Origin of the sequence: Mesorhizobium liriopis, assembly GCF_024053505.1 — a bacterium.
Lineage (GTDB): Bacteria > Pseudomonadota > Alphaproteobacteria > Rhizobiales > Rhizobiaceae > Mesorhizobium_B > Mesorhizobium_B liriopis.
In genome coordinates, this window is the sequence record NZ_JAMXQS010000008.1 from 1 (window position 1) to 55,598 (window position 55,598).

General features: G+C 64.7%; 55 protein-coding genes (1 of these 55 running past the window's edge). 30 read left to right on the plus strand and 25 right to left on the minus strand.

The features are described from left to right. The first annotated feature begins 10 nt into the window (after window positions 1-10). Complete coding sequence (locus NGM99_RS21805; protein ID WP_353937436.1) at window positions 11-142, plus strand: TetR family transcriptional regulator C-terminal domain-containing protein; 132 nt, start codon at window positions 11-13, stop codon at window positions 140-142. A 31-nt stretch (window positions 143-173) separates the two neighbouring features. Here NGM99_RS21805 and hutC read toward each other — a convergent pair whose 3' ends face one another. After that, window positions 174-911, minus strand: a complete 738-nt coding sequence (gene hutC, locus NGM99_RS16345) for a histidine utilization transcriptional repressor HutC (RefSeq protein WP_252820858.1) — start codon at window positions 909-911, stop codon at window positions 174-176. Window positions 912-930: 19 nt separating this feature from the next. Next, the gene (locus NGM99_RS16350; protein WP_252820860.1) at window positions 931-2,277 is read right to left on the minus strand and encodes a formimidoylglutamate deiminase; all 1,347 of its coding nucleotides are present in this window, start codon (window positions 2,275-2,277) and stop codon (window positions 931-933) included. A 100-nt stretch (window positions 2,278-2,377) separates the two neighbouring features. Between NGM99_RS16350 and hutI the strand changes: the two genes are divergently transcribed. The 4 genes from hutI (at window position 2,378) to NGM99_RS16370 (ending at window position 8,154) form a co-directional block, all read left to right on the plus strand. Beyond that, window positions 2,378-3,613, plus strand: coding sequence for an imidazolonepropionase (gene hutI / locus NGM99_RS16355; RefSeq protein WP_252820862.1), 1,236 nt, complete (start codon window positions 2,378-2,380; stop codon window positions 3,611-3,613). After that, window positions 3,613-5,148: a histidine ammonia-lyase gene (gene hutH / locus NGM99_RS16360; RefSeq protein WP_252820864.1), complete on the plus strand. Its 1,536-nt coding sequence runs from the start codon at window positions 3,613-3,615 to the stop codon at window positions 5,146-5,148. The genes hutI and hutH overlap by 1 nt, the downstream gene beginning before the upstream one ends. A gap of 228 nt (window positions 5,149-5,376) precedes the next feature. Then, entirely contained in the window at window positions 5,377-7,062 is a 1,686-nt protein-coding gene (gene hutU / locus NGM99_RS16365) for a urocanate hydratase (RefSeq protein WP_252820866.1), read from the plus strand. 153 nt (window positions 7,063-7,215) lie between these two features. Continuing rightward, window positions 7,216-8,154 (plus strand): cyclase family protein, encoded by a 939-nt coding sequence (locus tag NGM99_RS16370; protein WP_252820868.1) that lies wholly within the window; start codon window positions 7,216-7,218, stop codon window positions 8,152-8,154. Between the two features lie 181 nt (window positions 8,155-8,335). Here NGM99_RS16370 and NGM99_RS16375 read toward each other — a convergent pair whose 3' ends face one another. After that, window positions 8,336-8,674: a protamine-2 (modular protein) gene (locus tag NGM99_RS16375; RefSeq protein WP_252820872.1), complete on the minus strand. Its 339-nt coding sequence runs from the start codon at window positions 8,672-8,674 to the stop codon at window positions 8,336-8,338. Window positions 8,675-8,860: 186 nt separating this feature from the next. Beyond that, window positions 8,861-11,317, minus strand: coding sequence for a DNA topoisomerase (ATP-hydrolyzing) subunit B (gyrB, locus tag NGM99_RS16380; protein ID WP_252820873.1), 2,457 nt, complete (start codon window positions 11,315-11,317; stop codon window positions 8,861-8,863). Between the two features lie 228 nt (window positions 11,318-11,545). Here gyrB and NGM99_RS16385 point away from each other — a divergent pair, with 228 nt between their 5' ends. Continuing rightward, window positions 11,546-13,456 (plus strand): PAS domain-containing protein, encoded by a 1,911-nt coding sequence (locus NGM99_RS16385; protein ID WP_252820876.1) that lies wholly within the window; start codon window positions 11,546-11,548, stop codon window positions 13,454-13,456. A gap of 248 nt (window positions 13,457-13,704) precedes the next feature. Here the strand turns inward: NGM99_RS16385 and NGM99_RS16390 are convergent, their stop codons facing one another. Further along, window positions 13,705-14,100: a response regulator gene (locus tag NGM99_RS16390; RefSeq protein WP_252820878.1), complete on the minus strand. Its 396-nt coding sequence runs from the start codon at window positions 14,098-14,100 to the stop codon at window positions 13,705-13,707. Window positions 14,101-14,393: 293 nt separating this feature from the next. Between NGM99_RS16390 and NGM99_RS16395 the strand changes: the two genes are divergently transcribed. The 3 genes from NGM99_RS16395 (at window position 14,394) to NGM99_RS16405 (ending at window position 18,124) form a co-directional block, all read left to right on the plus strand. After that, window positions 14,394-15,758, plus strand: coding sequence for a cytochrome P450 (locus NGM99_RS16395; RefSeq protein WP_252820880.1), 1,365 nt, complete (start codon window positions 14,394-14,396; stop codon window positions 15,756-15,758). 113 nt (window positions 15,759-15,871) lie between these two features. Beyond that, window positions 15,872-16,891 carry a PAS domain-containing protein gene (locus tag NGM99_RS16400; protein WP_252820882.1) on the plus strand — a complete coding sequence of 340 codons (1,020 nt, stop codon included), beginning with the start codon at window positions 15,872-15,874 and terminating at the stop codon, window positions 16,889-16,891. 165 nt (window positions 16,892-17,056) lie between these two features. Further along, on the plus strand, window positions 17,057-18,124 hold the full coding sequence (locus NGM99_RS16405) for an NAD(P)-dependent alcohol dehydrogenase (protein ID WP_252820884.1): 1,068 nt from the start codon (window positions 17,057-17,059) through the stop codon (window positions 18,122-18,124). Between the two features lie 90 nt (window positions 18,125-18,214). Here NGM99_RS16405 and NGM99_RS16410 read toward each other — a convergent pair whose 3' ends face one another. The 5 genes from NGM99_RS16410 to rsmI all read right to left on the minus strand — a co-directional run bounded on the left by NGM99_RS16410 (window position 18,215) and on the right by rsmI (window position 21,688). Next, window positions 18,215-18,730, minus strand: a complete 516-nt coding sequence (locus tag NGM99_RS16410) for a hypothetical protein (protein WP_252820887.1) — start codon at window positions 18,728-18,730, stop codon at window positions 18,215-18,217. A gap of 318 nt (window positions 18,731-19,048) precedes the next feature. Next, entirely contained in the window at window positions 19,049-19,801 is a 753-nt protein-coding gene (locus NGM99_RS16415; protein WP_252820888.1) for a Crp/Fnr family transcriptional regulator, read from the minus strand. A gap of 80 nt (window positions 19,802-19,881) precedes the next feature. Beyond that, window positions 19,882-20,178, minus strand: coding sequence for a hypothetical protein (locus NGM99_RS16420; RefSeq protein WP_252820890.1), 297 nt, complete (start codon window positions 20,176-20,178; stop codon window positions 19,882-19,884). 224 nt (window positions 20,179-20,402) lie between these two features. Further along, window positions 20,403-20,798 (minus strand): YraN family protein, encoded by a 396-nt coding sequence (locus NGM99_RS16425; protein ID WP_252820892.1) that lies wholly within the window; start codon window positions 20,796-20,798, stop codon window positions 20,403-20,405. Window positions 20,799-20,812: 14 nt separating this feature from the next. Then, on the minus strand, window positions 20,813-21,688 hold the full coding sequence (gene rsmI / locus NGM99_RS16430) for a 16S rRNA (cytidine(1402)-2'-O)-methyltransferase (protein ID WP_252821523.1): 876 nt from the start codon (window positions 21,686-21,688) through the stop codon (window positions 20,813-20,815). 99 nt (window positions 21,689-21,787) lie between these two features. Between rsmI and NGM99_RS16435 the strand changes: the two genes are divergently transcribed. Next, window positions 21,788-22,009: a hypothetical protein gene (locus tag NGM99_RS16435; RefSeq protein WP_252820895.1), complete on the plus strand. Its 222-nt coding sequence runs from the start codon at window positions 21,788-21,790 to the stop codon at window positions 22,007-22,009. Here NGM99_RS16435 and hemW read toward each other — a convergent pair. The 4 genes from hemW to rph are packed head-to-tail and all read right to left on the minus strand — an operon-like array spanning window position 22,006 to window position 24,947. Next, a complete protein-coding gene (gene hemW / locus NGM99_RS16440; protein ID WP_252820898.1) occupies window positions 22,006-23,163 on the minus strand; it encodes a radical SAM family heme chaperone HemW in 1,158 nt (385 codons plus the stop codon). The genes NGM99_RS16435 and hemW overlap by 4 nt on opposite strands. Beyond that, a complete protein-coding gene (rdgB, locus tag NGM99_RS16445) occupies window positions 23,163-23,810 on the minus strand; it encodes an RdgB/HAM1 family non-canonical purine NTP pyrophosphatase (protein WP_252820899.1) in 648 nt (215 codons plus the stop codon). The genes hemW and rdgB overlap by 1 nt, the downstream gene beginning before the upstream one ends. Beyond that, complete coding sequence (locus tag NGM99_RS16450; protein WP_252820901.1) at window positions 23,807-24,220, minus strand: VOC family protein; 414 nt, start codon at window positions 24,218-24,220, stop codon at window positions 23,807-23,809. Before NGM99_RS16450 ends, rdgB begins: the two co-directional genes overlap by 4 nt. A 10-nt stretch (window positions 24,221-24,230) precedes the next feature. Next, window positions 24,231-24,947 (minus strand): ribonuclease PH, encoded by a 717-nt coding sequence (rph, locus tag NGM99_RS16455; RefSeq protein ID WP_252820903.1) that lies wholly within the window; start codon window positions 24,945-24,947, stop codon window positions 24,231-24,233. A 207-nt stretch (window positions 24,948-25,154) separates the two neighbouring features. On the opposite strand from rph, the gene NGM99_RS16460 reads away from it, so the two are divergent. After that, window positions 25,155-25,772 carry a LysE family translocator gene (locus NGM99_RS16460; protein ID WP_252820906.1) on the plus strand — a complete coding sequence of 206 codons (618 nt, stop codon included), beginning with the start codon at window positions 25,155-25,157 and terminating at the stop codon, window positions 25,770-25,772. 160 nt (window positions 25,773-25,932) lie between these two features. Then, the gene (gene cysK / locus NGM99_RS16465; RefSeq protein WP_252820907.1) at window positions 25,933-26,925 is read left to right on the plus strand and encodes a cysteine synthase A; all 993 of its coding nucleotides are present in this window, start codon (window positions 25,933-25,935) and stop codon (window positions 26,923-26,925) included. Window positions 26,926-27,019: 94 nt separating this feature from the next. Here cysK and NGM99_RS16470 read toward each other — a convergent pair whose 3' ends face one another. Then, window positions 27,020-27,181: a hypothetical protein gene (locus tag NGM99_RS16470; protein WP_252820909.1), complete on the minus strand. Its 162-nt coding sequence runs from the start codon at window positions 27,179-27,181 to the stop codon at window positions 27,020-27,022. 343 nt (window positions 27,182-27,524) lie between these two features. On the opposite strand from NGM99_RS16470, the gene NGM99_RS16475 reads away from it, so the two are divergent. Then, window positions 27,525-28,031 carry a YciE/YciF ferroxidase family protein gene (locus tag NGM99_RS16475; protein ID WP_252820911.1) on the plus strand — a complete coding sequence of 169 codons (507 nt, stop codon included), beginning with the start codon at window positions 27,525-27,527 and terminating at the stop codon, window positions 28,029-28,031. 145 nt (window positions 28,032-28,176) lie between these two features. Here the strand turns inward: NGM99_RS16475 and NGM99_RS16480 are convergent, their stop codons facing one another. From NGM99_RS16480 to hrcA, 3 genes are read right to left on the minus strand one after another with little or no spacing between them, the layout of a single operon-like run. Further along, window positions 28,177-29,127 carry a cation diffusion facilitator family transporter gene (locus NGM99_RS16480; protein WP_252820913.1) on the minus strand — a complete coding sequence of 317 codons (951 nt, stop codon included), beginning with the start codon at window positions 29,125-29,127 and terminating at the stop codon, window positions 28,177-28,179. Between the two features lie 58 nt (window positions 29,128-29,185). Further along, window positions 29,186-29,521 carry a hypothetical protein gene (locus NGM99_RS16485; protein WP_252820915.1) on the minus strand — a complete coding sequence of 112 codons (336 nt, stop codon included), beginning with the start codon at window positions 29,519-29,521 and terminating at the stop codon, window positions 29,186-29,188. A gap of 44 nt (window positions 29,522-29,565) precedes the next feature. Then, complete coding sequence (gene hrcA / locus NGM99_RS16490; RefSeq protein ID WP_252820917.1) at window positions 29,566-30,639, minus strand: heat-inducible transcriptional repressor HrcA; 1,074 nt, start codon at window positions 30,637-30,639, stop codon at window positions 29,566-29,568. A gap of 109 nt (window positions 30,640-30,748) precedes the next feature. Between hrcA and NGM99_RS16495 the strand changes: the two genes are divergently transcribed. Beyond that, on the plus strand, window positions 30,749-31,285 hold the full coding sequence (locus NGM99_RS16495) for a GNAT family N-acetyltransferase (protein WP_252820919.1): 537 nt from the start codon (window positions 30,749-30,751) through the stop codon (window positions 31,283-31,285). Window positions 31,286-31,465: 180 nt separating this feature from the next. Next, entirely contained in the window at window positions 31,466-32,950 is a 1,485-nt protein-coding gene (locus tag NGM99_RS16500) for an HWE histidine kinase domain-containing protein (RefSeq protein ID WP_252820921.1), read from the plus strand. Window positions 32,951-33,007: 57 nt separating this feature from the next. Here NGM99_RS16500 and NGM99_RS16505 read toward each other — a convergent pair whose 3' ends face one another. Next, the gene (locus NGM99_RS16505; protein ID WP_252820923.1) at window positions 33,008-33,871 is read right to left on the minus strand and encodes an SDR family oxidoreductase; all 864 of its coding nucleotides are present in this window, start codon (window positions 33,869-33,871) and stop codon (window positions 33,008-33,010) included. A 137-nt stretch (window positions 33,872-34,008) separates the two neighbouring features. On the opposite strand from NGM99_RS16505, the gene NGM99_RS16510 reads away from it, so the two are divergent. After that, window positions 34,009-34,905: a LysR family transcriptional regulator gene (locus tag NGM99_RS16510; RefSeq protein ID WP_252820925.1), complete on the plus strand. Its 897-nt coding sequence runs from the start codon at window positions 34,009-34,011 to the stop codon at window positions 34,903-34,905. Window positions 34,906-35,120: 215 nt separating this feature from the next. On the opposite strand, the gene NGM99_RS16515 is transcribed toward NGM99_RS16510, so the two are convergent. From NGM99_RS16515 to NGM99_RS16530, 4 genes are all read right to left on the minus strand, one after another. Then, window positions 35,121-35,717: an IMPACT family protein gene (locus NGM99_RS16515; protein WP_252820927.1), complete on the minus strand. Its 597-nt coding sequence runs from the start codon at window positions 35,715-35,717 to the stop codon at window positions 35,121-35,123. Further along, window positions 35,714-36,409: a phosphatase PAP2 family protein gene (locus NGM99_RS16520; protein WP_252820929.1), complete on the minus strand. Its 696-nt coding sequence runs from the start codon at window positions 36,407-36,409 to the stop codon at window positions 35,714-35,716. The genes NGM99_RS16515 and NGM99_RS16520 overlap by 4 nt, the downstream gene beginning before the upstream one ends. Next, entirely contained in the window at window positions 36,406-36,747 is a 342-nt protein-coding gene (locus NGM99_RS16525; protein WP_252820933.1) for a hypothetical protein, read from the minus strand. The genes NGM99_RS16520 and NGM99_RS16525 overlap by 4 nt, the downstream gene beginning before the upstream one ends. 155 nt (window positions 36,748-36,902) lie before the next feature. After that, the gene (locus tag NGM99_RS16530) at window positions 36,903-37,130 is read right to left on the minus strand and encodes a hypothetical protein (protein ID WP_252820935.1); all 228 of its coding nucleotides are present in this window, start codon (window positions 37,128-37,130) and stop codon (window positions 36,903-36,905) included. A 187-nt stretch (window positions 37,131-37,317) separates the two neighbouring features. Here NGM99_RS16530 and lepA point away from each other — a divergent pair, with 187 nt between their 5' ends. Further along, window positions 37,318-39,126, plus strand: a complete 1,809-nt coding sequence (gene lepA, locus NGM99_RS16535; protein ID WP_252820937.1) for a translation elongation factor 4 — start codon at window positions 37,318-37,320, stop codon at window positions 39,124-39,126. A 14-nt stretch (window positions 39,127-39,140) separates the two neighbouring features. On the opposite strand, the gene NGM99_RS16540 is transcribed toward lepA, so the two are convergent. Together NGM99_RS16540 and NGM99_RS16545 are read right to left on the minus strand one after the other, a co-directional pair. After that, window positions 39,141-41,015, minus strand: a complete 1,875-nt coding sequence (locus tag NGM99_RS16540; protein ID WP_252820940.1) for a 5'-methylthioadenosine/S-adenosylhomocysteine nucleosidase family protein — start codon at window positions 41,013-41,015, stop codon at window positions 39,141-39,143. Beyond that, on the minus strand, window positions 41,002-41,895 hold the full coding sequence (locus NGM99_RS16545) for an HTH domain-containing protein (RefSeq protein ID WP_252820942.1): 894 nt from the start codon (window positions 41,893-41,895) through the stop codon (window positions 41,002-41,004). Before NGM99_RS16545 ends, NGM99_RS16540 begins: the two co-directional genes overlap by 14 nt. 331 nt (window positions 41,896-42,226) lie before the next feature. Between NGM99_RS16545 and NGM99_RS16550 the strand changes: the two genes are divergently transcribed. The 13 genes from NGM99_RS16550 to trmB all read left to right on the plus strand — a co-directional run. Beyond that, entirely contained in the window at window positions 42,227-43,189 is a 963-nt protein-coding gene (locus NGM99_RS16550; RefSeq protein WP_252820944.1) for a hypothetical protein, read from the plus strand. Window positions 43,190-43,329: 140 nt separating this feature from the next. Continuing rightward, window positions 43,330-45,357: a hydantoinase/oxoprolinase family protein gene (locus NGM99_RS16555; protein ID WP_252820946.1), complete on the plus strand. Its 2,028-nt coding sequence runs from the start codon at window positions 43,330-43,332 to the stop codon at window positions 45,355-45,357. An 85-nt stretch (window positions 45,358-45,442) separates the two neighbouring features. Next, on the plus strand, window positions 45,443-46,126 hold the full coding sequence (tsaB, locus tag NGM99_RS16560; protein ID WP_252820948.1) for a tRNA (adenosine(37)-N6)-threonylcarbamoyltransferase complex dimerization subunit type 1 TsaB: 684 nt from the start codon (window positions 45,443-45,445) through the stop codon (window positions 46,124-46,126). Beyond that, on the plus strand, window positions 46,126-46,620 hold the full coding sequence (locus tag NGM99_RS16565) for a GNAT family N-acetyltransferase (protein WP_252820949.1): 495 nt from the start codon (window positions 46,126-46,128) through the stop codon (window positions 46,618-46,620). The genes tsaB and NGM99_RS16565 overlap by 1 nt, the downstream gene beginning before the upstream one ends. Window positions 46,621-46,624: 4 nt before the next feature. Beyond that, window positions 46,625-47,416 (plus strand): lysophospholipid acyltransferase family protein, encoded by a 792-nt coding sequence (locus NGM99_RS16570; protein ID WP_252820952.1) that lies wholly within the window; start codon window positions 46,625-46,627, stop codon window positions 47,414-47,416. Between the two features lie 146 nt (window positions 47,417-47,562). Then, complete coding sequence (miaB, locus tag NGM99_RS16575; RefSeq protein WP_252821525.1) at window positions 47,563-48,885, plus strand: tRNA (N6-isopentenyl adenosine(37)-C2)-methylthiotransferase MiaB; 1,323 nt, start codon at window positions 47,563-47,565, stop codon at window positions 48,883-48,885. Window positions 48,886-49,031: 146 nt separating this feature from the next. Next, entirely contained in the window at window positions 49,032-50,024 is a 993-nt protein-coding gene (locus NGM99_RS16580; RefSeq protein WP_252821527.1) for a PhoH family protein, read from the plus strand. An 8-nt stretch (window positions 50,025-50,032) separates the two neighbouring features. Continuing rightward, window positions 50,033-50,590, plus strand: coding sequence for an rRNA maturation RNase YbeY (gene ybeY / locus NGM99_RS16585; RefSeq protein ID WP_252820954.1), 558 nt, complete (start codon window positions 50,033-50,035; stop codon window positions 50,588-50,590). Next, window positions 50,587-51,552: a hemolysin family protein gene (locus NGM99_RS16590; protein WP_252820956.1), complete on the plus strand. Its 966-nt coding sequence runs from the start codon at window positions 50,587-50,589 to the stop codon at window positions 51,550-51,552. Before ybeY ends, NGM99_RS16590 begins: the two co-directional genes overlap by 4 nt. Window positions 51,553-51,608: 56 nt before the next feature. Next, entirely contained in the window at window positions 51,609-53,204 is a 1,596-nt protein-coding gene (gene lnt / locus NGM99_RS16595) for an apolipoprotein N-acyltransferase (protein WP_435371453.1), read from the plus strand. A gap of 94 nt (window positions 53,205-53,298) precedes the next feature. Continuing rightward, window positions 53,299-53,724, plus strand: coding sequence for a helix-turn-helix domain-containing protein (locus NGM99_RS16600; protein ID WP_252820960.1), 426 nt, complete (start codon window positions 53,299-53,301; stop codon window positions 53,722-53,724). Between the two features lie 131 nt (window positions 53,725-53,855). Continuing rightward, complete coding sequence (metK, locus tag NGM99_RS16605; RefSeq protein WP_252820962.1) at window positions 53,856-55,118, plus strand: methionine adenosyltransferase; 1,263 nt, start codon at window positions 53,856-53,858, stop codon at window positions 55,116-55,118. 10 nt (window positions 55,119-55,128) lie between these two features. Continuing rightward, window positions 55,129-55,598: the 5' portion of a tRNA (guanine(46)-N(7))-methyltransferase TrmB gene (gene trmB, locus NGM99_RS16610; protein WP_252820964.1), read on the plus strand. It continues 229 nt past the right edge of the window; the window shows 470 of its 699 coding nt (coding positions 1-470); the start codon lies at window positions 55,129-55,131; its stop codon lies off the right edge, out of view.

The window sequence follows — 55,598 nt, forward strand, 5'->3', positions numbered from 1 at the left end:
CCAGTTCGTCGTGCTCTGCAAGGCCGACGGCTTCTATAAAGGCCTCTTCATGGTCGAGAAAACATTCAGCAAGGACGACATCAACCGTATCGCCAACGGAACCGTCGAGCTGTTCATGAATGGCTACAAACCACGAGGGTGAACCAAGGGAGCGGTGAAAAAATCGCCGGGGCTCAGCTCTCCGCTGGCTTCGTCGAGGCCGGTGTGAAGCGCGCGGTCAGCGCGTGCGTCTGGCCCGGATAGGTCAGCACGACTTTGGTGACCGGGCGCCCTACATTCCAGGTCTTGCGCTCGACCGACAGGCAGGGTGTTCCCTTGGCGATCCCCAGCGCCCGGCTCGCTTGAGCACTGGCCGCGACCGCGCGGATCGTATGCTCCGCCGCACTCCAGCGCACCGTATCCAGAAGCCACTGGCCGGGCGGCCGGACGGAAAAATCCACCGCCGAAACATCGGCTGCGGCAGCGAGGCTGATCTGCCGTTCTTCCAGGCAGAAGGGCTGCCCATCGGCGCTGTGCAGGCAGATGAGTTCCAGAACCTCCAGCCGTTCCTCCGACGGGTCCAGCCACGTATCGCCGGCATTCGCTTCGCGCATGGCGCGGTTCAGAAGCCGATAGCCATAGACGCTTTTCGACGCCTCGACTTCGCGTTGGATGTCCTGAATCTCGAGGATCGCCGGTTGCGGCCCCGGCTGAGCGACGCTCGTGCCCGCGCGCCGTTGCCGGACGATCAGCCCTGCGCGCGTCAGTTGCGTCATGACCTTGTTCACCGTCATGCGCGAGCAGCCATAAGCCGCCGCAATCTCCGTTTCGGATGGCAGCCGATGACCGGGCTGCCATTCCCCTGACAGGATGCGGCCTTCGAGTTCGCGCAGGATACGCCCGTGCAGCGTCTCGTCACCTTCTGCGTTCACGATCGAGGCGCCTCCCGTTTCAAGCCGCGGCGCTCAGTGCCGCCATGGCCTCGTGGAACCGCGCTTCGATCCGCTTGCGCGCGACATGCCGGCCATCTTCGACCAACAGCCGGCCGCGCACCCAGACCCGGTCGATGCCGATCCTGCCCGCAAAAATCCAGTGGTCGAGCAATGCGTCCTGCGTCACATGCGGTGCGGCTTCCGTGTTGAGCGCCACCAGGTCGGCCTCCGAGCCGACCGCGATGCCATGCGAAACGCCGAGCGCCCGCGCGCCGCCCTCGAGCGCCCGGTTGAACAGCGCCGCACCGGTCGAGCCGCCGGGCGCGGCCAGCACATTGCGGGCCTTAAGCGCCAGCCGCTGTGAATATTCGAGCTGCCTGAGTTCGCCCACGAGGGAAATCTCGATGTTCGAATCCGATCCCACGCCCCAGGCACCACCGCCTTCGAGAAACTTGGCCGAAAAAATTCCGTCGCCCAGATTGGCTTCGGTGATCGGGCAGAGGCCCGCTATCGCACCGGATGCGAGCATCCCTCTGATCTCACTGTTCTCTATATGCGTGGCATGGATCAGGCACCAGTTTCTGTCCACCGGCGCGTGGCCGAGCAGCCATTCGACCGGCCGTGCTCCGCTCCAGGCGAGGCAGTCGGCGACTTCCATTTGCTGTTCGGCCACATGGATATGGACAGGGCCATCCCCGGCCAGCGGCAGGATCGCCATGAGTTCGTCAGGTGTCGCCGCGCGAAGGCTATGCGGGGCGATGCCCACCACGGCGCCCTCCAGACCGTCCACCGCCTTCCGGCTCGCTTCCACGAGCCGCGCGAAGCGGTCGGGCGTGTTAACGAAGCGGCGCTGCCCCTCCACTGGTGCGGCACCCCCGAAGCCCGAGCGGTTGTAGAAGACGGGCAGAAGCGTGAGCCCGATGCCGGCCGCGTGGCTCGCGGCCGCGATCCGCACCGCGAGCTCGGCCACATCGTCGTAAGCGCCGCCATCCGGCGCATGGTGCAGATAATGAAACTCGCCGACGCGCCCGAAGCCCGCTTCCAGCATCTCGACATAGAGAAGGGCCGCCACCGCCTCCAGCTGCTCGGGCGTCATGCGAAGCGCGAAGCGATACATCACCTCGCGCCAGCTCCAGAAACTGTCCGCTCCCGGCCCGCGCCGTTCCGCGAGGCCCGCCATGGCGCGCTGGAAGGCATGGCTGTGCAGGTTGGTTATCGCGGGAACGAGAACCTCCGCGCGTTCGTCACCAGCCACCGGCCCGACGCCCGTCTCCATGGTCGCGATGCGGCCTTCTGAAACCGTGATGCGAACACCGTCCGCCCACCCGTCTCGAAGCAGGGCTGAGCGTGCGTGAAGTGTGAGCATATCGGTTTTCCCCTTTGCGAGGCACGTCTTTCGACCCCAAGCCACGCTTGCCAACGCTTCCGATATGTCTATACATAAAGGCGCGAGATGGAAAGGCTTCATGGTGACGTCCGGTTCTGCGGCCCCTTCCCAAACCCTCTGGCGCAACCTGCGCCTCGCAACGCTTGCGCCCGATCGTCCCGGCCTGGGCATCGTCGAGCGTGGCGCCATCGCCGTTTCACATGGGCGCATCCTGTTCGCAGGTGCCGAGGCCGAGCTGCCGTCAGGGTTCGAGGCGTTCGAGCCGATCGACGGCGAGGGCCGTTGGGCGACGCCCGCGCTGGTCGATTGCCACACGCACCTTGTCTATGGCGGCAACCGCGCCAAGGAGTTCGAGATGCGCCTCGAAGGCGCGTCCTATGAAGAGATCGCGCGGGCGGGCGGCGGCATCGTGTCCTCGGTTGCGGCCACCAATGCGCTCTCCGTCGAGGAACTGGTGGAAGCCTCGTTGCCGCGCCTCGACGCGCTTCTGGGCGAGGGGGTTTCCACGGTCGAGATCAAGTCCGGCTACGGGCTTTCGGTCGAGGGCGAGCTCAACATGCTCCGCGCCGCGCGAGAGCTCGGCCGCCGCCGTCCGGTCCGGGTCGTTTCCTCATGGCTCGCCGCCCATGCCGTGCCCAAGGACTACAAGGACCGCCGCGATCTCTTTCTTGCCGATGTCGTGCTGAAGGGCATGGACCGCGCCAGGGCGGAAGCGCTGGCCGATGCGGTGGATGGTTTCTGCGAGACTATCGCCTTTTCGCCGGCGGAGATCGCGCGCGTGTTCGACCATGCCAAGGCGCTGGGCCTGCCCGTCAAGCTCCACGCCGAACAGCTTTCCAACCTCGGCGGCGCGAAGCTTGCCGCCTCCTATGGCGCGCTCTCCGCCGATCACCTCGAATATCTCGATGCCGAAGGCGCCGCCGCCATGGCCGAAGCGGGTACCGTCGCCGTGCTCCTGCCCGGCGCGTTCTATGCCATTCGCGAAACGCGCAAGCCGCCGGTGCAACTCTTGCGCGACGCCCGTGTGCCGATCGCGGTCGCCACCGACTGCAATCCCGGCACCTCGCCGCTCACCTCGCTTCTGCTCGCCATGAACATGGCCTCCACGCTGTTCGAGCTGACGGTCGTGGAAAGCCTCGCGGGTGCGACCCGCGAGGGTGCCCGCGCGCTTGGTCTTCTCCACGAGACCGGCACGCTCGAAGCCGGCAAGTCGGCCGACTTCGCGATCTGGAACATCGAAAGCCCGGCCGAGCTCGTCTACCGCATGGGCTTCAACCCGCTCCACGCGCGGGTCTTCAGGGGAGAGGTCGTCTGATGGCACTCACGCTGACACCCGGCGCGGTCTCGCTTCCCCAGCTCGAGCAGATTTATTGGGAGAATACACCGGCCCGCGTCGACCCCGTGTTTCACTCGGCCATCACCCGCGCGGCGGAACGCATCGCGGCAATCGCCGGCGGCGCGGAACCGGTCTACGGCATCAACACAGGCTTCGGAAAGCTCGCTTCGATCAGAATCGACGGCGCGGATGTGGCCACCCTTCAGCGCAACCTGATCCTGTCCCATTGCTGCGGCGTCGGCGCAGCCCTGCCCGAAAGCATCGTGCGCCTCCTCATGGCGCTCAAGCTCGTATCGCTCGGGCGCGGGGCGTCCGGGGTGCGGCTCGAGCTTGTCCGGTTGATCGAAGCCATGCTGGAACAGGGCGTCGTGCCGGTCATCCCCGAAAAGGGATCGGTCGGTGCATCGGGAGACCTCGCGCCGCTCGCCCATATGGCCGCCGTGATGATGGGCGAGGGCGAAGCCTTTTTCGCGGGCGAACGCTTGCCGGGCACCGATGCCTTGAAACGCGCCGGTCTTTTACCCGTGGTGCTCGCCGCCAAGGAAGGCCTGGCGCTCATCAACGGCACGCAGGTTTCGACCGCACTCGCGCTCGCTGGCCTGTTTCGTGCCCATCGCGCGGCCCAGGCGGCCCTCGTCACCGGCGCGCTTTCGACCGATGCGGCGATGGGCTCGTCCGCGCCTTTCCATCCGGAGATCCACGCGCTCCGCGGCCATGCCGGCCAGATCGATGCGGCGGCCTCGCTGCGTGCGCTTCTGGCCGGCTCGCCCATCCGCGAAAGCCACCTCACAGGCGATGAGCGTGTGCAGGACCCTTACTGCATCCGCTGCCAGCCCCAGGTGGACGGCGCCTGCCTCGATATCCTGCGCCAGGCCGCGCGGACGCTCACAGTCGAAGCCAATGCGGTCACCGACAACCCCTTGGTGCTCTCCGATGGCTTGGTGGTGTCGGGCGGCAATTTCCACGCCGAACCCGTGGCGCTCGCGGCCGATGGGATTGCGCTCGCGGTCTGCGAGATCGGCGCCATCGCCCAGCGCCGCATCGCGCTTCTGGTCGATCCCGCACTGTCCTACGGGCTGCCGGCCTTTCTCGCCAAAAAGCCGGGGCTGAATTCCGGTCTGATGATCGCCGAAGTCACCTCCGCCGCCCTGATGTCGGAGAACAAGCAGATGGCGCATCCGGCCTCGGTGGATTCCACGCCGACCTCGGCCAATCAGGAAGACCATGTGTCGATGGCCTGCCACGGCGCGCGGCGCCTGCTGCCGATGACGGAAAACCTCTTCACCATCATCGGCATCGAAGCGCTGACGGCGGTGCAGGGTGTCGATCTGCGCGCGCCGCTCGAAACCAGTCCGCTCTTGAAACAGGCGGTCGGCGCGGTGAGAGCGGTGGTGCCGGGGCTGGACGAGGACCGCTACATGGCGCCGGACCTGGCGGCAGCAGGAGAACTGGTCGCATCGGGCAGGCTGGCCGCGAGCGTTGGCGCCGGAGTGTTGCCGGAACTCGCTCAATGATGAGGCCAATACACAGCGGCCACATCACCCCCACCCTGTATCCCTCCCCACAAGGGGGAGGGGAGACGTCACCGCCGTGTATCGATCTGCGCCGCCGCGCTGAGATCGGGAGGAAGAGGTCCAACGTTCACGTCCCTCTCCCCCTTGTGGGGAGGGATACAGGGTGGGGGTAACCTCTCCGCCGCGAAAACCTTCAAACGATCCGCCACCCTCAGCCCGGAACCCTTCATGCTCAACCCCCGCCACAACACCCGCACCGTCCGCGCTCCCCGAGGTCCCGAGCTTTCCGCGAAATCGTGGGCGACCGAAGCCCCCTTGCGCATGCTCATGAACAATCTCGACCCGGACGTCGCCGAGAACCCCAACGAGCTCGTGGTCTATGGCGGCATCGGCCGTGCGGCACGCACCTGGCAGGATTTCGACCGCATCGTGGCTTCGCTCCAAAGCCTGAACGAGGACGAGACGCTGCTCGTCCAGTCGGGCAAGCCGGTGGGCGTGTTTCGTACCCACTCGAACGCCCCGCGCGTGCTCATCGCCAATTCCAACCTCGTGCCGCATTGGGCGACGTGGGATCATTTCAACGAGCTCGATAAAAAGGGTCTGGCCATGTACGGCCAGATGACCGCCGGCTCGTGGATCTATATCGGCACGCAAGGCATCGTGCAGGGCACCTATGAGACCTTCGTGGAAGCCGGACGCCAGCACTATGGCGGCGATCTCACGGGCAAATGGATCCTGACGGGCGGCTTGGGCGGCATGGGTGGCGCGCAGCCGCTCGCGGCCGTCATGGCCGGTGCCTGCTGTCTGGCCGTCGAATGCGACGAGACCCGCATCGATTTCCGCCTGCGCACCCGCTATCTCGACGAGAAGGCCAAGACGCTCGATGAAGCGCTCGCCCTGATCGAGCGCTGGACGAAGGCCGGCGAGGCCAAGTCCGTCGGCCTGCTCGGCAATGCCGCCGAAATCTTCCCCGAGCTCGTGCGCCGCATGAAGAGCGGGGGACCGCGCCCCGATATCGTCACCGACCAGACTTCGGCGCATGATCCGCGCAATGGCTATCTGCCGCTCGGCTGGACGGTGGAGGAGGCGCGTGCCAAGCGCGAAAGCGACCCGCAGGCGGTCGAGGCAGCGGCCCGCGCTTCGATGAAGGCCCATGTCGAAGCCATGGTCGCCTTCTGGGATGCGGGCGTGCCCACGCTCGATTACGGCAACAATATCCGTCAGGTCGCGAAAGACGAAGGGCTGGAAAACGCCTTCAGCTTTCCCGGCTTCGTGCCCGCCTATATTCGCCCGCTCTTCTGCCGCGGCATCGGCCCGTTCCGCTGGGCCGCACTCTCGGGCGATCCGGAAGACATCTTCAGGACGGACGCCAAGGTCAAGGAGCTGACCCCCGGCAACTCGCATCTGCACAACTGGCTCGACATGGCGAAGGAGCGCATCGCGTTCCAGGGCCTGCCCGCGCGTATCTGCTGGGTGGGACTGGGCGACCGCCACCGTCTGGGCCTCGCCTTCAACGAGATGGTGCGCAACGGCGAACTCTCGGCCCCTGTCGTGATCGGGCGCGACCATCTCGATTCCGGCTCCGTCGCGTCGCCCAACCGCGAAACGGAAGCCATGAGGGACGGCTCGGACGCGGTGTCCGACTGGCCGCTTCTCAACGCGCTCCTGAACACCGCATCGGGCGCGACATGGGTGTCGCTCCATCACGGCGGCGGCGTCGGCATGGGCTTTTCGCAGCATGCGGGCATGGTGATCTGCGCCGACGGCACGGAAGAGGCCGACCGGCGCATCGCCAACGTGCTCTGGAACGATCCGGCGACCGGCGTCATGCGCCATGCCGATGCGGGCTACGAGGACGCGCTCGCCTGCGCCCGCGAGCAGGGTCTGCGCCTGCCGGGCATCCTGGGCAACTGACCGATCCGCATCACAGCGGAACCGCTCGCTCGCCCTGTTCGAGACAAAGCAAGGCTTTGCCGCACAATCGTGTGGCCGGAGAAAAGCCGTGCTTTCCAGTGTCGGTCCAAGAGGCGATGATGACGCGTCATTGGAACCGAATGGAGGCTGGATATGCGGGCCAAGGGCCGTTTGTTGATGTCAGCGCTGGCGATGGCTCTGGCTCTCGCGCCGGGCGTGAGCCGTGGGGAGGATCAGTCGCTCTGGAAGCTTTATGAGGACCACTTCAAGACCGCGAAATATATCGATCTGACCCATGCCTTCGCGCCCGTGCAGCCGGTCTGGCCGGGCTTCGCCAATTCCACCTTCAAGCCGGCCGTCGCCGGTCAGGACATCGAAGGCTATGTGAAGAAGGGCGAGGAGTTCACTTACAGCAAGCACGGCTTCGTCGCTTCCGCCTATGACCTGACCACCGACCAGTACGGCACCCAGCTCGACCCGCCCTCGCACTGGAACCCGCTGGGCGCCACCATCAGCGATCTGCCCGCCACCTACGCCGTCAGGCCTCTGGTCGTCATCGACATCAGCGGCAAGGTGAAGACGGATGAGGGCTACCACCTTCAGGTCGCCGATATCGAGGATTGGGAAAAGCGGCACGGCCGCATTCCGGAAGGCGCGGTCGTCTTCGTGCGCTCCGACTGGAGCAAGAAGTGGGACGATCCCAAGCGCTTCAACGAGAAGCCGTTCCCCGGCGTCGGCCTCGACGCGCTGAAGTTCCTGCATCTCGGGCGCAAGATCCTGTTCCACGGCCATGAGCCGCTCGACACCGACACCACGCCCAACCTCGAAGGCGAGCACTGGCTCCTGCACAACGACTTCACGCAGGCCGAAGGCGTCGCCAATCTCGACAAGGTTCCGGAGGCCGGCGCACTCGTCACCATCGGCTTCGCCAAGCCGCAGGGCGGCTCGGGCGGCTATGCGCGCTACATCGCCATCGCGCCGGCCGGTTGGAGAGAGGGCGTTTCGGTCGCAGACGCCCCCGGCGCGCCGCTCCCGCGCCAAACGGCCCCGCTCAAGCGCGACGAAAACGGTGTGTTTCGTCCCACGCCCTGATCGGCAGGCGAGACGAACACCATGAAAAAAGGCAGCCTCTCCAGGTTGCCTTTTCGTCCAGCCAGCACGATCGCAGCCGGTTCCGGAGTTGCGCGCGAAGCCGCTCGTTCCAAGCGCTCACATCGCCCTCTCGTCATGCATGGCGGCAATCGAAATCGCCGCAGTGGCGCCGCCTAAACGCTTACCAGCGGATCCGCCGGCAGACCCGACGCCGACGCCCGTTTCTGCGGATCGTGCGGCAGACCGTCCGATAGCCGCGACGGCGGCGACCACGATAGCCGCGAAAATCGCTGCGCCCTGTGCGGTCGTAGCGACGTTTGCGACGCATTTCCTGCCGGCGGATTCTGTCCCGCTCGCGATATTGCACGTCCTCGACCGGCGGTTCGCTCGTGCTCAGCTCGTCCAGAATGCCATCCGGATTGATCACAGCGGCTTCCGCCTCTTCTGGCCCGATGACCTTCGCCACGGCAACAACGCCCGCAAGCCCCAGCAATCCCGCCAGGAATGATCGTCTGTGCATCTGCGTCCTCTCTAAATCTGAAGGGTCAATGCGCAAATGGAGCAGAGCAGGGCTGTGAAAAGAGGAAGACCGGCGCCCATCTGCAAAACCAGCATCAATGTTAACGGGCGCGGCAGGGCAAAGAAAAAGGACCCGCCTGCCGGAGTGCAGAACGGGCCCGACAATGGCTTTGAGCGAGACGCGCTCTCAGACGTCGAGGTTCGCCACGCTCAGGGCGTTTTCCTGGATGAAGTCGCGGCGCGGTTCCACGTCGTCGCCCATCAGGCGGGAAAAGAGCGAGTCGGCATCGGCCACGTCATTGACGTTGACCTTGAGCAGCGAGCGCACATTCGGATCGAGCGTGGTTTCCCAAAGCTGCTCGGCATTCATTTCGCCCAGACCCTTGTAGCGCTGCATGGTCACGCCGCGGCGGCCCGAGGCGAAGACGAGGTCGAGCAGCTGCATCGGGCCCGACACGTCCTCGCTCGTTTCGCGCCGCTTGAGCCTGGGCGACGCGCCATAGACCTCGCCCAGACGCTGGGACAGCCGCGAGAGCTGGCGTGCATCGGCCGAGGCGATCAGCGCCATGTCGAGCGCCGCCACCTCCTTCACGCCGCGCAGCATGCGCTCGAACACGAAGCCGCCGGTGCCGTCATTCGAGGTCTGCAGCCGCCCGGTCCAGCCGCGCTCGATATCTTCCGAGATGGCGTCGAGCCGTGCCGCGACCGTTTCGGCCATGGTGTTGGCCCGGCCGAGATCGTTGAAGAGGTCGGGGTCGAGCGCGCCGGCAATCGCCGCCTGCTCCACCACGCGGCGGTCGTAGCGCGAATGCAGACCGTCGAGCAGCTTGCGCACGTTGAGCGCGTCTTCCACCGCCGCGCGCAGATCGGCGCCGCTGCGCACCTCGCCCGACGACAGTTCCAGCGATGCCTCGTCGAGCCCTGAGCCGATCAGGTAATCCTCGAAGGCCGCCTGGTCCTTCAGATATTGCGAGCTCTTGCCGCGCGAGACCTTGTAGAGCGGCGGCTGGGCGATGAAGAGGTGCCCGCGCTCGATCAGTTCCGGCATCTGGCGGAAGAAGAAGGTGAGCAGGAGCGTGCGAATATGCGCGCCGTCCACATCGGCGTCCGTCATGATGATGATCTTGTGGTAGCGCAGCTTCTCGGCGTTGAACGGCATCGGGCTCTTACCCTCCGCGCCGATGCCGGCACCGAGCGCGGTGATCAGCGTGCCGATCATGTCGGAAGACAGCATGCGGTCCACGCGCACGCGCTCGACGTTCAAGATCTTGCCGCGCAGCGGCAGGATCGCCTGGTTCTGGCGCGAGCGCCCGCCTTTGGCGGAGCCGCCGGCCGAGTCACCCTCGACGATGAAGAGTTCGGATTTGGCCGGGTCGCGCTCCTGGCAGTCGGCGAGTTTGCCGGGCAGGGTCGAGACGTTCATGATGTCCTTGCGGATCGTCTCGCGGGCTTTTCGTGCCGCTTCGCGCGCGGCGGCCGCCTGCACGACTTTCGCCACGATCGCCTTGCCCTCGCTCGGATGCTCCTCGAGCCAGGTGTTCAACGCCTCGTTGACGAGGCTTTCCACCGCAGGCCGCACCTCGGATGAAACCAGCTTGTCCTTGGTCTGCGACGAGAATTTCGGATCGGGCACCTTCACCGACAAAACGGCCGTCAGGCCTTCGCGGCAATCGTCGCCGTTGAGCGAGACCTTCTCCTTCTTGATCAGGCCGGACGATTCCGCATAGCCCGTCACCTGACGCGTGAGCGCGCCACGGAAGCCCGCCAGATGCGTGCCGCCGTCGCGCTGCGGGATGTTGTTGGTGAAGCAGAGCACGTTCTCGTGGTATGAATCGTTCCACCACATCGCCACCTCGACGCCGATGCCGTCGCGCTCGGCGCGGATGGCGATGGGTGCGCTGAGCTGGGGCTTCTTCGCGCGGTCGAGATATTTCACGAATTCCTCGATGCCGCCCTCGTAGAGCAGCTCGATCTCCTTCACATCCGCATGGCGCTTGTCGGACAGAAGAATGCGCACGCCCGAGTTCAGGAAGGCGAGCTCGCGCAGCCGGTGCTCCAGCGTACCGTAGTTGAATTCCACCATGGTGAAGGTGTCGGTGGAAGGCAGAAAGGTCACCTCGGTGCCCGTCTCGTCACCCGCTTCGCCCACCACCTTCAGCGGCGCGTCGGCCACGCCATGGGTGAAGCTCATTTCGTGGATCTTGCCTTTGCGGCGGATGCGCAGGCGCAGGTAAACCGAGAGCGCGTTGACCACCGATACGCCCACGCCGTGCAGGCCGCCCGAAACCTTGTAGGAATTCTGGTCGAACTTGCCGCCCGCATGGAGCTGCGTCATGATCACCTCGGCCGCCGACACGCCCTCGGAGGGGTGCATGTCGGTCGGGATGCCGCGCCCGTTGTCGGTCACGGTGCAGGACCCGTCGGCGTTCAGCGTCACCGTCACCAGGGTCGCATGGCCCGCGAGTGCCTCGTCGATGGCGTTGTCCACCACCTCGTAGACCATGTGATGGAGGCCCGAGCCGTCATCGGTGTCGCCGATATACATGCCGGGGCGCTTGCGCACCGCGTCGAGACCCTTGAGGACCTTGATCGAATCCGCGCCATATTCGGCGACGGGAGCGGCTGCGGGGGCTTGATCGCTCATGAAAGACTTTCAACTTCGAAAAACGCGCGAGACGCCGGGAAAGGCTCCCGATTCGCGCAGGGAACTTAACCCCACGCATATAGGGGTTCTGGCCCGATTTTCCAAGCTTTTCAGGCTTTTCCATCCCCTCTTGCCCGAGGGATTGGAACATGGCTTATGCTCCAAACGTCTTGTGCGCGAAGCGCCCGTCATGTCGGGCGCGGCAAGCCTGAGAGTGCATCACCTTCCATGCCCAACCGCCTCTTCCCGCAGCGCACCAACCGGCCGGCTCCCGTGGTCGGCGCCAGCCCGGAAATGACCGGCCGCATCGGCCGGTTCGACTGGAGCACGACCCCGCTCGGCCCGCTGGATACCTGGCCCGAGGCCTTGCGCGCGGCCACCCGCACCATTTTGTGCTCGCCCATGCCGATGGTGATGCTGATCGGCCGCGAGGGCATCATGATCTACAATGACGGGTATGCGGCTTTCGCAGGCGCGCGCCACCCATCCGTTCTGGGCATGCCGGTGGCCGAGGCCTTTCCGGAGATCGGCGACTACAACCGCAACGTGATCGACTTTTCCTTCCGAGGCGAAACGCTGTCCCTGAAGGATCAGGAACTCGCGATGGACCGCAACGGAACGCTCGAGCCGGTCTGGATGGATCTCGACTATTCGCCGCTTCTGGGCGCGGATGGCGAACCCTTCGGCGTGCTGGCCATCGTCAACGAGACCACGGCCCAGATGCGCACGAAGCGTGCGCTCGCCCGCTCGCAGGAGCAGTTGTCCTTCGCGTTCGATGCATCGGGCATCGTCGGCTCGTGGGACTGGAACATCGGCACGAACAGCGTCAAGGCGGACAGCCGTTTCGCCGAACTCTATGGCGTCGAACCCGAAGCCGCCCGCCAGGGCGTGGCGCTCGACGTGTTCATGGGAGGCATCCACGCGGACGACCGCACGATGGTCGCGGAGGCCATCCGCAAAGCCGTGGAAGGCGGCGACGAGCTGCGGGTCGAATATCGCGTCCATCCCAGACAAGGGGGCGTCCACTGGGTGCTCGCACTCGGCCGCGTCGCACGCGACGAGACGGGCGCGCCGACGCGCCTGCCGGGCATCGTGCTCGACATTTCCGACCGTCGCGCGCAGGAGGCCCTTCTGTCGGCCAGCGAAGCCAAGTTCCGTGCCATCGCCGACTCCATGCCGCAGATGGTCTGGTCCACGCTGCCCGACGGCTTTCACGACTATTACAACGCGCGCTGGTACGAGTTCACCGGCATGCCGGTGGGCTCCACGGACGGCGAGGAATGGAACGGCATGTTCCATCCCGACGATCAGGCGCGCGCCTGGGAAGTCTGGCGCCACAGCCTCGAAACGGGCGAGCCCTACGAGATCGAATACCGCCTGCGCCACCATTCAGGGGAATATCGCTGGACGCTCGGCCGCGCGCTGCCCATCCGCGACGCGGAAGGCCGCATCAGCCGCTGGATGGGGACCTGCACCGACATCCACGAAACCAAGATCGCGGCCGAAGAGCGCGAGGTGGTGGCGCAGGAACTCAGCCACCGCATCAAGAACATCTTTTCGGTGCTGACCGGCATCGTGTCCCTGTCCGCGCGCGCCTATCCGGAAGCCAAGCAGTTCGCGGGCGAGTTGCGCCAGCGCATCTTTGCCATGGGCCGCGCGCATGACTTCGTGCGCCCGCATTCCCGCGCTTCCCGCCCGCAGGCCCAGCAGCATTCGCTCAAAGCCCTCGTCGAGCAGCTCGTGGCGCCGTTCGAGAGCGAGGAGAAATCCATGCGCCTCAGCTTCACCGGTGACGACGCGGTGATCGACGAGGCGGCGGCGACACCCCTGGCGCTGCTCTTTCACGAACTCGCCACCAACTCCGCCAAATACGGCGCCTTTTCCGCGCGCGACGGTCGCGTCACGATCGAGGGCCGCAGTCAGGGCGACCGCTACCAGCTGGTCTGGAAGGAACAGGGCGGTCCCGTGGTCGAAGCCTCGCCGCGCGAAGGCTTCGGCACCCGCCTCATCGCCTTGTCCGTCGAGGGCCAGCTCGGCGGCAAGCTGGAGCGCGCCTGGGAGGCCGACGGCCTGCGCATGCAGATCGACGTGCCCCTCGCGGCGCTCAGCCGCTCGGGACGGTTGCAGAAGACCTTTTAGGCGGCGTCGCGGCTTCATGGCTGTTGCCGGGGTTGAGCGTCGTTCGCACCACACCACGCCTTAGGCCATCCGAAAGGCAGGTCCGGGGATGGGGTGATATCTAAAAGGCTCCGGCGCATCCGACTGAAAACCGAACGGCGTTGCTCTTTCACGGGATGGGACGACTAACGTCGCCGGACAGGTCTCAGGCTGGCGCAACAAAAAAGGCGCCATCAGGCGCCTTTGATCTTCATCTCCGCCGCTACGCTTCAGTGAAACAGCTGCAGGCTCTGCGGCGGGGTCGCTACCTGCCGCGCATGGGTCGCGACCGCGAAGGCCAGCGCGTCGCGCAGGTCGTCGTCCATCACCGGTTTCGCCATCACGCCGATCGTGCCCGGCACGCCCTCGCCCAGTTGGGAAGGGTTGGCCGTCATGAACATCACCGTCACGCCGCGTTCGGCGAGCGCGCGACCGATCGTCGGCCCGGTGCAGCCGTCGCGCAGGTTGAGATCGACGATGGCGAGATCCGCATCGGCCGCGAGGTCGAGCGCGGTGCGCGCGTCGGCTGCGATGCCGATCGGCTCATGACCCAGTTCCGATACAAGGTTCTCGATTTCAATGGCGACGAAGATCTCGTCTTCCACCACCAGCACTTTGCACGCCATAACCCCGAACTCGCCGATTGTTGTTATGATTATTGGTCCCTGTCGCGGCTCTAACTCGCGAGCCGGCGCAAGGTTGCATTTTTTCTCGCATTTGATGCGACGCCAAACTTTAACTAATTCTTACAACGCCTTAAGTGACGCAGATCACGCTGAATCTGCGGTTTATGCCCTGCCGCAAGTCGCAATCTTGACCAATTCGTGACGCGCGAGACACCGCGATGGCACATCCGCGCAGGCGATTGAAGCGGATTCCGCCCCTCCCTAGATGCGCCGGCGAAACGGGAAATCCGCCCATGAACGCGCCCTTCATCGCCCCGGCACCGAGCCCCCGCGCCAAGCCGCCTTCAGTGCTGGAGATGATCCGCATCGTTTACCGCAACCCGCTCGAGCTTTGGGGCGAGCCCTCCTACAACGAGCCGTGGATCTCGGTGAAGGGTGTGGGCGGACCGCTCATCATCGCCAACGATCCCGGCCTGATCCGCCATGTGCTGGTGGACAATGCGAAGAACTACAAGATGGCAACCGTGCGCCAGAAAGTGTTGCGCCCGATCCTGCGCGACGGCCTGCTGACCGCCGAAGGACCGGTCTGGAAGCGTTCGCGTAAAGCGATGGCTCCCGTTTTCACGCCGCGCCACATCTTCGGCTTCGGCGCCGCCATGCTCAAAAGCACGGACGATTTCGCCCGGCGCTACGAGAAGGGCGGCACTTTCGAGATCGCGCATGACATGACGCTTCTCACCTACGACATCCTCGCCGAAACGCTGTTTTCCGGAGAGATCGCCGGCGAGCCGGGCCGCTTCGCGGCCGAGATCGACCGCCTCTTCGAAACCATGGGCCGCGTCGATCCGCTCGATATCCTGCGCGCGCCCGACTGGCTGCCCCGTTTCACGCAGATGCGCGGCCGCAAGACCATAAACTTCTTCCGCTCCATCGTGTCCGACACGATCCGCATGCGCGAGCGCGTCATAGAGCGCGACCCCGATGCCGCGCCCGAGGATTTCCTGACCCTTCTCCTGCGCGCGGAAGGCGGGCCCAACGGTTTGACCCGCGCGGAAGTCGAGGACAACATCATCACCTTCATCGGTGCCGGCCACGAGACCACCGCCCGCGCGCTCGGCTGGACGATCTTCCTCCTGTCGCAAGCCCCACAAGAGCGCGAGCGCGTGGAAGATGAGATCACACGCGTGCGCGCCGAAGAGCCCGATCCCGTCAAATGGCTCGACAAGATGCCCTTCACCCGCGCGGCCTTCGAGGAAGCGATGCGGCTCTACCCGCCGGCTCCCTCCATCAACCGCGAGCCCGTCGAGGAAGACCGCTATCAGGATCTCGTTCTGCCCAAGGGCGCACAGGTGCTCGTCATGCCCTGGACCATTCACCGCCACCGCAAGATCTGGGAGCACCCCACGGCCTTCATGCCGTCGCGCTTCCATCCCGAGAACCGCGACAGGATCGACCGCTTCCAGTATCTGCCTTTCGGGGCAGGGCCGCGCGTCTGCATCGGCGCGAGCTTCGCCATGCAGGAGGCGGTGATAGCACTCGCCGTGCTGCTCGGCCGCTTCCGCTTCGACGCGCTGCCCGAAACCAAGCCCTGGCCGGTGCAGAAACTCACCACCCAGCCGCAAGGCGGCCTGCCGATGCGGGTCACTGCGCGCGTCTGAATACAAATAAATGTTAAGTCCGCGAAATCGGCGGGGAGGGCGGTAGGAATTTTCGCCCCATCTCTCTAGATTGCCGCAAGGGACGGTGATCGCCCGAACGAGTGCGAGGGCGGATGGACAAGCAGGTGGCGAGGCTGGAGGAGCGGGACGTTCACTCTCTCGCTTTGTCGCATGTGCCGCTGGCACTGGTGCTCACCAATCCGCATCTCGAAGACGACCCGATCATCTATGTGAACCGTGCCTTCGAGGCCGTCACCGGTTATAGCCGTGCTTCCGCCATCGGCCGCAACTGCCGCTTCCTGCAAGGTGCCGATACCAACCGCGAAACCATCGCCCATTTGAGCGCCAGGATCGCCGCGCGCGAGGAAGTGACCGTCGACCTCCTCAACTACCGCGCCGATGGTGTCCCGTTCTGGAATCGCCTTCATGTCGTGCCGCTGCTCGACGAGGCGGGCGATGTGCAGTTCCATATGGGCGTGCAGCGCCTTCTGGGCTCGCGCCGCGAAGCGACTATCGCGGGCGGCAGCGATGATATGCCACTGCGCGAGGTGACCCATCGCGTCAAGAACCACCTCGCCATGGTGGTGTCCATGATCCGCACCCAGTCGCGCGCGGCGACCACCAACCCGCAGCAGGACTTTCTCAACCTCGCGCGGCGCGTGGAGTCGCTCCAGCTGCTCTATCAGGAAATGTCGGACAACGGCGTCGGCTCGGTGTCCGACGAGAAGGTCGCGCTCGGCGCCTATGTCACGCGCGTGGCCTCCGCCGTGTCTTACCTGGGTTCCGGCGGCGGCATCCGCACCAATGTCGATGTGGAGTTCGTGGAAAGCCGGCTCGAGATCGCCGCCCAGATCGGCTTGATCCTGTCCGAAATCCTTACCAACGCCTATCAGCACGCCTTTGCGGCCCGCATGCACGGGCTGGTCGATGTCACCTTGCGCCGCCGTGACGGCGGCATTCGCTTGCAGGTGGTCGATGACGGGGTCGGCATGCCCGAAAACCGCCATTGGCCCGAAAGCGGTTCGCTCGGCGGCCGCATCGTCCGCTCCCTCGTCAACGGCCTCGACGCCCGCTTGTCCGTGGACCGCCTGTCCGTCGGCACGCAGGTGACGCTCGATATTCCTCTTCACTGAATTCCTCTTCACTGACTGGCCGCGGCGCTCGGCCGGCCTGCGGTCGTTTTCCTGTCGCCGCGCTCTGGTAATCCACCCGGACCCGCTTACCTCTGCCCTCGCACGGCGTTTCCGCATCCCGGCGGACTTCGCGCCGCCGCAGCCTTTTCAAACCGAGGATTTTTCATGAACCCGAGCTATGGTTTTGCCTGTTCCGACGCGTCCGAGCCCCTGAAGCCCTGGAGCTTCGAGCGCCGCGACGTGCGCGACGACGATGTGCGCATCGAGATCACCCATTGCGGCGTCTGCCATTCCGATATCCACCAGGCCCGCAACGACTGGGGCTGGGCGAGCTATCCGCTGGTGCCCGGCCACGAGATCGTCGGCCGCGTGGTCGAGGTCGGCTCCAGGGTGTCCGGCTTCAAGGTGGGCGACGCCGTCGGCGTCGGCTGCATGGTCGATTCGTGCCAGGAATGCCCGTCCTGCGCGGAAGGCCTCGAGCAATACTGCCTCAACGGCATGACCCAGACCTATGCCGACAAGGACCGCCGCGACGGCACGCCGACCTATGGCGGCTATTCCAACCAGATCGTGGTGCGCGACAAGTTCGTCCTGCGCATGCCGGACAATCTCGACCTCGCCGCCGCCGCCCCGCTTCTGTGCGCCGGCATCACCACTTTTTCCCCGCTGCGCCACGTCAAGCTCGGCAAGGGCCACAAGCTCGCGGTCGTCGGCTTGGGTGGTCTGGGCCATATGGGCATCAAGTTCGGCGTCGCGATGGGCGCCGAAGTCACGCTCTTCACCCGCTCGCCCTCCAAGGAAGCGGAAGCCCGCGCTTTGGGCGTCACGAATGTCGTTCTTTCCACCGACGAAGAGCAGATGAAGGCGGTCGCGGGCACGTTCGACTTCATCCTCGACACCGTTCCCGTGCCGCATGACGTCAACCCTTATGTCGCCAGCCTCAAGCGCGACGGCACGCTGATCATCGTCGGCGTGGTCGGCCCGCTCGACCCGCCGGTGTCGGGCGCGCAGCTCATCATCGGCCGCAAGTCGGTGATCGGCTCGCTGATCGGCGGCATCAAGGAAACCCAGGAGATGCTCGACTTCTGCGCCGAGCACGGCATCACCTGCGACATCGAGACGATCAAGATGGCCGACATCAACGACGCCTTCGAGCGCACCGTGAAGGGCGACGTGCACTACCGCTTCGTGATCGACATGGCCTCGCTCGAAGCCCCGAAGCAGGCGGCGTAACGCTTCTCGAAAACACCCAGACGCCGGCCCCGAAGGCCGGCGTTTCCATCCAAGTTATTGGCGGCAATGCTGTTGTGACATTCCGACGCGTTAAGCTTTCAGCACTTCCGGGCAGTGGGCTTGAAGAAAGGGCATGACATGCCCGACGCTTTCACTATCCAGCAGCACGACAACCTCGTTTGTCATGAGGATGCGATACAGAAGCGGCAGCTTGGCAAATCGTAGCTGTATGCGTCCTCCTAAGCGGGAGTCCACGCTGATGCTCTGCACATCGCGCCAAGCAAACTTTACCCAGCCGTAGGCGCCGAGCACCATTCCACCGGTATGTGAGAGATGAAGAGCTGTATTGCTGGCAGATAGTCGCAGCAATCCAAAGGCGAATGCTCCAAGAAGTAGCGCAAAAGCCAGAAGCAGACCCGACCGTGGAACTGGCGGCAACAGCTCAAGTAATTTGATGACACTGCGGCTAGCGTGCCAATCCGGATCGAGGGCGCCGATACTTAAATAGATCGCGTAGGTCGCGAGCATTCCCGCACAAGCCCCGGCAACGAGATTGCGCAGAACAGATGCGCGTATGGCAAGAGTTTCTCCACTTGGCCGGTTCATTTCAATCTCCATGCCAGACGGAGATATACTGCATTCTACTGACGACCCATTACATCGTGTTCTCAATTTTTACCGAGTGATACTGGCTTGGCATACGGGATGGTAGAACGATCACACGAGCTCTGGTCGATCCAGACAAAGACGATGACGGGCCACCGCATGGGAGCGGAGACACGAAATCGGGCCCGTATCAAGGAGGGCATTGTCAAGCCGGTCGGCCCGGAAGCCGCTGCGCGGCGAGCCGCTCAATGGATCGCCGCTTCGAGCGATCCGGACGCTGTGACCGAGAAAGCCGGTGCTTCACTGAACCGGCTGGCTTCAGGCCTGCCGGAGCAGGGGCACCGGACTCTCCGCCTCGGGGCCGTGCCGCAGGTGCAGGTAGCTCGGGTCGAAGTCGGCGAAGTTCTGCAGCCGTTCGATGTCGGGAATGTGGATGGTCCGGCCCCGAAAGCTCACCAGTCCCGCATCGCGCAGGGCTTTCAGGCTCCGGTTCACGTGAACGGCTGAAAGCCCCATCGCGTCGCCGAGCTCGTCCTGCGTGATCGGCAGGCCGAACGAACCGTCCGTCGTCAGTTCGACCGCCTGCAGCCGCGTCTGCAACTCGCAGAACAGGTGAGCGATCCGCTGTTCGGCATCGCGCTGGCCGAGATTGACCAGCCATTCGCGCAGGGTCGCCTCGTCCACCAGCGTGCACCACCACAGCGCCTTGGCGAGCCTGGGCCGCGTTTCGGTCATTTCCTGGACCGCATTCCGGGAAATCCGCGCGACCGTGCATGGCATGATGGCGAGAATATCGTGATCCATCCGGTCGAGCACTGCCACATGCAGGTCGCAAAAATCGCCCGCGACCAGAAAGGCGAGGATTTGCCGGCGTCCATCACGCAGCAATTTGCTGCGCACCGCCAAGCCTTCGAGGATCACCACCACGTCTTTCGGGCTGTCGCCGGCGCGGGTGATGTATCGGTCGGCTTCAACCACCGCTGTCTTCTCGCAGACGTTCAGCAACCGCTCCCGGTCACTGACTTCGAGCGGCGCATAACCCTCCAGCTTGCGGACGAGTGCATTCGGCATGGCTCGTTCCTCAAATGAGTGCCTGAGACTACATCAGATGAGATGATTTCGCTATTGCCGACGCCATGCGCGGCTTAGCGTCAATGGTTGCCGCCGCTTTCCGCGCGTTCGGAGCCGGCCGCTTCGGTGCGGTCCGAGGGCCCGATCCGGCCGCCGATGGGGTTGCGCAGAAGATCGGCGTCGAAGCTCACCGCATGCCCCGTCTGCACAGCCGCGATGCAGACCATTTCCGCCAGATCGTCGTCATGCAGATCGAGATCGGACAGGTTCTCCCGAACGATCTTGACCGCTTCGGCGATCGAGATCGGCCATTGCGAGCGGCAGCGCGCTTCCATGTAGCGACTGATCGCAGCCTGGGGTGTGCTGACTGAAGTCATGCTCGAACCTTCCCTGAAAGCAGACAGCAGGCTTCACCCAAGCGGAGACACCTCGCATTAACCTTTCATGGGAACGCCGCGTTCGTTTTTACCGGGATTGCGACGATGCCGCCCGATGATCGCGCGGGCATCACCGATCCGCGGGGCGGCCAGTGACGCCTCGGCTGGATTCGATCAGGGGAGCTGGTCGTGACGAAGAGGAGTGGCCCGTCGCTCTCGTGCGCTCAAAAAATCCCCGGCACATGCACCGGCCAGCGCCAGGGCAGGACGGCCACGAGGTCATAGCGCAGCGACAGCCGCGAGGCGCCCACCTGTCGGGCGAGCCAGAGATTGGAAGCATTCAGGATGCGGTGCTGGGCGTGCTGGGTTACCGCCTCCATCGCCGCCTGAAGCGTCCGGCGCCGCTTCACTTCCACGATCAAAACGAGATCGCCGCGCCGGGCGATCAGGTCGATCTCGCCCAGTGGCGTGCGGTAGCGCCTGGCCACGATCCTGAAGCCTTTCAGCCGCAAGGCCTGCGCCGCCCACCATTCGCCGGAATGCCCCTGGCGATAGGCCTTGAGCCGTTTCGGATCGGCCGGCGGGCGTTTGAGCTGGGGCCCGGTCTGCTTGGACGCCATCGTCCCTCTTGTCCTTATCCAGCCTCGCTTTTGAGGTCCACCAGCCGCTTGAACAGCTCGCCTTTGGGCCGCCCGGTCAGTTTCGCGGCTTCCGCCGCAGCCTTGCTCGCGCCCATCTCGGCGCCCAGCTGGCGCAACAGCCTGTCGATGTCTTCGGCGCCTGCGACCGCGCTGTTTTCGGCCGGTGGGCCGACGCAGATCACCACTTCGCCCTTGGGCGCATCCGCATTGCTGTAGAATTCCGCCAGCGCGCCCAGCGTTCCCCGGCGCAGTTCCTCGAAGGCCTTGGTCAGTTCGCGCGCCACCACCGCCTCGCGGCCTTCGCCCAGCACCGCCGCCATCGCCGGCATCGTGTCGTCCAGCCGGCGCGGGGATTCGAAGAACACCAGCGTCGCCTGCACGCTCTTGAGCGCTTCGAGCCGCGTCTTGCGCGCACCGGCCTTCACCGGCAGGAAGCCGGCGAACAGAAAACTGTCGGTCGGCAGGCCCGACGCGGTCAGCGCCGCGAGCACGGCGGACGGCCCCGGCACGGGCACCACCTTCAGCCCGCGCTCCAGCACCGATCCCACCAGCCGGAAGCCCGGATCCGACACGAGCGGCGTGCCCGCATCCGAAACCAGCGCCACGCTCTGCCCCTGTTCCAGCGCCGCCAAAAGCTTCGGACCGGCCTCCGCCGCATTGTGCTCGTGATAGGCGAGCGTGCGCCGCTTGATGCCGTAGCGGTCGAGCAGCACGCGCGTTACGCGCGTGTCCTCGCAGGCCACGAGATCGGCGCCCGCCAGCGTTTCCAGCGCGCGGATGGTGATGTCGCCGAGATTGCCGATCGGGGTCGCGACGAGATGCAGCCCCGGCTCGATCGGCCGCGCCCGGATCTCCGTCGCCCCGATCATGAAGCTCCGCGCTTCGTGGCCGTCGCTCACTTGCCTGCCTCATCGTTCGGCATTTGCCGAAAAATATCGCAAAGCCTGCCCGCGAAAGGAACGCGGACCGTGCCTCGCGAATTACTGGCGATGGTGGAAAAGGGCATAGGCATGAACACGCTGATCGTATGCGACGTTTTCGATGCTTACTACGAAGGCCGCAAGGCCCCGTTCCCCGAGAAAGCCGAAACGCGCGATCGTGACGCGAAAATCGACCGCACCGAAGTGCAGGTCGAGCGCGGGGTCCTCGCAGAAAAACAAGACGCCAAGGTCGTACGGCTACGCGACTAGCGCGCCAGATCCGCCACCAGCGCGTCGAGCACGATCATCCCCGAAGGTGTGGCGCGAATGCGCGAATTGCCCACCGGTGCGATCAGCCCTTCCGAAAGGAGGTTGCCGATCTGGCGGTTGGAAAGCGGGCGTCCGGCGAGCTTTTCGTAGCGGTCGAGATCGATGCCCTCCGCCAGTCTGAGCCCCATCAAGAGGAACTCGTCGGCTTCTTCCTCGGAATCGAGCCGCTCGCCATCGACGATGCCGTGGCCTTTTTCTTCGACGAGTGCCGCCCAGGCTTCAGGCAGGCGCTCGGTCATCGTCACGATACGCCGGCCCTTTTCCTTGAACCGACCATGCGCGCCGGGGCCCGCGCCCACATACTCGCCATAGCGCCAGTAAACGAGATTGTGCCGGCTTTCCGCGCCGGGCCGTGCATGGTTGGAGATTTCATAGGCCGGCAACCCGTTGGCCGCCGTGACTTCCTGCGTGACCCGGTAAAGCTCGGCCCCCGTTTCGCCATCGGGCACCGCGAACTTGCCGCGCTGGTGCAGCCCGTAGAAGGCCGTGCCTTCCTCGATGGTCAGCTGGTAGAGCGAGAGGTGATCCGCCGCTAGGCCGATCGCTTCTTCGAGCTCGCGCCCCCATGCCTCCGGCGTCTGGTTCGGCCGCGCATAGATCAGGTCGAACGACATGCGCGGGAATGTTTCCCGTGCGAGCGCTATCGCCCGCTTGGCCTCGTCCACGCCATGCAGGCGGCCCAGGAAACGCAGGTCCGGATCGTTCAGCGCCTGCACGCCCAGCGACACGCGATTGACGCCGGCAAGGCGATAGCCGCGAAACCGGTCCGCATCCACCGATGACGGATTGGCCTCGAGCGTGATTTCCGCGTCCGAGCGCACCGTCCAGAGCCGCGCCACGGTGTCGAGCAGCGCGCCCACCGTTTCGGGCTTCATCAGCGAGGGCGTGCCGCCGCCCAAAAAGATGCTCACCGCCTCGCGCGGGCCGGTTCGCTCGCGCAGGTGCTCGAGCTCGCGCGTGAAGGCGCGCACGAAGCGTTCCTGGTCCACCGGCTTGTGGCGCACATGGCTGTTGAAGTCGCAATACGGGCATTTGGCCGCGCAGAAGGGCCAATGGAGATAGATGCCGAAGCCCGGATCGAGGTTGAGCGTCATCAGAGCCCTAGGCGCGCTTTCCCGAATTTCTGGAATGCCCGCGCCCGGTGCGACAGCGGCTCGGAGCCGTCCGCCTTCAGCCCGTGCTTCTCCTGGCTTTCCATCTCGCCGAAGGTGCGCGCGTGCCCGTCAGGCAGGAACACCGGGTCATAGCCGAACCCGCGCTCGCCCTTTGGCGGCCACACCAGCGTGCCCTCGACCTCGCCGCGATAATATTCCGCCGTGCCGTCCGGGAAAGCCAGGCACAGCACCGAAACGAAGCGTCCCTTGCGCTGCGCGGGCGCCGTCGCACCCTTCGCCTGCATCGCATCTTCCGCGCGCTGCATGGCCTTGCCGAAGTCGCGCTTGCCGTCGCTTTGCGTCGCCCAGTCCGCCGTATAAACGCCGGGCTCGCCGTCGAGCGCGTCGATGCAGAGGCCCGAATCGTCCGACAAGGCCGGGAGCCCGGTGGCCTTGGCCGCCGCTTCCGCCTTGATGAACGCGTTCTCCTCGAAGGTCGTGCCGGTTTCCTCGGGCTCGGGCAGCCCATATTCGCCGGCCGAGCGTGCCGAAAAGCCGAACGGCGCCATCAACTCGGCAAACTCCTTGCGCTTGCCCTCATTGTGCGTCGCGACCACGATGGTCTTCGCGGAAAGATCGGCTGTCATTCCATGCTCCAGATGCGTGGCTCGGCGAATTCCAGCGAATTGCCCGCCGGATCGCGAAAGTAGATCGAGCGGCCGCCTTGCGGCCACGCGAACGCGGCCTCGACCTTGACCCCTTGCGCGTCCAGCCGCGCAGTCCACGCTTCTATCTCACTGGAGCTTGCGCGAAAGCAGAGATGCCCCGGGCCCCGGGCGCCATGCGGCGGCACCGGCAGCTTGGCGTCGGGTGCCGGCGGCACCACCGTGGCGTTCGGGTTGAACACCAGCACCACGCCTTGGCCGCAGCGAAAGAACACGTGCCGCCCCTCGACACGCGCGATCTCTTCGAGCCCCAGCACCTCGCCATAGAACCACGTCGCCGCGTCGAGATCGGTGGCGTAAAGCGCCGCTTCGAGAATGCCTGCGGGCGTCATCGCCTTGCCCTCAGGCCACCGCCAGCTGCTGCAAGGAAACGATGCGCGAGATCCCTTTTCGCGCCAGTCCCAGAAGCTGCCCGAACTCGGCCTCCGAGAACGGCTCGTGCTCGGCCGTGCCCTGGATTTCCACGATCCCGCCTTTGCCCGTCATCACGAAATTCGCATCCGTGCCGGCCGCCGAATCTTCCGGATAGTCGAGGTCGAGCACCGGCGCGCCCTCATGGATGCCGCAGGACACGGCGGCCACATGGTCCTTCAGGACCTTGTCGACCGAAATCATCGAGCGCGCTTCCATCCAGCGCAAGCAATCGTGCAGGGCGACCCAGCCGCCCGAAATGGCGGCGGTGCGCGTGCCGCCATCGGCCTGCAGCACGTCGCAGTCCACCGTGATCTGCACTTCGCCCAGAGCCGGCAGATCCACCACCGCGCGAAGCGAGCGCCCGATCAGCCGCTGGATTTCGAGCGTCCGCCCGCCCTGCTTGCCGGACGACGCCTCGCGCCGCATGCGGTCATGCGTGGAGCGCGGCAGCATGCCGTATTCGGCCGTCACCCATCCCTTGCCGCCATTCCTGAGCCAGGCCGGCACGCGCTCCTCGAGGCTCGCGGTGCACAGCACATGCGTGTCCCCGAACTTCACGAGGCACGAGCCCTCGGCATGGCGCGAGACGTTTCGCTCGAACGAAACCGCGCGCATTTCATCGGGCTGGCGTTTGGATGGTCGCATGAAAATAAACCGGATAGCGGAGAATCGGCGCGGTTTAGCGGGTCGGGGCAGGGGAGGCAAGGAAGAGCGGAAGCTCGCGGATCAGCCAACGGGAAGCGTTGCGCGAACGGGCGAGGGCGCCGATCGGCGTGCGGTCAGGCATCGCGTGCAACCCTTCCCTGCGGTCGAGGAAAGTGAGAGAAGAGGGCTCCATTGGAGTTCGCTTCCATGAACCTCGCCGGCTATCTCGCTTATTGCGGTGCGCTGGGGCTGGCCGCGGCCATTCCCGGACCCGGCATCACGGCCTTGGTTGCCCGCACGCTCGGGTCCGGCTTCCGCTCGGCGCTGGCCATGAGCCTCGGTCTGGTGCTGGGCGATCTCACTTACCTCACCGCCGTGGTGCTGGGGCTGGCGCTGGTGGCGCAGAGTTTCGGGACGGTGTTTCTTCTCGTCAAATGGCTCGGCGTCCTCTACCTCGCCTGGCTCGGCTGGTGCTTCTGGCGCACCGGCATCACCCCGGAGCGCATCGAGGCGATGCGCTCGCGGGACGGATTGTTCGCCAGCGCCTTGTCAGGCCTCGTGCTCACCCTTGGCAATCCGAAGACCATGGTGTTCTACCTCGCGATCCTGCCGACCGTGATCGATCTGCATGCCATCACCGTGCCCGACTATCTCGTGCTTGCGAGCCTGACGGTCGCGGTTCTGCTGGTCGTTCTCGTGCCCTATCTGCTCCTCGCCGCCCGTGCCCGCTGGCTGCTTCAGATGCCGCGCGCGCTGAAGCTTCTCAACCGCACGGCGGCGACCTTCATGGTGGGGGCTGCGGCGGCGATTGCCGCGCGTTCCTGATTTTCGGTGGCCTTCAACAGCGTCCGCATTCTCCCAAACGCCCGAAAAGAGGAAAAACCTTCCGGTCCTCCACCGCGTCTCGCGTCATCCCCGCTCGAATTTTTTCGCCGCTCGCTCTATCTTGGCGCTCTGATCCGAGGAAAGAAACGGGAGCGAAGCGATGAATCAGGCTTTTGTGCCGGCCAATGACACCAAGAAAGCTCCGGGCCGGGGGCGCGTTTATGATTCCATCACGCAGACCATCGGCGACACGCCGCTCGTGCGCATCGACAAGTTCGCGCGCGAGAAGGGCGTAAAGGCGAACCTTCTCGCCAAGCTCGAATTCTTCAACCCCATCGCCAGCGTCAAGGACCGTATCGGCGTCGCCATGCTGGAAGCGCTCGAGCGCGACGGACGCATCAAGCCGGGCGAAACCACGCTGATCGAGCCGACCTCCGGCAATACCGGCATCGCGCTGGCCTTCGCGGCCGCCGCCAAGGGCTACAAGCTGATCCTCACCATGCCCGAAACGATGTCGGTCGAGCGCCGCAAGATGCTGGCGCTGCTCGGCGCGGAACTGGTGCTGACCGAAGGACCTAAGGGCATGAAGGGCGCCATCGCCAAGGCGGACGAGCTGGCCGCGACCATTCCCAACGCGGTCATTCCGCAGCAGTTCGAGAACCCGGCCAATCCGGAAATCCACCGTCAGACCACCGCGGAAGAAATCTGGAACGACACCAACGGCGCCATCGACATCTTCATCGCGGGCATCGGCACGGGCGGCACGATCACCGGGGTGGGTCAGGTGATCAAGGGTCGGAAGCCCGACCTCCATGTGGTGGCGGTCGAGCCCGAGGCCTCGCCGGTTCTGTCCGGCGGCCAGCCGGGCCCGCACAAGATTCAGGGCATCGGTGCCGGCTTCGCGCCCAAGGTGCTCGATACGGGCATTTATGACGAGATCATCACCGTGTCGAACGACGAGTCGGTCGCCAATTCACGGCTGCTCGCCCGCCTCGAAGGCATTCCGGTGGGCATTTCCTCGGGCGCAGCACTTCAGGCCGCCGTGGAAGTGGGTTCGCGGCCCGAGAACGAGGGCAAGAACATCGTGATCATCATCCCGTCCTTCGCGGAACGGTACCTGTCGACGATCCTGTTCGAGGGACTGGGCGCCTGACGCCACTTTCAGCCGGCTTCTTCAAATATGACGCGCGGGGCCGAAAGCCTCGCGCGTTTTCGTTCTGCCGACCGTATGAAGAGGGCGGAAGCGCTCAGCGCACGTTGAAGGTGGTCAGCGGCGTGCCGCCCATCGGCGAGCGGCGGGCACAGGCCGGGCCGGGGCCACGCATGTAATGGCGCTCCGGGCGATATGTGGGGGCTATGAACTCGCGAACCGATGCCGCGATGCTCGCGACCTTTCTGAAAACACGCATGACCTTCGTTTCCATTGCTTTCGGCCCCCACCGCCAGCAAGCCGTTGTTAACCGCAAACCGGTGAATGGAATGTGAATCCGGTCACTGTTCGCGCCACCTTTCTGCGCCTCCAAGCGTGTCCGCATTGTGTCGCTGCGTAAGCACGAAGTATCCGTCAGGCCGCGAATTCCGAAACGTGTCTTTCGGGCAACGGGCCTTTTGGGGAAAGCGGTTCCTCGGCGGAACCTGGGTCTGGGGCAAGCGTTGGGGAGCCGAGCCGGGCGGGGTCGCCCCGTTCGCACCCCGATAACCGACTGTCTCGACGCCTGCCCGAACAGGCGCGGCCAGCCAAGGAGGAATGTCATGGGCCTTTTCTCGAAGGACATCAAAACGCTGGACGATCTCTTCGTCCACCAGTTGCAGGACATCTATTACGCCGAGAACCAGATCAAGAAGGCGCTGCCTGACATGATCAAGAAGGCCTCGGCACCCGATCTCAAGGCCGGCTTCGACAAGCATCTCAAGGAAACCGAGACGCAGATCCAGCGCCTCGAACAGGTGTTCGAGATGCATGACCAGAAGGTCAAGGCCGTCACCTGCCCGGCCATCGACGGCATCATCAAGGAAGCCAACGAGGTGGCCGGCGAAGTAGCCGATCCGAAGGTGCTCGACGCGGCGCTCATCGCGGCCGCCCAGGCCGTCGAGCATTACGAGATCACCCGCTACGGCACGCTGATCGCCTGGGCCAAGCAGCTCGGCCGCGACGACTGCGCTGCGGTGCTCGCACAGAACCTCGCCGAGGAAGAAGCGACCGACAAGAAGCTGACGCAGATCGCCGAAGGCGGCGTGAACCTGCAGGCCGCCGAGTAAGCATTCGCTCCAGTCGAACTGCGAAAGGGGCCGGTCTCAGCCGGCCTCTTTTTCTATGGGGGGTGGGGAGGATATGTCTCGCGACGTAATGTTCGCCGAAAGGCACCGCCCAGGGCTCCGTTACCCAACTTCTCGGCCGCCAAGCTCAGCCCGCCGCTTCGATCCGTGCCGCCTTGGCCTGCCAGCGCGCCGCGGTCTGCGGCTTGATGAACAGGCCCGAAATCTGGGGCATCTCCTCGCGTAGCCGCTTTTCGATGCGTTCCACGCAAGCCTCGACCTCACCGATGCTCGCCGCGTCCTCGAACTCGACGGAAAGGGCCGCCACGATCTGGTTCGGCCCGAGATGAACGGTGACGACCCCGTTGGCCTGCTGCACGGCCGGGTCGGCCTGCGCGATGGCCAGCACGCGGTCCTGCACCTCCGGTGCTGCCGCTTCGCCCATCAGGAGCCCCTTGGCCTCGCGCGCCAAAAACACGGCGGTGGCCGCGAGCAGCAGGCCGATGCCGAGCGAGGCTACGCCGTCGAGTTCCGGTATCTCCAGCACCTGCGCCAGCGTGATGCCGACGAGTGCGATCAGAAGCCCGATCAGAGCGGCGGAGTCTTCGAAGAGCACGGTGTAAACCGTCGGATCCTTGCTCTGCCGCACTGCCTGCCACCAGCCGAGCGCCCCCTTGGCGTGGCGGAACTCCTTGAGCGCGATCAGCCACGACCCGCCCTCGAACAGAATCGAAAGCCCCAGCACCACATAGTTCACGATGGGGTTCTCGATCGGCTCGGGATCGAGAATATGGACCACGCCTTCATAGAACGACACGCCCGCGCCCAGCGCGAAGATCAGGAGCGCCACCACGAAGGACCAGAAATAAAGCTCGCGCCCATGCCCGAACGGATGCGTCCGGTCCGCAGGCCGCGCCGCGCGCTTCATGCCGTAGAGAAGCAGAAAGCCGTTTCCTGTATCGACCAGGCTGTGAATGCCTTCCGACAGCATGGCCGAGGAGCCGGTGAAGAAGGCGGCGACGAACTTGGTCGCGGCGATCAGGAAATTGCCGACGAGCGCGGCATAGATGACGGTCTTCGAACCCGATTGAGATGCCATGCCGTCTGCCTTCCGTGAGACGGCTTAGATGGCGCGGCGGGAGGCGAGGGAAAGAGGCTCAGGCCGCCCTGGGCCTGCGGCGGGCATGGCGTTCGGCGCGTTTCAGGAGCCAGTCGAGGATGTTTCGGGAAACGACCTCGCCGGTCTCGGCATCCTTGAGCGTGCCGATGCGGTCCACGCGGAAGCCGCGATAGGTGCCGGTCTCCTCGTCCACCCCGCCCAACAGCAGCTTGGCCGGTCCCACCTTCACTTCGAGCGCATGCACATGGCGCAGGCTCGGGCGGCCCGCGACGTCGAGATAGGCGAACTCGAAATGCCCTTCGAAGGGCAGAACGCGCCAGTTGCCCTCGTCGCGCGGGGCGTCCTCGATAGCCTTGTTTGAATGGGTTTCCATGGGCCTGATATGGGGATCAAGCCCTTGTTTTGCAACGCTTCCGGCTAGCGCAGCAGCCGCGAGATCGCCTGTGCCGTGTAGTCCACCATGGGCACGATCCGCGCATAGTTCAGCCGCGTCGGACCGATCACCCCGAGCGCGCCCACCACGCGCGATTTCTCGTCCCGGTAGGGCGCCACCACGAGGCTCGAACCCGACAGCGAGAACAGCTTGTTCTCCGAGCCGATGAAGATGCGCACGCCCGAGCCTTCCTCGGCGAAGTCGAGCAGCTGCAAAAGCCCGTCCTGCGTTTCCAGATCCTCGAAGAGGTGCTTGAGGAGATCGAGGTCCGCACCCGCCGACATGCCTTCGAGCAGGTTCGCGCGCCCCCGCACGATCAGCCGCGAGGGCTGGCCGCCATCCGAGCCGGCCCACACGGCCAGCCCCTGCTCGACCATGGTTTCGGCGAGGCTGTCGAGGGCTGCCTGTGTTTCCTTGCGGATGCGCGAGATTTCCGTCCGCGCTTCCACCAGCGTGCGCCCGCGAATATGCGCGTTCAGGAAATTCGACGCCTCCTGCAATTGCGAGGCGGTGATGCCGAGCGGCAGCTCGATCACGCGGTTCTCGACGTCGCCGTTCTGGGCGACCAGGATCGCCAGGCCCCGCGTCGGCTCGAGCTGGATGAACTCGATATGCTTGAGCGCGGTTTCGGCCTTGGCGGCCAGCACCAGCCCGGCACCGCGCGACATGCCCGACAGCATCTGGCTGGCCTCGGTCAGCATATGCTCCACCGTGCCGCCCGTGCCCCGCGCACCCAGCTGGCTTTCGATCTGGATGCGCTCGTCGTCCGACAGGCTGCCCATCTCCATGAAGGCGTCCACGAAGAAGCGCAGGCCTTTCTGGGTCGGCAGCCGCCCGGCCGAAATATGCGGCGCATAGATCAGCCCGAGATGCTCCAGATCGCTCATCACATTGCGCACGGTCGCGGGCGAAAGCGAAGCGGGAAGCATCCGCGCGAGGTTGCGCGAGCCGAGCGGTTCGCCATCGGAAAGAAACGAGTCGACGATCAGCCGGAAGATGTCGCGCGTGCGCCTGTCCAGCGCGCGCAGGTCCGGTTCGTGGTGGAGCGGCTTGTTCATGGCCGGTTCGAGCTTCCTTGGTCCTCTTCTGGAATATTTCTTGCAAGACACGGCTGCAACCACACGATTGATCACACCTCGTTTTCTTCACACACGAACAGCGCCTCTCATGCCCGACCTCGCCGCCCCGATCACTATCCGCACGCTTTCGCCCGAAAAGGTGCGAGAAAGGATCCCCGAACTCTCGGCGGTCCTCCTCGACTGCGTCCATGGCGGCGCGTCCGTGTCCTTCATGGCCCCGATGGCGCCCGAAACCGCTGACCGCTTCTGGCAGGGCGTGGCCACCCGCGCGGCAAATGGCGATGCGGTCGTCCTCGTCGCCGAGCAGGAGGGCCGGATCGTCGGCACCGCCCAACTCGTCACAGGCCTGCCCGAGAACCAGCCCCACCGCGCCGATGTCGCCAAGGTGCTGGTTCACCGCGGCGCCCGCAACCGGGGCGTGGCGCAGGGGCTGATGGAGGCGGTCGAAGCCGAAGCGCGCCGGCTCGACCGCACGCTGCTCGTGCTCGACACCGTGCCCGACACGCCCGCTTATCGCCTCTACACCCGTCTCGGCTGGCAGGAAGTCGGCCGCGTGCCGGGCTTCGCGCTCTGGCCCGACGGCCGCCCCTGCGACACCGCCTTCTTCTTCAAGACGCTGCGATGACCCGCCCGCACTGACTTACCCGCAGTGACTTGATTGTGCGTCGGCGCTTTGCCTGAAGCCCTTGCCAGAACGGGCACGCCGCTTCAGATATCGCGCCGAACCCGCGTGCGAGACCGAATTTCTGCCGATGCCTTCGAATCCACGCGCCGCCCTTAGCGGCCGCGCGTCCCAGCCTCACTCATGACCGAGCCCCGCGATCCTCTGGCATTCCTGGCCGGCGGCGGCGAGGCCGCGCGCATGATCCGCGAGCGCGACTGGACCGGCCATCCGCTTGGGGCCCCCGAAACCTGGCCCGAAGCGTTCCGCTCGGCCCTCAGCCTGATCCTCAATTCCCCTGAATCGATGATCCTCGCCTGGGGCCAGCCCGACCTCTACTTCTTCTTCAACGAGACCTATTTCCCGCTTCTCGGCCCCCGCCTGTCCTGGGCCATGGGCGAGCGTTTCGACAAGGTCTGGGCGGATGCCTGGGCACAGGCCAAGCCGATCATCGACGACGCTTTCGCGGGCCGCTCCAAGCGCTTCATCGACCTGCCCTGGAAGCTCGACACCGATCGCGGCTCGCGCGACACCTGGTGGACCTTCTCCTATTCGCGCGTGCTCGACGCGCAAGGGGCCATCGCCGGCCTCTTCATCTTCACCAACGAGACCACGCGCGAGGTGCTCGGCAATGCGGCCCTGCGCCGAAGCGAGGAGCGCTTCCGCGCCATCACCAACGCGACCGCCGACGCCATTTACCGGATGAATGCCGACTGGACCGAGATGCAGGCGCTCGACGGGCGCGGCATCCTGGAAAGCCAGGACGCCCCGATGGTGCGGTGGCGCGAGGCCTATCTGCTGCGCGAGGATCTGCCACTGGTCCAGGCCGCCATCGACGAGGCCGTGCGGACCAAGGGCCTGTTCCAGCTCGAACACCGCGTGCGCCAGGCCGACGGCACGATCGGCTGGACGCTCTCGCGCGCCATCCCCATTCTCGATGACGAAGGCACGATCACCGAATGGTTCGGCACGGCGAGCGACGTGTCGGAGCGCCACCGCTCGGACGCGCATATGCGGCTGATGATCAACGAGCTGAACCACCGGGTGAAGAACAATCTCGCCATCGTCCAGGCCATCGGCGCGCAGACCATGCGCAGCACCGACGACATGCGCGACGCGCGCACCCGCTTCACCTCCCGCGTGGTGGCGCTCGCGCGCACCAACGACCTGATCACCGGCGAGCGTGGCGTCAGCGCCTCGCTTCAGGAAGTGGTGCGGCTCGCACTCGCGCCCCACAATGCCGAGGCCGACCGGCTGGAGATTTCCGGCCCCGAAATGGTGCCGTCCTCCAAGCTCGCGCTCGCTTTGTCCCTGGCACTCCACGAACTCGCCACCAACGCCACCAAATACGGCGCATGGTCGAACGAGACGGGCATCGTGTCCGTCTCGTGGAAAGTGGCAGAGGACACACATGGCGACCCGCTCTTCCGCCTCGGCTGGCAGGAGCGCAACGGCCCGCCTGTTTCCGCCCCCGACCGCCGCGGCTTCGGCTCCCGCCTCATCGAACGCGTGCTCGCCGCCGAAGTCGACGGCACCGTCCAGATGGCCTTCCACCCCCAAGGCCTCCACTGCACCATCGAAGGCGCCCTGAACGAACATCGAGAATTCGCCGGGCCGGTGGGGAAGTAGGGGGAGGCTCAGGGCGATTCTAAGCATCGCCCTGAGCCAACCACTCCAGCCCTCCCGTCACCCCACAAGCCCTGCCGCGAAGTCGCGATAGGAATGCAGAGGCCGGCCGAGGATATTCTCCAAGCGCTCACGGTCGCCGTCTTGCGGGATCATGCCGTCGCTCACATAGCGCTCGGCCATCAGGCGCATCTCGTAGGCCGTCCATTTGGGCATGAAGCTTGCCATATTCGCTTCGAACCCGCTCGGATCATCGCCGCCGTAAACCACGGTCTGCCCGAGCAACTCCGTCCAGATCGCGGCGACATCACTACCCGTCAGCGTGTCGGGGCCGACAAGGTTGATGGTCTCGATCGGAAGCTTGCCCGGCGCCTGCTCGCGGCGGATCAGTTCGATCGCGGCGACCTCGGCGATGTCGCGGGCATCGACCATGGCCACGCCCTTGGAGCCGATCGGCATCGGGTAGACATGGTGGTTCGCGATCACGTCCTTCACCATCACCTCATTGTCGATGAAGTAGGTCGGCCTCAGGATCGTCGCGCTGAAGCCCATGGCCTCCAGCATCCGCTCGGCTCCGAACTTGACTGCGAAATGCGGCACGTTCACCGCGAGGTCGGCTTCGAAGACCGAAAGATAGACGACCCGATCAACGCCTGCCTCGCGGGCGATGTTCAGCGTGATGATGGCCTGGGCGAATTCGTCGCCCGTCACCGCATTGAGCAGAAACAGCGTCGAGACCCCGGAGAATGCCGCGCGCAGCGCATCGATGTCGAGCAGATCGCCTTTCGCGACTTCGACGCCCTCTCCGAAGCCGGCTTTTTCCGGGTCGCGGGTCAAAACGCGCACGCTCGCGCCCCGCTCGAGCAGTTGCTCGACGACGTTGCGGCCGACGCGGCCTGTGGCTCCGGTCACGAGAATGGTCATGGGTCTTGCTCCTTGCTGGGCCAGTGGGGGATCGCCCTGTCTGGCGGTTGAGCCGTTTTGGCTGAGACCCAAACTAGTGATCCAATAGTGAGCCGATAGATGCTATATCGGAACGCTTCGTCTCACAGGTGGAACGCATGGATTTGCTCGCGCTTGCGGATTTCAACCTCGTCGCCCGCCACGAAGGCTTCGGCCGTGCCGCGCGCGCGGCCAACCGCCCCAAGGCCACACTGTCGCGGCGGGTGGCGGAACTGGAAGCGTCTTTGTCCTTGCGTCTTTTCGAACGTGGTGGGCGCATCCTCAAGCTGACCGAAGAGGGTCGCGCCCTCTTCGAGCGAACCGGCACGCTCCTTGCCGAGCTCGATGAAACGGCGGCTGCGATTGCCTCGGGCGGCAAAACCCCGCGCGGTCGCTTGCGCATCAGCGCGCCGCTTCTGTTTTCGCAAACTGCGATGGGCCGGCTCGCCGCCGATTTCGCGGTCAAGCACCCGCAGGTCCGGCTCGAAGTGACCACCGACGACCGTGCCGTCGACATGATCGAGGAGGGCTACGATCTGGTCATTCGCGTGAACCCCGCCCCGGATGAAAGCCTGGTCGGCCGCGCCTTCCTGCGCGACAGGCTCGTCGCGGTGGCAAGCCCCTCGCTTGCGCCGCCGCACGATGACGGCACCCTCGTTCCGGCGGTCGTGCGGGGCTCCGGCAGCGCGAACACGCCTTGGACCATCACGACACCGAACGGCCGCTCGCGCATCGCCATCGATCCGGTTCTTCGCCTTTCTTCGCTCGTCATGGTTCGCGATGCCGTGCGCGCCGGCGTAGGAGCCGCCCTTCTGCCCATCTCCCTCGTCAGTCACGACATCCTGTCCGGCCGGCTGGTTCAATGGGGCGATGTGGACGGATCGGACATCGCGCTCTGGGCCCTTTATCCCTCGCGCCGCCTCCTCAGCACGCGCGTTTCCGCCTTCCTCGACCACCTCAAAAGCGCCTTTCCGCAGGGCACCCCGGACGAACTGGCGGCCTATGTCGGTGATTGAGTGTTCGATGTGCCAGCCTACCATCCGTCAGGGCAGGCGAGCACGCTCAACGATCTGCCTTCGACGGATAAGGCCATTACCAAGCATAAGCGCTCGGGCAGCTGCTGCCCGTTGCAGAGGAACAGACGATTAACGCTCTCGCCGTTCTTCCATTCAAGCGCGGAACTCGCGGCGGCCGAGACCGGCATCAGGCTTCGCACCGAAACCTGACGACCTCACGCCTCGGCGCTGAGAACCGCCCGTCCGCTCGATAAATCGCTCACGAGGCGCGCCAACTCTTCCATCGCGCCGCGCGGAACGGCCAGCGTCCATTGCGCGCCGGTGTCGGTGAAGGTGGGGCTTTGCATCTCTACGCCCGGATGAGCGCCGAGGCGCGCCTGCAAGAGGGCGAGATCGCCGAACAGGCAGGTCACCGTGGCTGGCACCGTGTCGACCAGCGCGGTCTTTTCCGCCCCACGCAGGCACAAGGCCGCGGTGCCGCCATAGGCGCGGACGAGGCCGCCGCTGCCGAGCAGGATACCGCCGAACCAGCGCGACACGACCACCGCGACGCGATCCAGACCCTGTCCGTCGATGGCCTGCAGAATGGGTTTGCCGGCCGTGCCGCTCGGCTCGCCATCGTCGTTGAAGCGATAAGCCTGTCCGATCCGCCACGCCCAGCAATTGTGACCGGCGGTCGCCGCCACATGCTGCGCCACGAATGCCTTTGCGGCCTCCTCGCCATCGACCGGACCCGCGACCGCGATGAAGCGGCTCTTCTTGATCTCCTGATGGGCCTCCGCCGTGGCTGAAAGCGTGTGGAGCGTGCTCACGCAGACTCCGCCAGACCCTCGCCGGCGCGGCGCCGGCTCAGAACGGCGCGCGCCAGGAGCCAGCACAGAACCGCCCAGGCCGAACCCGCGCACCAGCCGGCCAGCACATCGGAAGGCCAGTGCACGCCGAGGTAAAGGCGGCTGATGCCGATCAGCACCGTGAGCACCACGGCCACGCTCATCACATAGGCTTTCAGCATCCGCCCATGCACCACGCGCGCGCAGAGCGCGCCGACGGTGAGATAGGTGACGGCGGCGAGCATCGCGTGCCCGCTCGGGAAAGACAGCGTGAACACTTCCGCCGCGTGCGGCACGAGTTCGGGGCGGGGGCGGTCGATCAGAACCTTCAGCCAGGAATTGAGCAGCTGCCCGCCGACCACCGCGACCAGCAGGAACAGCGCGCCACCGGGCCGGCGCGAGAACAGCATGAACAGCATCGCGATCAGGATCACGGTGATCAGCACCGTGACGCTGCCCAGGCTCGTGAAATCGCGCACCGCCTCATGTACCCAGGCGGGCCCGATCGTCTGCGAGAGATTGGCGGGATCGCGGAACAGGAGCAGGATGCGCTGATCGAACCCATGCGGCTCGGCGGCATGCGCGAATTGCACCAGCGCCACGAACCCCCAGGCGCCGGCCGCCAGAACCATCAGCGCGCAAAGCGTGACGAACTCGACCCGGTATTGCATCATGCCCGCCCCAGAAGCGTTGGCCCGAGCGTGATGATGGCGACGCCGAGCACGGCCAGGAGGATGCCCACGCCTTCGATCAGCCCCACGCGCTCGTGGAAGTAAAGAAACGCCACAGCACTCACCGCCACGAGCTGGAACACCGACGAGATCGAGAACGCCACGCCCATGCCGAACTCGCGGATCAGCCGCAGCATGATCAGGTTGCCGAGCGTGTAAAGCAGCATCGTCACCACGAGCTTCGGCGCGGACGGCGCGAGCGCCCACGACTTCGCGCACGTCGCCGCCGCCAGAAAGACGAGCGTCGAGAAGCCGAGCTGCAACAGACCGGAAAGGCTCAAGGGGAGGGGCTCCGTTTCGCGAGGGCTCCCGCCCTTTGCCGCGCGCACTCCCGCTCCGTCAAGCGAACAGCACAAACGAGAAAGGGGCCGGCGCTTTCCCAGCTGCCGACCCCTTTGCCTTGGCCCCCTGTGCGAGGGCCTGGGTTCAGTTGAATTTACGACGCGCGGCCGTGCGGCGCGGTGAAGTGGCCGCACCAGTCGTCGGAAGCCACCACCGGCCACAGGCCGCGCTGGTTGGCGTCCGGCTGGGAGACCGGCGGGTTGAAGCGGCAAAGGCCGGCATCGTTGACGGCCTGCGCGGACGCGCCGTTGCCGTGGTGATCGTCAAAGAAAACGCAAGCGTTGCAGGCGCTGCCGGCGTCGGAATGGGTTGCAGTCTGCATCTCTTATCTCCTTGTAAAGTCGACCAAAACGTTCTACTTTAGAACTGTTCTAAAGATACCAATCAACGACAAACCGCGCAAGGGGTTCCCCATTTTTCGCCTCACGCTGCGGTGATGTGCGCTCCACGCGCCGCAAACCCTTATCCCCGTTCCCCTTTTGGCTGTGCTCGGTTATAGGCCTCGTCCCATGACCCCGATTTCCCGCATCCGAAACTTCTCCATCGTCGCCCATATCGACCACGGAAAGTCCACGCTCGCCGACCGCCTGATCCAGCTCACCGGCGCGATGGACGCGCGCGAGATGGCGGGCAAGGAACAGGTGCTCGACAACATGGACATCGAGCGCGAGCGCGGCATCACCATCAAGGCCCAGACCGTGCGCCTCCAATACAAGGCGAATGACGGCGAGACCTACACGCTCAACCTCATCGACACGCCCGGCCACGTCGATTTCGCCTATGAGGTCTCGCGCTCGCTTTCGGCCTGCGAAGGCTCGCTGCTGGTGGTCGATGCATCCCAAGGCGTCGAGGCCCAAACCCTCGCCAATGTCTACCAGGCCATCGACAACGACCACGACATCGTCGTCGTCCTCAACAAGGTCGATCTGCCCGCCGCCGAGCCCGAGCGCATCCGCGACCAGATCGAGGAGGTGATCGGCATCGACGCCTCCCAGGCCGTGCTGATCTCCGCCAAGACGGGCTTGGGCATCCCCGACGTGCTCGAAGCCATCGTCACGCAGCTGCCGCCCCCGCGCGAGGGCGATCCCGAAAAGCCGCTGAAAGCGATGCTGGTCGACAGCTGGTACGACGCCTATCTCGGCGTGATCGTGCTCGTGCGCGTCATCGATGGCGTGCTCAAAAAAGGCCAGACCATCCGCATGATGGGCACGAACGCCAGATACCCCGTCGAGCGCACCGGCGTCTTCACGCCCAAGATGCTCAATGTGGACGCGATCGGCCCCGGCGAGTTCGGCTTCATCACAGCAAGCATCAAGGAAGTGGCTGACACCCGCGTGGGCGACACGATCACCGAGGACCGCCGCCCCACACTTTCCCCGCTGCCTGGCTTCAAGCCCGCGCAGCCGGTGGTGTTCTGCGGCCTCTTTCCCGTCGATGCCGCCGATTTCGAGGACCTGCGCGCGGCGGTGGGCAAGCTGCGCCTCAACGATGCGTCGTTTTCGTTCGAGATGGAAACCTCGGCCGCGCTGGGCTTCGGCTTCCGCTGCGGCTTTCTCGGCCTCCTGCATCTCGAGATCATCCAGGAGCGTCTCGAGCGCGAGTTCGACCTCGACCTCATCGCGACCGCGCCTTCCGTCGTTTACCGCCTCAACCTCATCGACGGCTCGCAGAAGGAGCTGCACAACCCCGCCGACATGCCCGACGTGGTCCGCATTTCCTCGATCGAGGAGCCCTGGATCCGCGCCACGATCCTGACGCCCGACGACTATCTCGGCGGCATCCTCAAGCTCTGCCAGGATCGCCGCGGCATCCAGGCCGACCTGTCTTATGTCGGCACCCGCGCGATGCTGGTCTACGACCTGCCGCTCAACGAAGTGGTGTTCGACTTCTATGACCGCCTGAAATCGATCTCCAAGGGCTATGCCTCCTTCGACTACGCGCTCACCGACTATCGCGAGGGCGATCTCGTGAAGATGTCGCTGCTCGTCAACGAGGAGCCGGTGGACGCGCTCTCCATGCTGGTCCACCGCACGGCCGCCGAAAAGCGCGGCCGCGCCATGTGCGAGAAGCTCAAGGAGCTGATCCCCCAGCACATGTTCAAGATCCCGATCCAGGCGGCCATCGGCGGCAAGGTGATCGCGCGCGAAACCATCTCGGCGCTGCGCAAGGACGTCACCGCCAAGTGCTACGGCGGCGACGTCACCCGCAAGCGCAAGCTTCTGGAAAAGCAGAAGGAAGGCAAAAAGCGCATGCGCCAGTTCGGCAAGGTGGATATCCCCCAGGCGGCGTTCATCGAAGCGCTGAAGATGGGGGATTAACGAGGTCGTGTGCCTTACAATGGGCGTGAGGAGCGAGCTTCAACGATGTCGTTTATCAGTTGAATCGTAAACCGAGCTGCATTCTCCGCAGCTATCGCTTGATGATCCTTATTCTTACTATGGCCCCAATCGCACACTGCTTTGATTAGAATCCACTCGACACCCTGACGATGCGAAGCAGCCATGACCCCTACGCCCTCCATTTCGCCTCCAATCGCGTCAGGAAAGCGCTCACGCAGTTGTTTAACCATTCGCACATCATCGACTAGTTTGTCGCCTGACAGAATAAAGCCATCGTGAATTTTGAAGGACGGCCTGTTCGCTCGGTGCTGTCGTTCGCGGTTAAGCGCAAACGACAGGAGGCTTGAGCCGCTTGGGATTCTTTCTCCACGCTCAACAATTCGATTGCGGTTGCCGACACGAGTCTTCTCGTAACTCTGCATGGAGTCCGCGATCAGCACGTCTCCAATGGCTTGCTTCTTATCCTCGAAGCCGAAACAGATCCCAGTGGAGATTACGTACTGCGGCTGTGTGGTACGTATCGCATCCTCGGTGAGCAGGTGCGATCCGCTTGTGCCACTACTTCCAGCGCTGGATCGACAGATAAATATCTCTGACCCTCCCGCTTTGGTGTATGTGGCGAGTACGCCCTTATCCATACGCACGCTCTGTGCCTCCACAAATCCCGCCTCAATAAGCGAACGATGAACCTCATCTTCTTCCGTAGGAGTTGCCACTAGAATTAAGAAACGCATGCTGTTCTTGTTTGGCACGTATTGTTCCCACTTATTTGCGAATGGCTTTTCAGATCGGAGTTTTCCGGCAGCTCGATGAAGTGCTTCCGAAGATAACTCCAAAAACTGATTGATGGTGTCGCGAGGGTATTTAATAGCCACACTTTCAGGCTGAAGATGTCTCTGAAAAATTTGTTCTATGCTTTGCCGTAGTGAAAACCAAGTGTCTCTCTTTGATATGCTATCCAATCGCTCGGTGAGCGTTAGTGAAAGGCAACTATCTATGAATGCTCTGACCAAATAGCAGAATTTGTGGTGGAGAGGGGTTCCATAGTGCCCAATATCTAAACTCTGAATAGCTTGCCTTCGCGCCATTGACCGATAGTAGCCGAGAGAGCGTAGAAGCGCTTTTAATATCGGTATGTCAAAGAATGGAAAGCTATTCAAACTGTCAGTATAGCCGCTCGAAAAGATACCCGTGCATGTCGCGCAGGCATTCATCTCTGCATAATTTGTCATATATAGGCCAGATATTACTCGTGCGGCTGATGCCATCACCAATGCCGCATTCGTTTTTATTGCTCGATGGTGCGGCTCGTATAAGGCGCGGGTGATAGCTGCGTCTGGCTCGCGCACGGCTGCGCCTTGAAAGAAGTCTATATTATCAGTGAAAGATTTATAGTCTTCCTCATCAACTCGTCCGATTCCGAAGGGCAATTGACTGTCGGTGAAACTAAATATATTTTGACGCAAACGATGCGTCATCGAAAAACTATTTCTGCCAGTGATTCTAAAGTCTTCGATAATCTCGATCTTATCAAAATACATTGGATATCGGAGACTGTCATGAGCATATATCTTCTGTCTCTCCGAAATGAAAGCTGATATATCGCTGTTGTGACTAGTAGATAATATAATATTTTCGCGTATGAGTTTCACTAGCCAAGGAGTGAGGAGCTTTTTCCCGAAGCTATACTCAATCATCTGCGAAATATTAGCTGACATCCTAGATGAGTGGGTCAGCAGCAGGGCCTCTAAAGCGGCCAAGTCGTCTTGTTCAGGCGCGGCACGACCTGCCGCTAAGTTGGCTTCACGGTTTAGAAAATCTAGGAATACAGGGTTCTCCAAGTAAAGCTTGGCATCAAGATTGGCCATTTTCGATGTGTTCTAATACAGCCTTACTGAAATCATCTGTTACTCTAGCTCGCCAATTCTGCCAAGGGGTCCATTCCATGTTTCCTGCATCCAGTCGCCGCTTGACTCGCAGCTTGTCGAACGAGTTTTCCGGCCATTTATAGAGCGCAACCACGCCAACGTAATGGGATCGATTGTCGAATGCACAAAAAAGTGTCTTAGTGCGTTGCCGGATGTCTCGGTCATCTTGATCCATTGCTCGATAATCGAAATAAAATTCGCAGGAACGGATGGAGCTTCGTATTTCCCCAGTAATTTCTCCGTCTATCAGATCTAGATCGAACTCATCTATAAAGCGGCGTAATCCGCCTGAAATCATCCCTGAAATGTCTCCGGTATTAGAGTACTTCCCGACCCGGCATGTTAGTATATGTGTCTCTGTCGCCACGATTGTGAAAACAAAGGCGGGATATAGTAGTGTATCGGACCGCAGGTACAGATAGTCGCTGCTCAGAATGTCAGCCCTCATGCCATCGATGCTCACGAAGTCCACCTCGGCACGAGATGAATGAGGAATGTGCAAAATTCGATGCCTATTCAATGGCTGTCGGCGAGTGTTGGTTGTATGCTCAGCCGTTAGGCGCTCGTTGAGCTCTGGACTATTTGCTTTCGATCTTAGGAAGTATATTCCTTGCCCAGTTCTATAAAATTTTGAGCGTGATTTGTGGGTGAATATGTCCTCGGCGATACGCGCCTGCAAAGTCTTCTGCATCGTGCTGCCCGAGAATTGACGGGGCAGAAGATCAAAGCGTTTAGCGCTTTCCATGATGTGTTGTGCGGACATCGGCTGCCCACGTGCCAGAAGAACCTGCTCAGCTATTTTTAAGTACCTACTAGTCATCCCAGATATTCCGCACTTACTCGATTGGACGGAATGGCTAAGAGAGTTGCCTCTGCGTTCAGCTGAGAGCAATAGCTAAGCCAAGTCGAAGGCGGCATCTTCACAGGATATCTGTAAAATTTTATGCAACTCCCAGCGGCACCTCGCTATGGCGCCCAAAACGTGGTGGACAGATGTGAGCAAACCAAGCGCCTTTGGCAGGAGTGCAGAGCGGTAGCGGTGCCAAGTCCAGCTGCCGAATAGTTGCGTATTCCAAGAGGGCTTTATTAATTTCATCCACCCCCCTCCCACCCTCCCTACACTCCCGCCGCCAGACAAAAGCGAGGTGGTCGTGGACGGGCGATTGGGGATCGAGCATGACCGGGCGGTGCTGCAACGCATCGTGGTGACGCTCGTCGCCATGGCTGGCCTTGAGCCTGTCGAAAGAAAAGAGGGGAGGGCCACGCTGCCGCGCCGCTTGCGCAATGCCGTGTTGAAACTCCTGCGGCCCGCGGAGTCCGCCGCCCGGCGGCTGATCATCGCCGCCTCCCACCACATCGCGCCCGAAAAGCTGTTCTTCGACAAGCTCAGGATGAGGCGGTCGGCGCAAGAGGCCAGGCCCGCATCGATGGTCGTGCGCAACGGCCGGGGCACCGGGATCGTGATGACGCGCGCGCAGGGGCAGGACCTGGCCCACGCGAAGCCCCTCAGCCTGAGCCCTGAGCCTGTCGAAGGGGAGCTTGCCAAAGGGGAGCCTCTCGAAGCGGAGCTTGCGGAAGGGGCGAAGGCGCGCGTTTCGCCCCCGCGCCTGCCGCTCTTCGATGCGATGCGGCGCGTGCAGACCCGGCGCTGGACGCGTCCAACCGCCGTGCCGCGCATCATGGGCCAATTCGGGCCCGATATCCACGCGGTGTCCGTGCCGCCGCCGCCCGCGCCCCACGATCTGCTTCCCGCCGAGCCCCTGCGGCTGCGCCTCGACGCGCTCGCCCATGCGCTCGAGGACCTGCCCCGCGAAGCCCTCCGCTTCGCCCGCTGGCGCGCCCGCCAGGCCCTTCAGCGGGCTGAGGCCGAGGCGCTTCGGGCGAGCCCCGAGCGCGTCAGAGGGTCGAGCACCGATCGGCTGAAAAAGAAGCTTTTGGCGAACCGGGGCATCGCGGTGCGCGAGCGCCGTCCGTTCAAGGAGCGCTGGCCGCTGCGCTTCGGCCGCCCGCCCGGCGCGCTCGGCTGTGCCGGCCACGAGTTCCACGCGGTCCTGTCCCACACTGATGCTCTCGCCCGCTGGGCGCTGGACCAGCCGGTGCCGGACACCTCATGAGGGGAGGGGCTTTCGCTGAAACGACCTGAATAGCCCGCGCAACACCCTTGCGCGGGGGCGCCCCCGCATGCGCCTGACACAAAGGATTTGTCGCGAAAGCGCATATCGCTGATCGGAGAAACCCACTACAGCGCGCACCCATGCGCGACATCGACCCTTCAGCCCCGATCTTCCTCGGCATCGACACCGGCGGCACCTACACCGATGCGGTGCTGTGGACCGAACAGGGCGGTCCCAAAGGCACCGTTCTCGCCAAGGCCAAGGCGCTGACCACGCGCCACGATCTGGCGGAAGGCATCAGGGGGGCCGCCCGCCGCGTGCTGGATGAGAGCGGGATCGGGCACACGCGCATAAAACTCGTCTCGATGAGCACCACGCTCGCCACCAATGCGCTGGTGGAAGGCCAGGGCGGCCGCGCCGGCCTCGTGATGATCGGCTTCTCGCCCGCCGATCTCGACCGCGACGGGCTGAAAGCGGCGCTCGGCACCGATCCGGTGGTCTTCTGCGAGGGCGGCCACGACACCCACGGCAATGGCCGTTCGCTCAGTCTTTCGCCCCTCGAACGGGCGCTGGACGAATGGGGCGAAACCGTTTCAGGCTTCGCCGTCTGCGCCTATTTCGCCACCCGCAACCCCGCCCACGAGAAGGCGGCGGCCGAGCTGATCCGGACCCGCACCGGCCTCCCCGTCACGATGAGCCACGAGCTCACCTCGAAACTCGGCGGCCCCCGCCGCGCGCTGACCACGCTCCTCAACGCCCGCCTCGTCCCCACCATCGACCGTCTGGTGGCCGCGACCGAAGGCTTCCTCGCCGAACAGAACATCCAAGCCCCCCTGATGGTGGTGCGCGGCGACGGCGCGCTGGTCTCGGCCGCCTTCGCGCGCTCGCGCCCGATCGAAACGATCCTGTCCGGCCCCGCCGCCAGCCTCGTCGGCGCCCGCCACATGACCGGCCTCGACGCCGCCCTCATCTCCGACATCGGCGGCACCACGACGGACGTCGCCGTGTTGGATGGGGGCCGCCCCCGCCTCGACCCCGAGGGCGCGACCGTGGGCCAGTACCGCACCATGGTCGAAGCCGTCGCCATGCGCACCTTCGGCCTCGGCGGCGATTCGGAAGTGGGCGTGGAGGAGGGCGGGCTCGTGTCCACCCTGACGCTCGGCCCCCGCCGCGTGGTGCCGCTCGCGCTTCTCGGCCTCCAGCACGGCCCGCTGGTGCGCGACGCCCTCGAGCGCCAGCTGCGCGCGCCCAATCCCGGCCGCCTCGACGCCCGCTTCGCGCTGCGTACCGGCGTCCCCGACCGCCTCGCGGCGGGCCTCAGCGCTTCCGAAGCGAAGCTCTACGGCCTCATCGCGCTTACCCCCATCCCGCTCGACCAGCTCCTGACATCCAACGCGCAAACCTCGGTCCTGAACAGGCTGGTCGCGCGCGGCCTCGTCCATATCGCGGGCTTCACGCCTTCGGACGCCGCCCATGTGCTGAACCGCCAGAGCAACTGGGACCGCGAGACCGCGCGCCTCGGCGCCGAACTCTTCGCCCGCCGCCGCGACGGCCGCGGCGGTCCCATCGCGCCCGACGCCGAAACCATCTCGGCGCGTGTGCTTGCCACCGTCACCCGTCTTTCCGCCGAAGCCATGCTCGAAACGGCCTTCGCCGAGGACGGCCAGGATGGGCGCGCCAGCACCGCTCACCCGCTCGTCCAGCGCGCACTGAACAAGGCGCCCGGCATCGCGCGCGTGTTTGTCACGCTCGACCGTCCCGTGGTGGGCCTGGGCGCTTCCGCCCCTCTCCACTACGCCACCCTGTCCGATTGTCTCGGCGTGCCCTGCCATGTTCCCTCCGATACCGATGTCGCCAATGCGCTTGGCGCGGTCGTCGGCCAGGTGCGCGTCAGCGTCGAAGCGGGTATCGCACAGCCGCAGGAGGGGGTGTATCGATTGACCGTGGGCGGCAGCGTCTCCGACCATCTCGGCGAACAGGCTGCCTTCAATGCCGCCGAAGCAGCGTTGCGCGCTCTCATCGCGAAAAGGGCGGAAGAGGCGGGAACGGCGGATGCCGAGATCACCATCGCGACCACGGTCGACGCCGCCACCGTCGAGGGCAAGCGCACGCTGATCGCCGCGCGCCTCGTTGCCACCGCCTCAGGTCGTCCACGCATTGCCTCTTGAATCGTAAAATGATCAAAAGGCTTTGTGGGTGGGGAGATGAACTGATGGGCGACCGTGCTGAAGACACGGCGGCGTTTGGCGTCGCATGAAACTCCTTGCGATCGACACCGCCGCCGACCGCTGCGCGGCCTGCGTCTGGAGCGTGGATGAAAATCGCGTATTGTCGCGTTCGGTCGAACCCATGCGCACCGGTCACGCCGAGCGGTTGATGGCGGTGATCGACTCAGGCCTTCGTGACGCCGAAACGGATTTCCCCGATCTCGGCGCCATCGTGGTGGCGACGGGGCCGGGTTCGTTCACCGGCATCCGCGTCGGCCTTGCCACCGCGCGCGGCTTCGGCGTGGGGCTGCGCGTGCCGGTGATCGGCATCGACGTGCTGCGTGCGATCGCGGAAGAAACCCGCGCGGAGCATCCCGGTCGTCCGGTCACCGTCGCGCTCGATGGCGGACGCGGCGAAATCCATGCGGCCTCCTATGGTCCGGACGGCGAGGTGATCGAGGAGCCGGCGGCGCTCACGCTCGAACAGGTCATGGCGCGTGCGCTGACGCTCTCGCCGGTGCTGGCCGGCACGGCCGCCCCGAAAGTCTCCGCGGAACTGCTGGATGCGACGCTCGGCCCCGTCACGCCCACTGCCGACATCGAGACCTTCGCCCGGCTGGGCGCCAGAGCACTCGCATCCGATCCGAACCCCGAGCGTCCCCGGCCGCTTTATCTGCGCGCGCCGGATGCCAAGCCGCAAAGCTTCACGCTTTCCCGCCGGGAGAGTTGATGCGCCTGCCTTTTCTGTCGCAACGCCCGCGTGAGTTCACGGTCGAGCCGGTCCATCCCGAGGATGTGGATGCGCTCGCCGCCCTTCACGCCGAGGGTTTTCCACGCCCCTGGAACGCCGCCGAGTTCGCGAGCCTGATCGAGCAGCGCCCGGTGTTCGGTTACACCGCGCGCCCCGCGGGCAGCGGCCGCGCGGGACCTGCCGGCTTCGTGCTCGCCCGGCTGGCGGCGGGCGAGGGCGAGATCCTGACCGTCGTCGTCTCGCGCCAATGGCGCAACCAGGGCCTTGGCTGGCTTCTGATGGACGCGGTGCTGCGCGCGCTGCACCGCGAGCGGGCCGAGGCGCTTTTCCTCGAAGTGGACGAGACCAACGCATCGGCCATCCATCTTTATCGCCGTCTCGGCTTCTTTCAGGTCGGCCACCGCCCGAACTATTATCGTGAGGGCGAGGGGCCGCCGACAGGCGCGCTGGTGATGCGCCGGGACCTGCGCTGAACCCATGCGCGGCAAACTTCGCCTGTTCTGCGCGTGTTTCGCGATGCTCTTGGTGTCGCTTGTTCTGGTGCCCTGGCTCTGGCTCGGCCGCAGGCTCAACCTGCCGGGCGTCCGCACCGCTCCGCGCCTCTGGTACCGTTGCGCGCTCCGGGCACTCGGCTGGCGGTTGCGCCACGAGGGGCGGATGACGGACGCCCGGCCGCTTCTGATCGTCGCCAACCACGTCTCATGGGGCGACATCGTCGTGCTCGGCGCGCTCGAAGAGCTGACCTTCATCGCGAAATCTGAAGTCGCCGACTGGCCCGTGATCGGCTGGCTGGCAAAGCTCCAGCGCATCATCTTCGTGGAACGCGAGCGCCGCAACAAGGCGGCAGCGCAAGCGGGCGAGATCGCGGGCCGCCTCGACGAGCACCTGCCCGCCGTGCTTTTCGCCGAAGGCACCACAGGTGACGGCAACCATCTTCTGCCCTTCAAGAGTTCGCTGTTCGGCGCGCTTGCCCTCAACAAAAGCGCGCCCGTCACCGTGCAGCCGGTCTCCATCGCCTATACCAGGCTCCATGGTGTGCCGATGGGCACCTGGGAGCGCAACATTGCCTCATGGGTCGGCGAACGCTCGCTCGGCTTCCATCTCGATCTGCTCAGCCGGCACGGCCCGCTCGACGTCGAACTGCGCTGGGGCGAACCGCTGGTCCTGCCCGAGCGCTTTGATCGCAAACTGACGGCGGCGAGTGCGGAAAGCGCCATCCGCACGATGATGGCCGCGCAGTTGCGTCAGCGGCCTGTTCAGGCTCCGTGAAAGAGGGTAGAAGGCGCGCAATGGAAAATCACGTCTCGCCCGAGGAGCAGGCCGTTCCCGCCTCGGAAAATCTGCCGATCGATGCGTTCGCAACCGGCACCGGCATCAGCACTGGTGCCGTTGCGGGTACCGTCCGCAAGGTCTTCATGAAGACCTATGGCTGCCAGATGAACGTCTATGACAGCCAGCGCATGAGCGACGCGCTGGCTGCCGACGGTTATCAGCCGACGGAAGCGATCGAGGACGCCGACCTCGTTCTGTTCAACACCTGCCACATCCGTGAGAAGGCCGCGGAAAAGGTTTATTCGGAGATCGGACGCGTCCGCAAACTGAAGGATGCGCGCGCCAGGCAAGGCCGCGAAACGCTGGTCGGCATTGCCGGCTGCGTGGCGCAGGCCGAAGGCCGTGAGATGATCCGCCGCGCGCCGACGGTCGATTTCGTCATCGGCCCGCAGACCTATCACCGTCTGCCCGATGCCGTCGCGCGCGCGCGGGCTGGCGAAAAGGTGATAGCGACCGACTATCCGGAAGAAAGCAAGTTCGAGCATCTGCCGCACGCGCCGCGCGCGGTTCAGACTAAGCGCGGCGTCGCGGCGTTTCTGACCGTGCAGGAAGGCTGCGACAAGTTCTGCACCTTCTGCGTCGTGCCCTATACACGCGGCTCCGAGACCTCGCGCCCCGTGCGACAGATCGTGGCGGAAGCCGAACGTCTGGCCGCAGCTGGCGTGCGCGAGCTGACTTTGCTCGGCCAGAACGTGAATGGCTGGCACGGCGAAGGTCCGGACGGTCGCGAATGGGGCTTGGGCGAACTGCTTTACCGTCTGGCCGAGGTGCCGGGCATCGCGCGCCTGCGCTACACCACCAGCCACCCGCGCGACATGGACGATGCGCTGATCGCCGCCCATCGCGACCTGCCGGCCCTCATGCCCTACCTGCATTTGCCCGTGCAGTCGGGCTCGGACCCGATCCTCAAGGCGATGAACCGCCGCCACAAGGCGAGCGACTACCTCCGCCTGATCGACCGCATCCGCGCCGCACGTTCCGATATCGCGCTCTCGGGCGATTTCATCGTCGGCTTTCCCGGCGAAACGGAAGCCGATTTCCAGGCGACGCTCGATCTGATCGCCCAGGTCGGCTATGCCCAGGCCTTCTCCTTCAAATATTCGCCACGCCCCGGCACGCCGGGTGCGGAACTCGGCGACCATGTGGAAGAAGCGGTGAAGGACGAGCGCCTGCAGCGGCTGCAAGCGCTGGTCAACAGCCAGCAGGCGGCGTTCAATCAGGGGCTGGTCGGACGCACCATCGATTTGTTGATCGAAAAGCCCGGCCGCCGGCCAGATCAGAAGGTCGGGCGCTCGCCATGGCTTCAACCGGTCGTCATCGATGCCCATCTAGGTGAGATCGGAGACCTTCGCACGGTGCGCGTCACCGGCACGGGCTTCAACACACTCATGGCCGAGGCCGCTTAAGTGGCGGCCCTTTTCGCGGAGCACACTGCTTGAGCCAAACCACGGACCCCAAGGGGCCTCCTGCGGCACCTGTGTCCAACCCCCAGCCCAATCTGTCCAAGGGCATCGCGCCCCAAAGCGGTGCTCCCCAGACGGGGGCGTCCGACATGACCCATGTCGTGCTGTCCTTCGACAACAACCGCTATGCGAGCGCGCTTTACGGCCAGTTCGACCAGAACCTGGCCCTCGTCGAGCAGAAGCTCGGCGTCGATATCCGCTCGCGCGGCAACCAGCTCACCATCCGCGGCAATGCGGTGGCCGCCGAACAGGCGCGCCGTGCGCTCGATGCGCTTTACGCCGTGCTCCAGAAGGGCGGCGAGATCGCGCAGTCGGATGTGGAAGGCGCGCTGCGCATGGCCGTCACGCCCGACGACCAGCTGACGCTGCCCACCATGGAATCGAAGAGCAAGCTGTCGGCCGCCCAGATCGCCACGCGCAAGCGCACGATCTATGCCCGCACGCCCAATCAGGACGCCTATATGCGGGCGCTGGAGCGCTCCGAACTGGTGTTCGGCGTCGGTCCCGCCGGCACGGGCAAGACCTATCTCGCGGTGGCGCATGCCGCGATGCTGCTGGAACGCGGTCTGGTCGAGCGCATCATTCTTTCGCGTCCCGCCGTTGAAGCCGGCGAGCGGCTGGGCTTTCTGCCCGGCGACATGAAGGAAAAGGTCGATCCCTACCTGCGTCCGCTTTACGACGCGCTCCACGACATGATGCCCTCGGACCGCGTCGAGCGCGCGATCCAGGCCGGCGTCATCGAGATCGCCCCGCTCGCCTTCATGCGCGGCCGCACGCTCGCGCATTCGGCGGTGATCCTGGACGAAGCGCAGAACACGACCTCGATGCAGATGAAGATGTTCCTGACGCGTCTGGGCGAGAACTCGCGCATGATCATCACGGGCGATCCGACCCAGATCGACCTGCCGTCCAACACCCGTTCGGGCCTCGTCGAAGCCCTGCGCATTCTGGACGGCGTTTCGGGCATCGTCACCGTGCGCTTCAACGAAAAGGACGTGGTGCGTCACACGCTGGTCGCCGAAATCGTGTCCGCCTATGATCGTGACGCCCGCATCGCGCGCGGCATGGACGAGGCCGGCTGACCGTTCCCATGGGCGAACCCGCCATTTCCCAACCCCACCCCGCGCCGCTTTCGGTCGAGGCGAGCGTCGAGGCCGGCGCTTGGCCCGACGAGGACCGACTTACCGCCATCGCCTCGGCTGCGGTCGAGGCGGTGCTCAGTGAGCTCGATGAAGCATTTCCGCCTGAAACGGAACTGAGCCTCGTCTTCACCGACGATGCCGCGATCCGTGTGCTCAACCGCGACTGGCGCGACAAGGACAAGCCCACCAATGTCCTGTCCTTCCCCGGGCCCGAGCCGCTGCCCGGGGTGGAGATGCCCGCGAGCCTTGGCGACATCGTCTTGGCCTTCGAGACGGTCGCCCGCGAGGCGGAGGCCGAGAGCAAGAGCTTCGAGCACCACCTGACACATTTGATCGTGCACGGCTTCCTGCATTTGCTAGGCTTCGACCACGAGGACGAGGCGGAAGCGGAAGAGATGGAAGCCACCGAGCGCCGCGTTCTGGCGCGTCTCGGCATTGCCGATCCTTACGCAGACATATCCATAAACAACGGAGAAGCGCTGCCCGGGCAGCGCACGGAGCGATGAGCGAAGACAACATCACGGCACTGCGTGGGGCGGATGCCCACGAGGAAGGGTCGGAGGGCCTCAGTCGGCACACCGGGCCGACTTTTCTGGAACGGCTCGCAGGCTATTTCCGTGGCCGCAACGGCACTTTGCGCGAGGAGATCGCCGAAGCGCTGACGGCGGTGGAAGAAGACGGCAAGGAAGCCTTCTCGCCCGGCGAGCGTGTGATGCTCACCAATATTCTGGGCCTGCGCGAGGTCAGCGTCGAGGACGTGATGATCCCGCGCGCCGATATCGAGGCGATCGAGATCGGCACCAAGCTGTCCGACCTGTTGACGATCTTCGAGCGTTCCGGCCACTCGCGCATGCCGGTCTATGCCGGCTCGCTCGATGATCCGCGCGGCCTCGTCCATTTCCGCGACGTGCTCGCTTATATCACCCGGCAGTCGCACACCGAGAACGGGCTCGACATGTCACGCGTCGATCTGTCGGAGACGATCGGCAATCTCGACGTCATCCGCACCGTGCATTTCGTGACACCCTCCATGCATGTGTCGGACCTTCTCACCCGCATGCAGGCGTCGCGCATCCATGTAGCGCTGGTGATCGACGAATATGGCGGCACGGACGGTCTCGTCTCGCTCGAGGACATTCTCGAAACCGTGGTGGGCGACATTGCCGACGAGCACGACGACGAGCAGGCGCTGATCGTGCCCGATGGCGACAACGCTTATCTGGCCGACGCCAAGGCTGACATCGACGAGGCCACCGCCGTGATCGGGCCGGATTTCGCGATCGGCGATCACGAGGATTACATCGACACGATCAACGGCCTGATCGTCAACGAAGTGGGCCGCGTGCCGCAAACGGGCGAAGTGCCGGAAGTCCTGCCGGGCTTCGAGTTCCACATTCTCGACGCCGATCCGCGTCGCGTGAAGCGCGTGCGCATCGTGCGCCGGAGCGAGGAGGCGTCGGCCGCTTGAGCGTCGGGGTCGGAGGATTGGAAGCGCCGCGGGCCGCCGATCGCGGCCCCTCGGCCTTGGAGCGGCTGGCGAACAGCGTCATCCTGCTCTGGGGCTGGCGGCGCTATGCGCTGATCTTCACCGCCGGTGCGCTGTTCGTTTTGGCGCAGGCGCCTTACGACTTCTTCGCGGTGGGCTTTCTGTCCTTTCCGCTCCTCGTCTGGCTGCTCGACGGCGCCGTGGTCGGCGGCAATGCCTCGCTCTGGCAACGCGCACGGCCCTTCTTCGCGCTCGGCTGGTGGTTCGGCCTTGGCACGTTCCTGTTCGGCCTCTGGTGGGTCGGCGGGGCGATGCTGATCGAATCCGAAACCTATATCTGGGCCTTGCCCATCGTGGCGCTCGGCCTGCCGCTTCTGCTTGCCCCCTTCTATGGTCTGGCGACGCTGCTCGCGCGGCTGTTCTGGGACGAGGGCCTCGGCCGCATCTTCGCGCTCGCCTTCGGCTTCGGCTTGGCCGAATGGCTGCGCAACTGGGTGCTGACCGGCTTCCCTTGGAACCCCGTCGGCTTCGCCACCATGCCCGTGCCGCTCGCCATGCAGAGCACCTATCTGATCGGCACGATCGGCATGAACGCGGCAGCGGTGTTCGTCTTCGCAGCACCCGCGCTTCTGGGCAGCGGCAGGCATCGCCGCGTCGGGCTGGCCCTGGCGTTTCTGCTTGTCGCCGCTCATCTTTCCTATGGCGCGTGGCGGCTCGACCAGCCGATTGAAGGCACGACCTTGCGCACGCGCATCGTCCAGCCCTCCATCGACCTGACGGAAAAATGGGATGGCGAAGTGCGCGACCGCATCTTCGCGACCATGCTCGACCTGTCGAAAGGCCCGCCAGACGACCGTGGTGCGCCCATCGAGTTGACACTCTGGCCCGAAACCTCCGTGCCCTTCCTTCTGACCGAGCGTCCCGACGCCTTGAGCGCTCTCGGCAAGCTCGAACCGGCAGGCGAGGGCTTGCCCGACCATCTCACGCTGGTCGGTGCGGTGCGCGCGGAAGGCGAGATGGGCACGACCGATGAGCGCTACTACAACGCGCTCGTCGCCGTGGACCGCGCCGGCCTGATCACGGGCGCCATGGACAAGGTGCATCGCGTGCCCTTCGGCGAATATATCCCCTTCGCCTCGCTCTTCTCGCTGGTCGGCGTCGAACAGATCGTGGCAGGCCCCATGACCTTCGAGGCGGGCGTACAGCGTCATAATTTCACGCTGCCGGGCGGCCTGATCGCAGCCCCCTTTATCTGCTACGAGATCATCTTTCCCGAAGAAGTGGATGCGGGCTCGGCTGGCGCCGACCTTCTCGTCAACGTCACCAATGATGGCTGGTTCGGCGACACCGCCGGTCCCTACCAGCACTTCCGCAATTTCCAGATCCGCGCGGCCGAAACCGGCAAGCCGGGCCTGCGCTCGGCCAATAACGGCATTTCGGGGGCGGTCGATGCGCGGGGGCGCGTGGCTGATGCGCTCGCCATGAACGAGCGTGGCCGCATCGACCTCTCGCTGACCGTGCCGAAGCGGGCGGAGATGCGTCTCTCCCCATCGGTGGTCGGCCTTGGTGTGGTTGCAGCTTGCGGCGTTCTGGCCCTGGCTTTCACCCTTCTCGGCCGGCGTCGCATGAATTGACTTCTGCAACCACGCGACCGAATAGTGCCACTCTGACGCGAAGTGCTGAGCTTGCCTCGAGTTTCGACCAGACTGCCCGACGTGATGAGTGGACATGGAAAGCAAGAAGAAGCCCAATCCGATCGACGTCCATGTCGGTAGCCGCTTGCGTCTGCGCCGCAACATGCTGGGGATGAGCCAGGAGCGTCTGGGCGAAAGCCTGGGCATCACCTTTCAGCAGATCCAGAAATACGAGAAGGGCACCAACCGCATCGGCGCGAGCCGTTTGCAGGCGATCTCGGGTATTCTGGAAGTGCCCGTCTCCTTCTTCTTCGAAGGCGCGCCGGGGCAGGAAAATGCGGCTCCCTCGGGCTTCGGCGAGGAGCAGCAGGCTTCTTACGGCGACGACTTCTTGTCGAGCGCCGAAGGTATCCAGTTGCAGCGTGCCTTCGTGCGCATCGGCGACCCCAAGATCCGCCGCCGCATTCTCGATCTGGTCAAGGCCCTGAGCGCCGAAACGGATGAGGGGAGCCCTTCCTAGAGCAGAATTTCCTACGCGCCGTGCTTCCGCCCATGCGCCTTTTCTTGACGCTTTCCCTCCGATGATGCATCGCTTTGCCGCGTTCTCGGTGGGACGAGGGACCTGCCGCCTTTCTTGAGGGGATTTGCCCGTTGCGTCTGAACTATCTTTTCACCTCCGAGTCCGTGTCCGAAGGCCACCCCGACAAGGTGTGCGACCGCATTTCCGACGAGATCGTGGATCTGGTCTATCGCGAAGCCAAGAAGACGGGCATGGACCCGTGGAAGGTGCGTGTGGCCTGCGAAACGCTCGCCACCACCAACCGCCTCGTGATCGCCGGCGAAGTGCGCGTGCCCGAAACGCTTCTCAAGCACGACCGCGACGGCCAGGTGGTCGTGGACGCCGCAGGCCATCCCGTCATCAACCCGTCCAAGTTCCGCGCGGCAGCCCGCAAGGCCATCCGCGCCATCGGCTACGAGCAGGGCGGCTTCCACTGGAAGACGGTCAAGATCGACGTGCTCCTGCACGGCCAGTCGCCCGATATCGGCCAGGGTGTCGACAATTCCGCCGACCGCCAGGGCGAGGAAGGTGCGGGCGATCAGGGCATCATGTTCGGCTATGCCGTGCGCGAAACGCCCGAACTGATGCCGGCCCCCATCTATTACAGCCACAAGATCCTCGAATTGCTGGCTGAGGCCCGCCACAAGGGCGAGGGCGAGGCGGCCAAGCTCGGGCCCGACGCCAAGAGCCAGGTCACCGTGCGCTATGAGGACGGCAAGGCAGCCGAAGCGACCCAGATCGTGCTTTCCACCCAGCATCTCGACGAAAGCTGGGATTCCAAGAAGGTGCGGGCGGTGGTCGAGCCCTATATCCGTGCGGCGCTGGGCGACCTGAAGATTGCCGACGACGCCAACTGGTACATCAACCCCACCGGCAAGTTCGTCGTCGGCGGTCCCGATGGGGATGCGGGGCTCACGGGCCGCAAGATCATCGTGGACACCTATGGTGGGGCGGCCCCCCATGGCGGTGGTGCGTTTTCGGGCAAGGACACGACCAAAGTGGACCGCTCGGCGGCTTACGCCGCGCGCTATCTTGCCAAGAACGTGGTGGCGGCGGGTCTGGCCGAGCGCTGCACGATCCAGCTGTCCTATGCCATCGGCGTGGCCCAGCCGTTGTCGATCTATGTGGACCTTCACAACTCCGGCACCGTCGACGAGGCCAAGCTCGAAGACGCGCTGCGCAAGGTCATGGACCTCTCGCCATCCGGCATTCGCCGCCATCTCGACCTCAACAAGCCGATCTATGCCAAGACCGCGTCCTACGGCCATTTCGGCCGCAAGCCCGGTCGCGACGGCTCGTTCTCATGGGAAAAGACCGACCTCGTCAAAGCCATCAAGCAGGCGGTCGCCGCCTGAACCAATCGCCTTGACCGAGACCCAACGAACACGCGCGACGGAGGCCTTCTGGGGCCGCCGTCACGGCAAGCCGCTTCGTCCCATGCAGGCCGAGGCCATGGATACCGTGCTGCCCGCGCGGCTGGTCGATGTGACGACGCCTGCGCCTCAGAACCTGCGCGCTCTCTTTGACGCGGAGACCGACACAGTCCGCCTCGAAATCGGCTTCGGCGGCGGCGAGCATCTGTTGCGCGAGGCGGAAGCCCATCCGCGCACCGGCTTCATCGGCGTCGAGCCCTTCGTCAACGGCATGGCCAAGATGGCGATGCGGCTGTCCGAGGCGCCCCTGCCCAACATCCGGCTCTTCCACGACGACGCGACGCTGTTGCTCGACTGGCTGCCCGACGCCTCGCTCGACTGGATCGACCTGCTTTACCCCGACCCATGGCCCAAGAAGCGCCACTGGAAGCGGCGTTTCGTGAGCGACAAGAACCTCAGCCG

What these genes read in the sequence shown, in the direction of transcription:
- NGM99_RS16350 (WP_252820860.1), bottom strand. Translation starts at nt 2,277, where the DNA reads ATGCTCACACTTCACGCACGCTCAGCCCTGCTTCGAGACGGGTGGGCG.
- hutI (WP_252820862.1), top strand. Translation starts at nt 2,378, where the DNA reads ATGGTGACGTCCGGTTCTGCGGCCCCTTCCCAAACCCTCTGGCGCAAC.
- hutH (WP_252820864.1), top strand. Translation starts at nt 3,613, where the DNA reads ATGGCACTCACGCTGACACCCGGCGCGGTCTCGCTTCCCCAGCTCGAG.
- hutU (WP_252820866.1), top strand. Translation starts at nt 5,377, where the DNA reads ATGCTCAACCCCCGCCACAACACCCGCACCGTCCGCGCTCCCCGAGGT.
- NGM99_RS16370 (WP_252820868.1), top strand. Translation starts at nt 7,216, where the DNA reads ATGCGGGCCAAGGGCCGTTTGTTGATGTCAGCGCTGGCGATGGCTCTG.
- NGM99_RS16375 (WP_252820872.1), bottom strand. Translation starts at nt 8,674, where the DNA reads ATGCACAGACGATCATTCCTGGCGGGATTGCTGGGGCTTGCGGGCGTT.
- gyrB (WP_252820873.1), bottom strand. Translation starts at nt 11,317, where the DNA reads ATGAGCGATCAAGCCCCCGCAGCCGCTCCCGTCGCCGAATATGGCGCG.
- NGM99_RS16385 (WP_252820876.1), top strand. Translation starts at nt 11,546, where the DNA reads ATGCCCAACCGCCTCTTCCCGCAGCGCACCAACCGGCCGGCTCCCGTG.
- NGM99_RS16390 (WP_252820878.1), bottom strand. Translation starts at nt 14,100, where the DNA reads ATGGCGTGCAAAGTGCTGGTGGTGGAAGACGAGATCTTCGTCGCCATT.
- NGM99_RS16395 (WP_252820880.1), top strand. Translation starts at nt 14,394, where the DNA reads ATGAACGCGCCCTTCATCGCCCCGGCACCGAGCCCCCGCGCCAAGCCG.
- NGM99_RS16400 (WP_252820882.1), top strand. Translation starts at nt 15,872, where the DNA reads ATGGACAAGCAGGTGGCGAGGCTGGAGGAGCGGGACGTTCACTCTCTC.
- NGM99_RS16405 (WP_252820884.1), top strand. Translation starts at nt 17,057, where the DNA reads ATGAACCCGAGCTATGGTTTTGCCTGTTCCGACGCGTCCGAGCCCCTG.
- NGM99_RS16410 (WP_252820887.1), bottom strand. Translation starts at nt 18,730, where the DNA reads ATGAACCGGCCAAGTGGAGAAACTCTTGCCATACGCGCATCTGTTCTG.
- NGM99_RS16415 (WP_252820888.1), bottom strand. Translation starts at nt 19,801, where the DNA reads ATGCCGAATGCACTCGTCCGCAAGCTGGAGGGTTATGCGCCGCTCGAA.
- NGM99_RS16420 (WP_252820890.1), bottom strand. Translation starts at nt 20,178, where the DNA reads ATGACTTCAGTCAGCACACCCCAGGCTGCGATCAGTCGCTACATGGAA.
- NGM99_RS16425 (WP_252820892.1), bottom strand. Translation starts at nt 20,798, where the DNA reads ATGGCGTCCAAGCAGACCGGGCCCCAGCTCAAACGCCCGCCGGCCGAT.
- rsmI (WP_252821523.1), bottom strand. Translation starts at nt 21,688, where the DNA reads ATGATCGGGGCGACGGAGATCCGGGCGCGGCCGATCGAGCCGGGGCTG.
- hemW (WP_252820898.1), bottom strand. Translation starts at nt 23,163, where the DNA reads ATGACGCTCAACCTCGATCCGGGCTTCGGCATCTATCTCCATTGGCCC.
- rdgB (WP_252820899.1), bottom strand. Translation starts at nt 23,810, where the DNA reads ATGACAGCCGATCTTTCCGCGAAGACCATCGTGGTCGCGACGCACAAT.
- NGM99_RS16450 (WP_252820901.1), bottom strand. Translation starts at nt 24,220, where the DNA reads ATGACGCCCGCAGGCATTCTCGAAGCGGCGCTTTACGCCACCGATCTC.
- rph (WP_252820903.1), bottom strand. Translation starts at nt 24,947, where the DNA reads ATGCGACCATCCAAACGCCAGCCCGATGAAATGCGCGCGGTTTCGTTC.
- NGM99_RS16460 (WP_252820906.1), top strand. Translation starts at nt 25,155, where the DNA reads ATGAACCTCGCCGGCTATCTCGCTTATTGCGGTGCGCTGGGGCTGGCC.
- cysK (WP_252820907.1), top strand. Translation starts at nt 25,933, where the DNA reads ATGAATCAGGCTTTTGTGCCGGCCAATGACACCAAGAAAGCTCCGGGC.
- NGM99_RS16470 (WP_252820909.1), bottom strand. Translation starts at nt 27,181, where the DNA reads ATGCGTGTTTTCAGAAAGGTCGCGAGCATCGCGGCATCGGTTCGCGAG.
- NGM99_RS16475 (WP_252820911.1), top strand. Translation starts at nt 27,525, where the DNA reads ATGGGCCTTTTCTCGAAGGACATCAAAACGCTGGACGATCTCTTCGTC.
- NGM99_RS16480 (WP_252820913.1), bottom strand. Translation starts at nt 29,127, where the DNA reads ATGGCATCTCAATCGGGTTCGAAGACCGTCATCTATGCCGCGCTCGTC.
- NGM99_RS16485 (WP_252820915.1), bottom strand. Translation starts at nt 29,521, where the DNA reads ATGGAAACCCATTCAAACAAGGCTATCGAGGACGCCCCGCGCGACGAG.
- hrcA (WP_252820917.1), bottom strand. Translation starts at nt 30,639, where the DNA reads ATGAACAAGCCGCTCCACCACGAACCGGACCTGCGCGCGCTGGACAGG.
- NGM99_RS16495 (WP_252820919.1), top strand. Translation starts at nt 30,749, where the DNA reads ATGCCCGACCTCGCCGCCCCGATCACTATCCGCACGCTTTCGCCCGAA.
- NGM99_RS16500 (WP_252820921.1), top strand. Translation starts at nt 31,466, where the DNA reads ATGACCGAGCCCCGCGATCCTCTGGCATTCCTGGCCGGCGGCGGCGAG.
- NGM99_RS16505 (WP_252820923.1), bottom strand. Translation starts at nt 33,871, where the DNA reads ATGACCATTCTCGTGACCGGAGCCACAGGCCGCGTCGGCCGCAACGTC.
- NGM99_RS16510 (WP_252820925.1), top strand. Translation starts at nt 34,009, where the DNA reads ATGGATTTGCTCGCGCTTGCGGATTTCAACCTCGTCGCCCGCCACGAA.
- NGM99_RS16520 (WP_252820929.1), bottom strand. Translation starts at nt 36,409, where the DNA reads ATGATGCAATACCGGGTCGAGTTCGTCACGCTTTGCGCGCTGATGGTT.
- NGM99_RS16530 (WP_252820935.1), bottom strand. Translation starts at nt 37,130, where the DNA reads ATGCAGACTGCAACCCATTCCGACGCCGGCAGCGCCTGCAACGCTTGC.
- lepA (WP_252820937.1), top strand. Translation starts at nt 37,318, where the DNA reads ATGACCCCGATTTCCCGCATCCGAAACTTCTCCATCGTCGCCCATATC.
- NGM99_RS16540 (WP_252820940.1), bottom strand. Translation starts at nt 41,015, where the DNA reads ATGGCCAATCTTGATGCCAAGCTTTACTTGGAGAACCCTGTATTCCTA.
- NGM99_RS16545 (WP_252820942.1), bottom strand. Translation starts at nt 41,895, where the DNA reads ATGACTAGTAGGTACTTAAAAATAGCTGAGCAGGTTCTTCTGGCACGT.
- NGM99_RS16555 (WP_252820946.1), top strand. Translation starts at nt 43,330, where the DNA reads ATGCGCGACATCGACCCTTCAGCCCCGATCTTCCTCGGCATCGACACC.
- tsaB (WP_252820948.1), top strand. Translation starts at nt 45,443, where the DNA reads ATGAAACTCCTTGCGATCGACACCGCCGCCGACCGCTGCGCGGCCTGC.
- NGM99_RS16565 (WP_252820949.1), top strand. Translation starts at nt 46,126, where the DNA reads ATGCGCCTGCCTTTTCTGTCGCAACGCCCGCGTGAGTTCACGGTCGAG.
- NGM99_RS16570 (WP_252820952.1), top strand. Translation starts at nt 46,625, where the DNA reads ATGCGCGGCAAACTTCGCCTGTTCTGCGCGTGTTTCGCGATGCTCTTG.
- miaB (WP_252821525.1), top strand. Translation starts at nt 47,563, where the DNA reads ATGAAGACCTATGGCTGCCAGATGAACGTCTATGACAGCCAGCGCATG.
- NGM99_RS16580 (WP_252821527.1), top strand. Translation starts at nt 49,032, where the DNA reads ATGACCCATGTCGTGCTGTCCTTCGACAACAACCGCTATGCGAGCGCG.
- ybeY (WP_252820954.1), top strand. Translation starts at nt 50,033, where the DNA reads ATGGGCGAACCCGCCATTTCCCAACCCCACCCCGCGCCGCTTTCGGTC.
- NGM99_RS16590 (WP_252820956.1), top strand. Translation starts at nt 50,587, where the DNA reads ATGAGCGAAGACAACATCACGGCACTGCGTGGGGCGGATGCCCACGAG.
- NGM99_RS16600 (WP_252820960.1), top strand. Translation starts at nt 53,299, where the DNA reads ATGGAAAGCAAGAAGAAGCCCAATCCGATCGACGTCCATGTCGGTAGC.